The sequence below is a fragment of the Gordonia sp. B8661-1 genome (genome assembly GCF_059427765.1).
Genome location: NZ_JCAHRL010000009.1, coordinates 1 through 55,784 on the forward strand (window position 1 = coordinate 1; position 55,784 = coordinate 55,784).

General features: G+C 66.7%; 60 protein-coding genes and 2 pseudogenes (1 of these 62 running past the window's edge). 15 read left to right on the forward strand and 47 right to left on the reverse strand.

All coding sequences use genetic code 11. The features are described from left to right. From AC4JJG_RS17220 to rpsJ, 14 genes and pseudogenes are all read right to left on the reverse strand, one after another. Positions 1-1,109, reverse strand: a pseudogene (locus AC4JJG_RS17220) (GH92 family glycosyl hydrolase); the annotation flags it as partial. After that, positions 1,091-2,188 carry a hypothetical protein gene (locus AC4JJG_RS17225; RefSeq protein WP_495401693.1) on the reverse strand — a complete coding sequence of 366 codons (1,098 nt, stop codon included), beginning with the start codon at positions 2,186-2,188 and terminating at the stop codon, positions 1,091-1,093. The pseudogene AC4JJG_RS17220 and the gene AC4JJG_RS17225, both read right to left, overlap by 19 nt. After that, positions 2,185-3,450, reverse strand: a complete 1,266-nt coding sequence (locus tag AC4JJG_RS17230) for a sensor histidine kinase (protein ID WP_495401694.1) — start codon at positions 3,448-3,450, stop codon at positions 2,185-2,187. Before AC4JJG_RS17230 ends, AC4JJG_RS17225 begins: the two co-directional genes overlap by 4 nt. 189 nt (positions 3,451-3,639) lie before the next feature. Further along, the gene (rpsQ, locus tag AC4JJG_RS17235) at positions 3,640-3,930 is read right to left on the reverse strand and encodes a 30S ribosomal protein S17 (protein ID WP_495401695.1); all 291 of its coding nucleotides are present in this window, start codon (positions 3,928-3,930) and stop codon (positions 3,640-3,642) included. Further along, positions 3,927-4,160 (reverse strand): 50S ribosomal protein L29, encoded by a 234-nt coding sequence (gene rpmC, locus AC4JJG_RS17240; RefSeq protein ID WP_187588471.1) that lies wholly within the window; start codon positions 4,158-4,160, stop codon positions 3,927-3,929. Before rpmC ends, rpsQ begins: the two co-directional genes overlap by 4 nt. Continuing rightward, the gene (rplP, locus tag AC4JJG_RS17245; protein WP_495401696.1) at positions 4,160-4,576 is read right to left on the reverse strand and encodes a 50S ribosomal protein L16; all 417 of its coding nucleotides are present in this window, start codon (positions 4,574-4,576) and stop codon (positions 4,160-4,162) included. The genes rpmC and rplP overlap by 1 nt, the downstream gene beginning before the upstream one ends. 3 nt (positions 4,577-4,579) lie before the next feature. Further along, positions 4,580-5,392 (reverse strand): 30S ribosomal protein S3, encoded by an 813-nt coding sequence (gene rpsC, locus AC4JJG_RS17250; RefSeq protein WP_495401697.1) that lies wholly within the window; start codon positions 5,390-5,392, stop codon positions 4,580-4,582. A gap of 2 nt (positions 5,393-5,394) precedes the next feature. Continuing rightward, a complete protein-coding gene (gene rplV / locus AC4JJG_RS17255; RefSeq protein WP_495401698.1) occupies positions 5,395-5,805 on the reverse strand; it encodes a 50S ribosomal protein L22 in 411 nt (136 codons plus the stop codon). Then, positions 5,805-6,086, reverse strand: a complete 282-nt coding sequence (gene rpsS, locus AC4JJG_RS17260; protein ID WP_348805557.1) for a 30S ribosomal protein S19 — start codon at positions 6,084-6,086, stop codon at positions 5,805-5,807. The genes rplV and rpsS overlap by 1 nt, the downstream gene beginning before the upstream one ends. A gap of 16 nt (positions 6,087-6,102) precedes the next feature. Further along, positions 6,103-6,939, reverse strand: coding sequence for a 50S ribosomal protein L2 (gene rplB / locus AC4JJG_RS17265; RefSeq protein ID WP_495401699.1), 837 nt, complete (start codon positions 6,937-6,939; stop codon positions 6,103-6,105). Positions 6,940-6,972: 33 nt separating this feature from the next. Then, entirely contained in the window at positions 6,973-7,278 is a 306-nt protein-coding gene (gene rplW, locus AC4JJG_RS17270; RefSeq protein WP_495401700.1) for a 50S ribosomal protein L23, read from the reverse strand. A gap of 2 nt (positions 7,279-7,280) precedes the next feature. Then, positions 7,281-7,937 carry a 50S ribosomal protein L4 gene (gene rplD, locus AC4JJG_RS17275; protein WP_495401701.1) on the reverse strand — a complete coding sequence of 219 codons (657 nt, stop codon included), beginning with the start codon at positions 7,935-7,937 and terminating at the stop codon, positions 7,281-7,283. Next, positions 7,934-8,593, reverse strand: a complete 660-nt coding sequence (rplC, locus tag AC4JJG_RS17280) for a 50S ribosomal protein L3 (RefSeq protein ID WP_495401702.1) — start codon at positions 8,591-8,593, stop codon at positions 7,934-7,936. The genes rplD and rplC overlap by 4 nt, the downstream gene beginning before the upstream one ends. A gap of 19 nt (positions 8,594-8,612) precedes the next feature. After that, on the reverse strand, positions 8,613-8,918 hold the full coding sequence (gene rpsJ, locus AC4JJG_RS17285; RefSeq protein WP_003938093.1) for a 30S ribosomal protein S10: 306 nt from the start codon (positions 8,916-8,918) through the stop codon (positions 8,613-8,615). Positions 8,919-9,719: 801 nt separating this feature from the next. Between rpsJ and AC4JJG_RS17290 the strand changes: the two genes are divergently transcribed. From AC4JJG_RS17290 to AC4JJG_RS17305, 4 genes are all read left to right on the forward strand, one after another. Then, positions 9,720-10,499, forward strand: coding sequence for a succinate dehydrogenase cytochrome b subunit (locus AC4JJG_RS17290; protein WP_495401703.1), 780 nt, complete (start codon positions 9,720-9,722; stop codon positions 10,497-10,499). Between the two features lies 1 nt (position 10,500). Further along, the gene (locus AC4JJG_RS17295) at positions 10,501-12,462 is read left to right on the forward strand and encodes a fumarate reductase/succinate dehydrogenase flavoprotein subunit (protein WP_495401704.1); all 1,962 of its coding nucleotides are present in this window, start codon (positions 10,501-10,503) and stop codon (positions 12,460-12,462) included. Positions 12,463-12,475: 13 nt separating this feature from the next. Then, a complete protein-coding gene (locus AC4JJG_RS17300; RefSeq protein ID WP_495401705.1) occupies positions 12,476-13,225 on the forward strand; it encodes a succinate dehydrogenase/fumarate reductase iron-sulfur subunit in 750 nt (249 codons plus the stop codon). 102 nt (positions 13,226-13,327) lie between these two features. Continuing rightward, complete coding sequence (locus AC4JJG_RS17305; protein WP_495401706.1) at positions 13,328-15,745, forward strand: lysylphosphatidylglycerol synthase domain-containing protein; 2,418 nt, start codon at positions 13,328-13,330, stop codon at positions 15,743-15,745. Positions 15,746-15,757: 12 nt separating this feature from the next. Here the strand turns inward: AC4JJG_RS17305 and AC4JJG_RS17310 are convergent, their stop codons facing one another. Then, entirely contained in the window at positions 15,758-17,230 is a 1,473-nt protein-coding gene (locus AC4JJG_RS17310; protein WP_495401707.1) for an anion permease, read from the reverse strand. A 96-nt stretch (positions 17,231-17,326) separates the two neighbouring features. On the opposite strand from AC4JJG_RS17310, the gene AC4JJG_RS17315 reads away from it, so the two are divergent. Then, complete coding sequence (locus AC4JJG_RS17315; RefSeq protein WP_495401708.1) at positions 17,327-17,815, forward strand: hotdog fold domain-containing protein; 489 nt, start codon at positions 17,327-17,329, stop codon at positions 17,813-17,815. Between the two features lie 3 nt (positions 17,816-17,818). Here AC4JJG_RS17315 and AC4JJG_RS17320 read toward each other — a convergent pair. The 6 genes and pseudogenes from AC4JJG_RS17320 to mftE form a co-directional block, all read right to left on the reverse strand. Continuing rightward, positions 17,819-18,996 (reverse strand): annotated as a pseudogene (locus AC4JJG_RS17320) (CynX/NimT family MFS transporter). Further along, positions 18,993-19,670 (reverse strand): FadR/GntR family transcriptional regulator, encoded by a 678-nt coding sequence (locus AC4JJG_RS17325; RefSeq protein ID WP_495401709.1) that lies wholly within the window; start codon positions 19,668-19,670, stop codon positions 18,993-18,995. Before AC4JJG_RS17325 ends, AC4JJG_RS17320 begins: the two are co-directional and overlap by 4 nt. Positions 19,671-19,755: 85 nt before the next feature. Continuing rightward, positions 19,756-20,181: a PPOX class F420-dependent oxidoreductase gene (locus tag AC4JJG_RS17330; RefSeq protein WP_495401710.1), complete on the reverse strand. Its 426-nt coding sequence runs from the start codon at positions 20,179-20,181 to the stop codon at positions 19,756-19,758. A gap of 54 nt (positions 20,182-20,235) precedes the next feature. Then, a complete protein-coding gene (gene mftG, locus AC4JJG_RS17335; protein ID WP_495401711.1) occupies positions 20,236-21,567 on the reverse strand; it encodes a mycofactocin system GMC family oxidoreductase MftG in 1,332 nt (443 codons plus the stop codon). A gap of 2 nt (positions 21,568-21,569) precedes the next feature. After that, positions 21,570-23,009, reverse strand: coding sequence for a mycofactocin biosynthesis glycosyltransferase MftF (gene mftF, locus AC4JJG_RS17340; protein WP_495401712.1), 1,440 nt, complete (start codon positions 23,007-23,009; stop codon positions 21,570-21,572). Beyond that, a complete protein-coding gene (gene mftE, locus AC4JJG_RS17345) occupies positions 23,006-23,731 on the reverse strand; it encodes a mycofactocin biosynthesis peptidyl-dipeptidase MftE (RefSeq protein ID WP_495401713.1) in 726 nt (241 codons plus the stop codon). Before mftE ends, mftF begins: the two co-directional genes overlap by 4 nt. A gap of 200 nt (positions 23,732-23,931) precedes the next feature. On the opposite strand from mftE, the gene AC4JJG_RS17350 reads away from it, so the two are divergent. Next, the gene (locus tag AC4JJG_RS17350) at positions 23,932-25,044 is read left to right on the forward strand and encodes a CaiB/BaiF CoA transferase family protein (protein ID WP_495401714.1); all 1,113 of its coding nucleotides are present in this window, start codon (positions 23,932-23,934) and stop codon (positions 25,042-25,044) included. 58 nt (positions 25,045-25,102) lie between these two features. Here AC4JJG_RS17350 and AC4JJG_RS17355 read toward each other — a convergent pair whose 3' ends face one another. From AC4JJG_RS17355 to mftA, 5 genes are all read right to left on the reverse strand, one after another. Continuing rightward, complete coding sequence (locus tag AC4JJG_RS17355; RefSeq protein WP_495401715.1) at positions 25,103-25,915, reverse strand: mycofactocin-coupled SDR family oxidoreductase; 813 nt, start codon at positions 25,913-25,915, stop codon at positions 25,103-25,105. A 310-nt stretch (positions 25,916-26,225) separates the two neighbouring features. After that, complete coding sequence (mftD, locus tag AC4JJG_RS17360) at positions 26,226-27,419, reverse strand: pre-mycofactocin synthase MftD (RefSeq protein WP_495401716.1); 1,194 nt, start codon at positions 27,417-27,419, stop codon at positions 26,226-26,228. Positions 27,420-27,501: 82 nt separating this feature from the next. Further along, positions 27,502-28,743, reverse strand: coding sequence for a mycofactocin radical SAM maturase (gene mftC / locus AC4JJG_RS17365; protein WP_495401717.1), 1,242 nt, complete (start codon positions 28,741-28,743; stop codon positions 27,502-27,504). Then, positions 28,740-29,114, reverse strand: coding sequence for a mycofactocin biosynthesis chaperone MftB (gene mftB / locus AC4JJG_RS17370; protein WP_495401718.1), 375 nt, complete (start codon positions 29,112-29,114; stop codon positions 28,740-28,742). The genes mftC and mftB overlap by 4 nt, the downstream gene beginning before the upstream one ends. Beyond that, positions 29,114-29,206, reverse strand: a complete 93-nt coding sequence (gene mftA, locus AC4JJG_RS17375) for a mycofactocin precursor MftA (RefSeq protein ID WP_495401719.1) — start codon at positions 29,204-29,206, stop codon at positions 29,114-29,116. Before mftA ends, mftB begins: the two co-directional genes overlap by 1 nt. Before the next feature lie 133 nt (positions 29,207-29,339). Between mftA and mftR the strand changes: the two genes are divergently transcribed. From mftR to AC4JJG_RS17390, 3 genes are all read left to right on the forward strand, one after another. Then, positions 29,340-29,987, forward strand: a complete 648-nt coding sequence (mftR, locus tag AC4JJG_RS17380; RefSeq protein WP_495401720.1) for a mycofactocin system transcriptional regulator MftR — start codon at positions 29,340-29,342, stop codon at positions 29,985-29,987. 72 nt (positions 29,988-30,059) lie between these two features. Beyond that, positions 30,060-31,115 (forward strand): 2Fe-2S iron-sulfur cluster-binding protein, encoded by a 1,056-nt coding sequence (locus AC4JJG_RS17385; protein ID WP_495401721.1) that lies wholly within the window; start codon positions 30,060-30,062, stop codon positions 31,113-31,115. 12 nt (positions 31,116-31,127) lie between these two features. Continuing rightward, complete coding sequence (locus AC4JJG_RS17390; RefSeq protein ID WP_495401722.1) at positions 31,128-31,508, forward strand: DoxX family protein; 381 nt, start codon at positions 31,128-31,130, stop codon at positions 31,506-31,508. Positions 31,509-31,620: 112 nt separating this feature from the next. Here AC4JJG_RS17390 and AC4JJG_RS17395 read toward each other — a convergent pair whose 3' ends face one another. The 10 genes from AC4JJG_RS17395 to AC4JJG_RS17440 form a co-directional block, all read right to left on the reverse strand. Beyond that, complete coding sequence (locus AC4JJG_RS17395) at positions 31,621-32,349, reverse strand: DNA alkylation repair protein (protein WP_495401723.1); 729 nt, start codon at positions 32,347-32,349, stop codon at positions 31,621-31,623. A gap of 7 nt (positions 32,350-32,356) precedes the next feature. Beyond that, a complete protein-coding gene (locus AC4JJG_RS17400; RefSeq protein ID WP_495401724.1) occupies positions 32,357-33,571 on the reverse strand; it encodes an NAD(P)/FAD-dependent oxidoreductase in 1,215 nt (404 codons plus the stop codon). A gap of 33 nt (positions 33,572-33,604) precedes the next feature. Then, the gene (locus AC4JJG_RS17405) at positions 33,605-34,135 is read right to left on the reverse strand and encodes a hypothetical protein (protein ID WP_495405796.1); all 531 of its coding nucleotides are present in this window, start codon (positions 34,133-34,135) and stop codon (positions 33,605-33,607) included. Beyond that, positions 34,132-34,737, reverse strand: a complete 606-nt coding sequence (locus AC4JJG_RS17410) for a hypothetical protein (protein ID WP_495401726.1) — start codon at positions 34,735-34,737, stop codon at positions 34,132-34,134. Before AC4JJG_RS17410 ends, AC4JJG_RS17405 begins: the two co-directional genes overlap by 4 nt. Then, entirely contained in the window at positions 34,734-35,249 is a 516-nt protein-coding gene (locus tag AC4JJG_RS17415; RefSeq protein ID WP_495401727.1) for a hypothetical protein, read from the reverse strand. Before AC4JJG_RS17415 ends, AC4JJG_RS17410 begins: the two co-directional genes overlap by 4 nt. Beyond that, the gene (locus tag AC4JJG_RS17420) at positions 35,246-35,836 is read right to left on the reverse strand and encodes an Rv1363c family protein (protein ID WP_495401728.1); all 591 of its coding nucleotides are present in this window, start codon (positions 35,834-35,836) and stop codon (positions 35,246-35,248) included. Before AC4JJG_RS17420 ends, AC4JJG_RS17415 begins: the two co-directional genes overlap by 4 nt. A 9-nt stretch (positions 35,837-35,845) precedes the next feature. Beyond that, complete coding sequence (locus tag AC4JJG_RS17425; protein ID WP_495401729.1) at positions 35,846-36,706, reverse strand: SDR family oxidoreductase; 861 nt, start codon at positions 36,704-36,706, stop codon at positions 35,846-35,848. 87 nt (positions 36,707-36,793) lie between these two features. Then, positions 36,794-37,420, reverse strand: coding sequence for a TetR/AcrR family transcriptional regulator (locus AC4JJG_RS17430; RefSeq protein WP_495401730.1), 627 nt, complete (start codon positions 37,418-37,420; stop codon positions 36,794-36,796). Then, positions 37,417-38,754, reverse strand: a complete 1,338-nt coding sequence (locus AC4JJG_RS17435; RefSeq protein ID WP_495401731.1) for a cytochrome P450 — start codon at positions 38,752-38,754, stop codon at positions 37,417-37,419. Before AC4JJG_RS17435 ends, AC4JJG_RS17430 begins: the two co-directional genes overlap by 4 nt. Before the next feature lie 182 nt (positions 38,755-38,936). Then, a complete protein-coding gene (locus AC4JJG_RS17440; protein WP_495401732.1) occupies positions 38,937-39,866 on the reverse strand; it encodes an oxygenase MpaB family protein in 930 nt (309 codons plus the stop codon). Positions 39,867-39,926: 60 nt separating this feature from the next. Between AC4JJG_RS17440 and AC4JJG_RS17445 the strand changes: the two genes are divergently transcribed. Continuing rightward, a complete protein-coding gene (locus AC4JJG_RS17445; RefSeq protein ID WP_495401733.1) occupies positions 39,927-40,910 on the forward strand; it encodes an o-succinylbenzoate synthase in 984 nt (327 codons plus the stop codon). 317 nt (positions 40,911-41,227) lie between these two features. Next, positions 41,228-42,742 (forward strand): HNH endonuclease signature motif containing protein, encoded by a 1,515-nt coding sequence (locus tag AC4JJG_RS17450; RefSeq protein WP_495401734.1) that lies wholly within the window; start codon positions 41,228-41,230, stop codon positions 42,740-42,742. Here AC4JJG_RS17450 and AC4JJG_RS17455 read toward each other — a convergent pair. The 6 genes from AC4JJG_RS17455 to AC4JJG_RS17480 all read right to left on the reverse strand — a co-directional run bounded on the left by AC4JJG_RS17455 (position 42,654) and on the right by AC4JJG_RS17480 (position 49,142). Next, a complete protein-coding gene (locus AC4JJG_RS17455) occupies positions 42,654-43,424 on the reverse strand; it encodes an alpha/beta fold hydrolase (protein WP_495401735.1) in 771 nt (256 codons plus the stop codon). The genes AC4JJG_RS17450 and AC4JJG_RS17455 overlap by 89 nt on opposite strands. 136 nt (positions 43,425-43,560) lie before the next feature. Beyond that, a complete protein-coding gene (gene tuf / locus AC4JJG_RS17460; protein WP_495401736.1) occupies positions 43,561-44,751 on the reverse strand; it encodes an elongation factor Tu in 1,191 nt (396 codons plus the stop codon). Positions 44,752-44,859: 108 nt separating this feature from the next. Beyond that, on the reverse strand, positions 44,860-46,965 hold the full coding sequence (gene fusA / locus AC4JJG_RS17465; RefSeq protein ID WP_495401737.1) for an elongation factor G: 2,106 nt from the start codon (positions 46,963-46,965) through the stop codon (positions 44,860-44,862). Between the two features lie 116 nt (positions 46,966-47,081). Continuing rightward, the gene (rpsG, locus tag AC4JJG_RS17470) at positions 47,082-47,552 is read right to left on the reverse strand and encodes a 30S ribosomal protein S7 (RefSeq protein WP_495401738.1); all 471 of its coding nucleotides are present in this window, start codon (positions 47,550-47,552) and stop codon (positions 47,082-47,084) included. Between the two features lie 5 nt (positions 47,553-47,557). Next, positions 47,558-47,926, reverse strand: a complete 369-nt coding sequence (gene rpsL / locus AC4JJG_RS17475) for a 30S ribosomal protein S12 (RefSeq protein WP_495401739.1) — start codon at positions 47,924-47,926, stop codon at positions 47,558-47,560. 457 nt (positions 47,927-48,383) lie between these two features. Continuing rightward, the gene (locus AC4JJG_RS17480) at positions 48,384-49,142 is read right to left on the reverse strand and encodes a hypothetical protein (protein WP_495401740.1); all 759 of its coding nucleotides are present in this window, start codon (positions 49,140-49,142) and stop codon (positions 48,384-48,386) included. Between the two features lie 60 nt (positions 49,143-49,202). On the opposite strand from AC4JJG_RS17480, the gene AC4JJG_RS17485 reads away from it, so the two are divergent. Beyond that, a complete protein-coding gene (locus tag AC4JJG_RS17485; RefSeq protein WP_495401741.1) occupies positions 49,203-49,817 on the forward strand; it encodes a Pr6Pr family membrane protein in 615 nt (204 codons plus the stop codon). Between the two features lie 31 nt (positions 49,818-49,848). After that, positions 49,849-50,418: a hypothetical protein gene (locus AC4JJG_RS17490; RefSeq protein WP_495401742.1), complete on the forward strand. Its 570-nt coding sequence runs from the start codon at positions 49,849-49,851 to the stop codon at positions 50,416-50,418. A gap of 90 nt (positions 50,419-50,508) precedes the next feature. Here AC4JJG_RS17490 and AC4JJG_RS17495 read toward each other — a convergent pair whose 3' ends face one another. From AC4JJG_RS17495 to AC4JJG_RS17505, 3 genes are all read right to left on the reverse strand, one after another. After that, complete coding sequence (locus AC4JJG_RS17495) at positions 50,509-51,138, reverse strand: DUF8020 domain-containing protein (protein WP_495401743.1); 630 nt, start codon at positions 51,136-51,138, stop codon at positions 50,509-50,511. 149 nt (positions 51,139-51,287) lie between these two features. Continuing rightward, complete coding sequence (locus tag AC4JJG_RS17500) at positions 51,288-51,887, reverse strand: hypothetical protein (protein ID WP_495401744.1); 600 nt, start codon at positions 51,885-51,887, stop codon at positions 51,288-51,290. Beyond that, the gene (locus tag AC4JJG_RS17505; RefSeq protein WP_495401745.1) at positions 51,880-52,770 is read right to left on the reverse strand and encodes an exodeoxyribonuclease III; all 891 of its coding nucleotides are present in this window, start codon (positions 52,768-52,770) and stop codon (positions 51,880-51,882) included. Before AC4JJG_RS17505 ends, AC4JJG_RS17500 begins: the two co-directional genes overlap by 8 nt. Positions 52,771-52,889: 119 nt before the next feature. Here AC4JJG_RS17505 and AC4JJG_RS17510 point away from each other — a divergent pair, with 119 nt between their 5' ends. Next, positions 52,890-54,446 carry a helix-turn-helix domain-containing protein gene (locus AC4JJG_RS17510; RefSeq protein WP_495401853.1) on the forward strand — a complete coding sequence of 519 codons (1,557 nt, stop codon included), beginning with the start codon at positions 52,890-52,892 and terminating at the stop codon, positions 54,444-54,446. A 28-nt stretch (positions 54,447-54,474) separates the two neighbouring features. Here the strand turns inward: AC4JJG_RS17510 and AC4JJG_RS17515 are convergent, their stop codons facing one another. After that, a complete protein-coding gene (locus tag AC4JJG_RS17515; protein ID WP_495401746.1) occupies positions 54,475-54,918 on the reverse strand; it encodes a VOC family protein in 444 nt (147 codons plus the stop codon). Positions 54,919-55,007: 89 nt separating this feature from the next. Continuing rightward, entirely contained in the window at positions 55,008-55,442 is a 435-nt protein-coding gene (locus tag AC4JJG_RS17520; protein WP_495401747.1) for a helix-turn-helix domain-containing protein, read from the reverse strand. 178 nt (positions 55,443-55,620) lie between these two features. Here AC4JJG_RS17520 and AC4JJG_RS17525 point away from each other — a divergent pair, with 178 nt between their 5' ends. Beyond that, on the forward strand, positions 55,621-55,784 hold the 5' portion of the coding sequence (locus AC4JJG_RS17525) for an aldehyde dehydrogenase family protein (RefSeq protein ID WP_495401748.1). The gene runs 1,333 nt beyond the window's last position; 164 of the gene's 1,497 nt are visible here — the first part of the coding sequence; it begins with the start codon at positions 55,621-55,623; its stop codon lies beyond the right edge, outside the window.

Genomic DNA, 55,784 nt, shown 5'->3' on the forward strand with positions numbered 1-55,784 from the left:
GCGTGGTGCTGCCATGCTCTCCATCCTTCACAGGTTCGAGAGCCTCCGACAGACCCGGGGCGGTTCACGTCCTCGTCAATCTGGTCGAAGACGATCGATCCGACGTCACCGGGAAAGCGGGTGCGCATCCACACCGACCGGGTACCCGCGGTCAACTCGACATCGAGGCCGCCCTCGTCCGGACCGCCCGCGAGCCGCACGGCGTACAGGTCCGGCCGGTCGACCTCGTCGTCGTGCGAGAACGGCAGTGCTCGTGCACGACGATCGGGATCCGGATGGGCCAGTGGACTCGGAAAGAATTGCAGCACACCGCGATCCCCCATCCATGGACTGGGGATATGCGACGTCGCGAACGCCTGGAGGTGCGACACGTTCGCGTCGTCATTCGCCTCGTGATACGAGTACGGCCAGCCACGATTACCGCCATCGGTCATCGGCAGGCCGAAAACGAATCCATGGGGCGGCGCGACCAGCGGTGCGCAGTTGCCACGTGAGAAGCGATCACTGGACTGCGTGCCACGGGTCGTGCGCACCCAGTCGATGGGTTCGGTCGGTCTCGACGGACGCCGCCGTATCCGGACGGTGTCGAGATAACCGCGCACCCGACGTTCCGATACATCCCCGGCCATCCGTTCCGGCACGGCGATCCTCATCACGACGCCGGACACCCGCCGTCCGGCGACGGCGTCGAGGTCGACGATACGACGAGTCCACTGATCGACGGCGATCATCCGGGCGTCGTACTGCGCCAACGGATTCAGCGCCACACCATGCTGGTCGTGGGGATCGTGGCCGGACAGCAGTGTTCCGTCGTCCAAACGCAGGTCGAGCGCCATCGCCGTACCGGCGTAGGAGTCACGGACATCGGGCTCCGCCGCGTCGAACACCGGATGCACGACGTACTCCAGGCGATCACCCGCCTCGACGAACCGTCCTTCCAGTCCGGTGTCCGGCACCCGGAACGTCATGTGTCGCAGAGGCTGCGCGGCGACGTCGACAACCCACGGCTGCACGGATGTGAAGCCGACTCCGGGCTTGGCATTGACCGGATGTGCGGGGCCCGCACCTCGGACCAGCGTGCCGTCGACACTCATCGCTCGGCCGTCCATACCATGCCCTCCCCCTCGTCCGAGCGCGAGAATCCGCCCCGGACATCACATTCGATGCGCCACGAACCGATTGCCGGCCCGCCGTCGACGACGATGGACGCGACCAGGTCGCGTCCCGGTGGCAGCACACGCGCCGTCAGGCGCCCGGTCGTCATCGCGGACAGTTCGTCGACGAGTCGCGCGGCCAGCACCGCGCGGACACCGGAGACGTCCTCCGCGAGTGCGCCGTCGTCGAGCATGATGACGATGACACCACGCTCGCGAGCTGCCCACACGGCGTCGCGGACCTCATCGACATCCCAGGCGGGTGCCCGGATACCGTCGCGCAGTTGGGCTTCCACCAACCGGACGTGCGCGACCTCGTCGGGCGTGAACCGATGGCCCGCGACGATCTGCCGCAGAATGGGCCGCGCGCGGGCGTCGAGCACACGCATCTGCTGATTGCGCTCGGCGGCGCCCGCATCGGCCGCGGCCTCGGCGGCGGCCGCTTCGATGGCACGTGTACGCATCCATTCGATACGGTTCTCCATCGGCCGGACGATGATCACGAAGAGTGTCCCCAGACCGACGACCGTGTACCCGGAGAACGTCGACACGAACGCGTCGCCCAGATCCCAGTCGGGAGTGGGACCGTTGATCGCCGCCACCGCGGTGAGCCCCACCGTGCCGAATGCCGCGATCAGCGGACGTCCCCGCACGGCAACGAAATTGAGGATCACGATCGCGGCCGCCACCGCGGGAGTGTATTGATGGGCCTCGGCGTCGGCGGCGGCCAGGCGCCACCAGCCCACACCGCACGCGGTCAGCACGATGACGACGACCGCGGTCGCCCGCTCCGCGCTGATCCGTCGCACGACCGGCCCCAGCGTCATCGTCACTGCGACACCGAAGGCCACGAACTCAGCGAGCAGCACCGTCCAGGTGATCACCGAGCGCATGTGGATACCGGTTCCGATGGTCACGCCGACGTACGTGAGCGCGAAGACAATGATCGCCCAGCGGATCGTCGGTGAACGAAAACCGAAGAGGTCCAGGGGCACGTCGTGGCGCTCGGCTGCGTCGCGCGACGGTCGGGTCATCGGTCCACACCCGTCCAGATGAGGGTGATGGTGGTGCCTTCGGCCGGCACGCTCACCACCGTGGCGGTTCCACCCGCCAGGGCGGCCATACGGCCGACGATGCCGTCACGGAGTCCGAACCGTTCCGGGCTCACCGACGCCGGGTCGAATCCGTCTCCGTCGTCGACGATCAGCACCCGAATTCCGTCCTCGGACATGTCGACCGTCACCACGCAGTGGGCGCGCGGCCCGGCATGTCGCGTCACGTTGCGGATGGCCTCATCCATCGCGGCGCACACGGTGTCCACGACGAGCTCCGGGTACACGGGCTCCTCCCCTGCCTGACTGCGTATCGAGACCCGCAGACGCAACCCACCGGCGACCGCAATGGCCCGGCTCCGTATCAGCTCGCCCACCGCCGCATCGTCGACAACTCCGGGGCAGGGCTGCGTGCCCGGCGCCGGAGAGTCCAGTTGGTCGAGTTCGGCGAGCGCCATATCGGCCTGCCGGATGAGCCGGGGATCCGTGCGGCCGGCCTCCACCGCCAGCAGCGAGGCGATCACCTTGTCGTGGATGAGTGCGGCGAATCTGGTGCGTTCCGCTTCGCGCGCCACCGCCGCCGCACTCGCGGCACCGACGGTGATGGCTTCGGCACGCGTCGCGTCGAGCAACTCCGCGGTGCGCACGGTGACCATCGTGATGACCAGGAACAGCACCGACATCGCGAGCGTCAGCAACATGCTGGACTGCGGCAGGAAATCCTCGAAACCGGTGATCGCCAACTGGTTCACGACATACGCGGGTACGACGGTCAACACGAACGACACCACTGCCCAGCGCGGGCACCGGGCCACGACCAGCAACAGGCTGGGCACCATCGGGAACTGCAGCATCCACAACGTCCACCGGGACGCCTCGGCCGGCACCACCCCGGTCGCTGCGGGCAGCCACAGCGCCACCGCGAGCGGATAGGCGATCGCATTCATCGCGGCCAGCGGACGCAGCCACCCGGTCTTCCGTCGCAACACTCCGACGACCATCAGGATCGGTGGCACCAGGAGCATCACCGCGCTGACCGGCGGCCACCAGGCGGCCGTGAGCTCCCACTTCGCCAGCATCACCGGTATCGACAGCACCACCAGGGCGATCGAGCCGAAGCCGAAGAACAGTGCACCGGCACGCTGCACGCGCTCCACATCCGATGTCTCCGCGGCAAGTGCGGTCCGCCCGCCGCCCCGGAAGGGACGCAGGCCGGTCGGCAGGAAACGGTCGAGGGTCGTCATGAGCAGCCTCGATTGTCACCCGGATAGCTGCCGGGGGCAGGGATTGCGGCACCTGACACACCGCCGACCGGCACAAAGGTCGCACTTCGACGCGGTACGCGCGTCGAAGTGCAACCTCTGCAGACAGCACAGTGGCCCGCCCCCCAAGGGGAACGGGCCACTGTGTGAGATCTCCGTGTGGAGTGGGGCCTACTTGGCCTTCTCCAGCACCTCGACCAGACGCCACCGCTTGGTCGCCGACAGCGGACGGGTCTCCATGATCCGCACGCGGTCGCCGATGCCGGCGGTCTCCGCCTCGTCGTGCGCCTTGACCTTGCTCGTGGTCCGGATGATCTTGCCGTACAGCGGATGCCGCGTACGATCTTCCAGCTCGACCACGATGGTCTTCTGCATCTTGTCCGAGACCACGTAACCGATCCGCTCCTTGCGGCTGTTACGCACCTCGGCGTCCTTCGTCTGGGTCACATTGTCCTCGCTCATGCGTCATCACCGTCCGGTCCGGACGCCAGGCCCAGCTCACGCTCACGCATCACGGTGTAGATACGCGCGATCTCGCGACGCACCGTCCGCAGACGACGATTGTTGTCGAGCTGGCCGGTGGCCATCTGGAAACGAAGGTTGAACAGCTCTTCCTTCGACTCCTTGAGGCGATCGACCAGATCGGTGTCGTTGAGCTCACGCAGCTCGTTCGCAGCAACTCCGAGTCCCATCAGAACTGCTCCTCTCTGGTCACGATCCGGGTCTTGATCGGGAGCTTGTGCTGCGCGCGACGCAGGGCCTCGCGAGCAATCTCCTCATTGGGGTAGGTCATCTCGAACAGCACCCGACCCGGCTTGACCGGGGCGACCCACCACTCCGGCGAACCCTTACCGGAACCCATGCGGGTCTCGGCGGGCTTCTTCGTCAGCGGACGGTCCGGGAAGATGTTGATCCACACCTTGCCGCCACGCTTGATGTGCCGGTTGATGGCGATACGAGCGGACTCGATCTGACGGTTGGTGATGTAAGCACCCTCAAGAGCCTGGATGCCGAAATCACCGAACGTCACCTTGGTGCCGCCTTTGGCCTGACCCTTCAGGCTCGGGTGATGCTGCTTGCGGTGCTTGACCCGACGGGGGATCAGCATGAATCAGCCCTCCTGCTTCTCGGTCGCCGCACCGGCAGCCGCGGTCGCCTCCGCCGGAGCCTCGGCGGCACGACCCGCTTCGGTGCTCGTGGCGGTGGTGCCCGAGGCACCGCTGCGACGCGGCCGGCTGGGCCGGCGCGGACGACGGTCCTCGGAAGCCGGCGCGGCTGCACTGAGCTCACGCTTGCCACCGACGATGTCGCCCTTGTAGATCCACACCTTCACGCCGATACGGCCGAAGGTGGTCTTGGCTTCGTAGAGTCCGTAGTCGATGTCGGCACGCAGCGTGTGCAGCGGCACCCGACCTTCGCGGTAGAACTCACTGCGGCTCATCTCTGCGCCGCCCAGACGACCCGAGCACTGGACCCGGATGCCCTTCACGTTCGGCTGACGCATCGCCGACTGGATCGCCTTGCGCATCGCGCGGCGGAACGCCACACGGTTGCTCAGCTGCTCGGCAACGCCCTGGGCCACCAGCTGGGCCTCGGACTCCGCGTTCTTCACCTCGAGGATGTTGAGCTGCACCTGCTTGCCGGTCAGCTTCTCCAGATCGCCACGGATCCGGTCGGCCTCGGCGCCGCGGCGGCCGATGACGATGCCCGGACGAGCGGTGTGGATGTCGACGCGAACCCGGTCACGGGTGCGCTCGATCTCCACCTTGGCGATGCCGGCGCGCTCCAGCCCCTGCGAGAGGAGCTTGCGGATGGCCACATCTTCCTTGACGTAGTCCGCGTACTGCTTGTCGGCGTACCAGCGCGACTTCCAGTCGGTGGTGATGCCCAGACGGAAACCGTGCGGGTTGATTTTCTGGCCCACTGTCAGGCTCCCTTCTTCTTCGGCTGACGCGAACGACCACGGCCCGCGGTCGCCTTCTCCGGAAGGCTCTCGACCACGACAGTGATGTGGCTGGTGCGCTTGCGGATGCGGAACGCACGACCCTGTGCTCGCGGCTGGAACCGCTTGAGCGTCGGGCCCTCGTCGGCGAATGCGGTCTGCACGACCAGGGTCCGGCGATCCAGACCCAGGTTGTTCTCCGCGTTCGCGACTGCGCTGGCGAGGACCTTGTACACCGGCTCGGACGCGCTCTGCGGGGCGAACCGCAGGACGTCGAGGGCTTCGTCCACATTCTTGCCGCGGATCAGGTCGAGCACGCGGCGTGCCTTCATCGGCGTGACGCGAACGAACTTCGCGGTCGCCTTGGCGGTCGGATTATCGGTCTGCGTAGTCATTAGCGGCGCTTCGCTTTCCGGTCATCCTTGATGTGACCCTTGAAGGTACGGGTGGGGGCGAACTCTCCCAGCTTGTGACCGACCATGTTGTCCGAGATGAACACCGGCACGTGCTTGCGTCCGTCGTGGACGGCAAAGGTGTGTCCGATGAAGTCGGGGATGATGGTCGAGCGGCGCGACCAGGTCTTGATGACCTGCTTGGTGCCCTTCTCGTTCTGCACATCCACCTTCTTCAGGAGGTGGTCGTCGACGAACGGGCCCTTCTTCAGGCTGCGTGGCATTTTTTACCTCCTCCTATTATCGCTTGTTCTTGCCGGTACGACGGCGGCGGACGATCAGCTTGTCGCTGGGCTTGTTCTTGCGGGTACGGCCTTCCGGCTGACCCCACGGGCTGACCGGGTGGCGACCACCCGAGGTCTTGCCCTCGCCGCCACCGTGCGGGTGGTCGACCGGGTTCATCACGACACCACGAACCGTGGGGCGCTTGCCCTTCCAGCGCATGCGGCCGGCCTTGCCCCAGTTGATGTTCGACTGCTCGGCGTTGCCGACCTCGCCGACGGTGGCGCGGCAGCGCACGTCGACACGACGGATCTCACCGGAGGGCATACGCAGGGTCGCGTACGGCCCTTCCTTGCCCAGCAGCTGGATCGAGGCACCCGCGCTGCGGGCCATCTTGGCGCCGCCACCCGGACGCAGCTCCACGGCGTGCACCTGGGTACCGGTCGGGATGTTACGCAGCGGCAGGTTGTTGCCGGGCTTAATGTCGGCGGTCGGGCCGCTCTCCACCACGGCGCCCTGGTTCAGACCCTTGGGCGCGATGATGTAGCGCTTCTCGCCATCGACGTAGTGCAGCAACGCGATCCGCGCGGTGCGGTTCGGGTCGTACTCGATGTGTGCGACCTTGGCGTTGATGCCGTCCTTGTCGTTACGACGGAAGTCGATCAGACGGTAGGCACGCTTGTGGCCACCACCCTTGTGACGGGTCGTGATGCGGCCGTGCGCATTTCGGCCACCACGGCCGTGCAGCGGACGAACCAGCGACTTCTCCGGATGGTCACGGGTGACCTCGGCGAAGTCCGAACCGCTCGAGCCGCGACGGCCCGGGGTGGTCGGCTTGTACTTACGAATAGCCATGAGTTCTCAGTCCCTCTTGTTCGCGAGTCCCGGTCAGCCGACCGGTCCTCCGAAGATCTCGATGGGCTTGCTGTCTGCGGAGAGCGTCACGATCGCGCGCTTGGTGGACTTCCGCTGGCCGTAGCCGAAGCGGGTGCGCTTGCGCTTGCCCTGCCGGTTGGCGGTGTTGACGCTGGTCACCGTGACGTCGAAGATCTTCTCGACCGCGATCTTGATCTGGGTCTTGTTCGAGTCCGGGTGCACCAGGAAGGTGTACACGTTGTCCTCGATCAGTCCGTAGGACTTCTCGGAGATCACCGGTGCCAGGATGATGTCACGCGGGTCAGCCTGCGTAGCCATGCTCAGGCCTCCTTTTTGTTCTGCTCGATGAACGCGTTGAGCGTCTCGACGCTGAACACCACCTCGTCCGCATCCAGGACGTCGTAGGTGTTGAGCTGATCCGGCGCGATCGGCAGGACGTTCTGCAGGTTCGCGACGCTCTTCCATGCGGTGTCGTCCTCACGGCCGAGCACCACCAGGAACTTGCGACGGTCGCTCAGCGCCTCCAGGAACTGGCGTGCCGACTTGGTCGACGGCGCCTGTCCCGCAACGAGTTCGGTGATCACGTGGATACGCTCGTTGCGTGCCCGGTCGGAGAGGGCTCCGCGCAGGGCGGCGGCCTTCATCTTCTTCGGGGTGCGCTGGCTGTAGTCGCGCGGCTGCGGGCCGTGGACGGTGCCACCGCCGGCGAACTGCGGTGCGCGGGTCGAACCCTGACGGGCGCGACCGGTGCCCTTCTGGCGGTACGGCTTGGCGCCGCCACCGCTGACCTCACCGCGGGTCTTGGTCGCGTGGGTGCCCTGGCGTGCGGCGGCCTGCTGGGCCACCACGACCTGGTGCATCAGCGCGATGTTCGCGGGGGCGTCGAACAACTCGGCCGGCAGGTCAACGGTTCCGTTGGTCTTGCCGTCGGCGGTTTTGACGTCCAGCGTCAGCTTGGTTGTCGTTTCGGTGCTCACTTGGTTGCACCACCCTTCACTGCGTCGCGGATCACCACGATGCCGCCCTTGCGGCCGGGGATCGCGCCCTTGATCAACAGCAGACCGGCTTCGGGATCGACCTTGTGCACGGTCAGGTTCTGTGTGGTCACGGTGTCGTTACCCATACGACCGGCCATCCGCATGCCCTTGAAGACACGGCCCGGGGTGGCACAGCCACCGATCGAGCCGGGCGCACGGTGGACGCGGTGCGCGCCGTGGCTGGCGCCCAGACCGGCGAAGCCGTGGCGCTTCATGACGCCCGCGAAGCCCTTGCCCTTGGAGGTGCCGGTGACGTCGACCTTGGTGCCGTTCTCGAAGATCTCGGCGGTCAGCTCCTGGCCGATCTCCAGTTCGGAGACGTCGGCGACGCGGATCTCCGCGAGGTGACGACGCGGGGAGACACCGGCCTTGGAGAACTGGCCGGCGACCGGCTTGGTCACCTTGCGGGGATCGATCGCACCGTAGGCGAGCTGCACGGCGGTGTAGCCGTCCTTCTCAGCGGTACGGAGCTGGGTGATGACATTCGGACCGGCCTGGATGACGGTCACCGGGACGACCCGGTTGTTCTCGTCGAAGACCTGGGTCATGCCGAGCTTGGTGCCCAGGATGCCCTTGGTCGCGCTCTGATTGCTCATGATTGTTCCTCGCCCTCGCCTACTGGATGTTGACGTCGACGCTCGCCGGCAGATCGATACGCATCAGCGCGTCGACCGTCTTCGGGGTCGGGTCGAGGATGTCGATGAGCCGTTTGTGGGTGCGCATCTCGAAGTGTTCGCGGCTGTCCTTGTACTTATGCGGCGAACGGATGACGCAGTAGACGTTCTTCTCGGTGGGCAACGGCACCGGGCCGACCACGCGTGCCCCGGTGCGGGTCACGGTTTCCACGATCTTGCGCGCCGAAGCGTCGATCGCCTCGTGGTCATAGGCCTTGAGCCTGATGCGGATCTTCTGTCCCGCCACGCTGTGTCCTCTTCCGTCAGTTGTTCTTGACAGACGAACACCGCGTGACCGTTACACCCGCAGAACGGGCCCGGCGCGAATTGCCGCCGGCCACATGACCACCCGTGTGAGATTCGGGGATCGACGCTGTTCATCTATCGTTGTACGTAGGCTCGATTCGTTGATCGAGCCTGGTTGCTCCGGCACCCGCGGTCGGGCGTGTCGTGTCCGTGAACCGAATCCGGCGCACGCGTTACACGCCCTGGCCGGAGAATCCGGGGCCTGGGAGTCATTCACCTCGTGGTGGCCGCAGGGCAACCTGCGTCCGCCGGTCAAGGCAACCCGACAAGTATGCACCAGCGGCGATGCGGATTCAAATCGACCGCCGACCGCCTCGATGACGCCCCGATCGTCGGTCCCCCTCCTTGGCTTCGCGGAGCCGCGTTTCACCCGACAGGTCTCCGTTGTCGCTCACTCGGATGACATCGTCCCGACCGCCGCTAACCTGGAGCGCTCACCTCGCGGCGGGCCCGTTCTGGTCACCGAAGCGCTGCGACAAGTACCGGCGGATGCCTGCACGGGCTGAGCGCTCACAAAAACTTCCCCGCTCGGGCACACGAACCGGATAATCCGGTCGGCGATGCTGTGAGGTGAAAATTCTGTGAGCCGGCGCTTTGTTCGGCTCCCGTAAGACGGGCACGTTCATACATCCGCCGGATCGCGCGACAAGGTCGCCCCGAGGCAATACGCTCGGACACAGCGGCAGCCCCCGCTCGCTCTCCTACTCGGTTCCTCACTGTCGCCGACCGGGAAAGGTCCGATATGAGCACGGTCGTACCACCTCGTCCGGAGTCACGTCCGCAGGACCGCGGGCCGGTACCCGCTCCGCGTGCCGACGTCACCGCGACACCCACGCCACCGCCACGGCCGTCCAACCTCACACTCAAGCTCGTCATGGCCCTCACCGGGACGGTCTTCGCGCTGTATGTCCTGGTCCACATGATCGGCAACCTGAAAATCTATACGGGCGCCGGACATTTCGATGCGTACGCACATTGGTTGCGTACGCTGCTCGAACCACTGATGCCTTACGAGGGCACCCTGTGGGTGCTGCGGGTCGTGCTGCTGCTGTGCCTGATCGGGCACATCGGCGCCTCGATCATGCTGATCGTCCGGTCGCGTCGCGCCAAGGGCCGCTTCCGCCGGAAGGGCATGAGCTGGCGGCGACTACCTGCCACGCTGATGCCGTACACCGGCGTGATCCTGTTGGTGTTCATCGTCTTTCACGTCCTCGACCTCACGACCGGCACGAAACCGGTTGCCGCCGACGACTTCAAGGCCACCACCGAGCAGGGATCACACGCCTATCACAACCTGGTGGACAGCTTCCAGCGCTGGCCGGTCGCCACCTTCTACATCGTGGTCATGGTTCTGCTGGCCATCCACCTCGTGCACGGATTGTGGAGTGTGGTCAACGATCTCGGCGCCACCGGCAAACGGCTCCGCCGGGCCGGTGCGGTGCTCGCCTTCCTCGTCGCCATCGTCGTGATGGTCGGCAATATCAGCATCCCCGTGGCCGTGCTCACCGGATTGGTGGACTGACATGACGAACGTGGTCCCACTCGACCTCGAAGCCCTGCGTTTCCTCGGAGGCGATCTCTCCGACGGCGCCCCCGACGGCGACCCGGCGACGGCCTGGCAGCGGCGACGCAACGAGTACAAGCTCGTCGGACCGCTCAACCGCCGGAAATTCGACATCATCGTCGTCGGCACCGGACTCGCCGGCGCGGGCTGCGCCGCCGCACTCGGCGAACTCGGCTACAACGTGCACTCCTTCACCTTCCACGACGCACCGCGCCGCGCACACAGCGTGGCAGCGCAGGGCGGCATCAACTCGGCACGTGCCCGAAAAGTCGACAACGACTCGATTCACCGGTTCGTCGTCGACACCGTCAAGGGCGGCGACTTCCGTGGACGCGAGGTGGACGCCTACCGGCTCGCCGAAGAATCCATCCGGGTCATCAATCACCTCAACGGAATCGGTGCTCCGTTCGCCCGCGAATACGGCGGGGCGCTCGCGACGCGCAGCTTCGGCGGGGTGCAGGTTTCGCGCACCTATTACACCCGCGGACAAACCGGGCAGCAGTTGCAGATCGCCGCGTCACAGGCACTGCTGCGGCAGGTGGCACGGGGCACCGTCAAACTCCACACGCGTCAGGAGATGCTCGACCTGATCGTCGCCGACGGGCGCGCGCAGGGCATCATCGCCCGTGACCTCATCACCGGCGAGATCTCTGCGCAGACCGCACATGTCGTGGTGCTGGCGACGGGAGGCTACGGCTCGGTCTATTACCAATCGACGTTGGCCCGCTACAGCAACGCGACCGCATCGTGGCGGGCGCATCGACGGGGTGCGCTCATCGCGTCGCCGTCGTTCGTGCAATTCCATCCGACCGCGCTGCCCGTCAGCGCACCGTGGCAGAGCAAGACGACGCTGATGAGCGAGTCGCTGCGCAACGACGGCCGCATCTGGGTGCCGAAGAAGGCTGGCGACGAGCGCTCGCCGGACCAGATCCCGGAGGACGAGCGGGATTACTATCTGGAACGCAAGTACCCGACGTTCGGCAACCTGACGCCCCGCGACGTCGCATCACGGGCGGCGCGCGAGCAGATCGAGAGCGGCCATGGCGTCGGACCGCTGCACAACAGCGTGTACCTCGACTTCAAGGATGCCCTGAAACGCCTGGGCGAGAACGTCATCAGCGAGCGCTACGGCAATTTGTTCAAGATGTATCACGATTCCACCGGCGAAGACCCGTACAAGGTGCCGATGCGGATCGCGCCCGCAGCACATTTCACGATGGGCGGCCTGTGGTCGGACTACGACCAGATGACGTCGGTCCCCGGCCTGTTCGTCGGCGGCGAGGTCAGCTGGACCTACCACGGGGCCAATCGTCTGGGCGCCAATTCCCTCCTGTCCGCCTGCGTGGACGGCTGGTTCACCCTCCCCTACTCACTGCCGAACTACCTGGCCGGCTATCTCGGCGAACCCGTACTCGCCCAGGATGATCCGGCGGTGACCGAAACCGCCGCACAGGTTCGTGACCGCGTCGACAGACTGCTCTCCATCAAGGGCACGCAGAGTCCGGAACAGTTCCACCGCAAACTCGGCGACATCCTCTACCGGGGCGTGGGTGTGTCCCGCAGCATCGAATCGCTGACCGAGGCGATCGGGGACATCCGCATCCTCACCGACGAATTCTGGTCGGACCTCCGGGTGCTGGGTACCGGCGACTCGTTCAACCAGGAGCTCGAAAAGGCCGGGCGCGTGGCCGATTTCCTGGAGCTCGCCGAACTCATGGCCATCGACGCCCTCGACCGGGACGAGTCCGCGGGTGCGCATTTCCGCTCCGAACACCAGACCGAGGGCGGAGAGGCGTTGCGCGACGACGACAATTTCGCCTTCGTGTCCGCCTGGGAGACGACACCCGACGGACGGCAGATCCGGCACCAGGAACCGTTGACCTTCAACACGGTTCCGCTGCAGACACGAAACTACAAGTGAGGGGTCGGCACGCATGAGGATCACCATCGAGGCCTGGCGCCAGCCCGATCACGACGCCGAGGGACATTTCGAAACCTATGTGGTGGACGAGATCACCCCGGAGATGTCACTGCTGGAGGTGCTCGACCGGCTGAACGCACAACTCGTCGAACAGGGCACCGATCCGGTGGCGTTCGACTCGGACTGCCGCGAGGGCATCTGCGGGACCTGCGGGATGATGGTGAACGGCAGGCCGCACGGCCCCATCCCCAACACCCCGTCGTGTCTGCAGCATCTGCGCTATTTCCCGGAGACCGCCGTGCTGCGACTGGAACCGTTGCGTGCCGGTTCCTTTCCGGTGGTTAGGGATCTGGTCGTCGACCGATCCGCGCTCGACCGGGTGATCGAGGCGGGCGGCTACGTCTCGATCGACGCCGGGCAGGCCGCCGACGCCGACACCACCATCACACCGCATGAGGAGAGCGAGACCGCCCTCGACTACGCGGCCTGCATCGGGTGCGGCGCATGCGTGGCGGCCTGCCCCAACGGCGCCGCCCATCTGTTCGCCGGCGCCAAACTGCTGCATCTGGCGGACACCGTCTACGGCAAATCCGAACGGGGCAAACGTGCCCGGGCGATCACCGGGCAGATGGAACAGGACTTCGGGCCGTGCTCGACCTTCGGTGAGTGCGCGGATGTCTGCCCCGCGGGCATACCGCTGAACGCGGTCGCCGCGGTGCCCCGTGAGGCCATGCGTTTCGGCTTCCGCCGCAAGCAGGACTGACCCTCCCCGGGTTCGGGCACGCTCCCGACTAAGGTGTGACTACGGCATGATCGGCTTCGGCCGGGGTGCCGCATCACCCCCTGCCGAAAGACTCCGGAACACATGCAAGTCGACGATCGGGAGATCACCGTCTCCGGCAGCATGCTGCAACCGTTGACACGCCGGACGAGTGACATTCTGCGGTTGGTGGCCGCGACCATCGCGTTGACCATCGTGATCGTGAGTTCGCTGATCACCCGCGGCAACTGGGTGGCACTCGAACAATCCATCTCCGACATCGTCGGCGTCCTCACCCCCACCCAGGCCGACATCGTCTATCTGGTCTACGGAATCGCCCTGCTGGCCTTGCCGTTCGCCGTGCTGCTCGGGCTGCTGGCGGCCCGGCAGTGGCGACTGCTGTGGGCCTACGCCGCCGCGGCCGCCATCAGCGCCCTGGCCTTGTCGATCTCGCAGAACGGTATCGCCGCGCCCCGATGGCATTTCGATCTGGGCGAGCGCCTGAGTTCGGTCCTCTCCCAGTTCCTCGACGATCCGCGCTGGATCGCGATGCTCGCCGCGGTGCTCACGGTGTCCGGCCCCTGGCTGCCCGCGCGCTGGCGACGCTGGTTCTGGTTCCTGCTGCTGGCGTTCGTGCCGATCCACCTGGTGGTCAGTGCCGTGGTGCCGGCGCGCGCATTGCTGGGCCTTGCCACGGGCTGGTTCGTCGGCTCGCTCGTCGTCTGGATCGTCGGCACACCCGCCATGGTCGTGCCCCTCGAGGGCGCGGTGCGCGCACTGCAGCGCCGGGGCCTCACGGTAACCGCACTGCAGGTCCTCCGGCCGGCCGGACCGGGTCCCCTCGTCCTGACCGCCGACCTCCTGGACACCGCCGCGGATGACTCCGACGGGCCGGATCGTGCGCGAGCGATCATCGACCTGTACGGCCCCCACCAGCGCAGCGGCGGTGCGCTGATCCAGTTCTGGCGCAAGATCCGGCTACGCACGTCGGAGACCGCGCCGATGTACATGTCGACGCACCGGGCCGTCGAACACCGGGCGCTGATGTCGATCGCCGTCGGCAATTTCCACCTGGCCAACAGCGAGACCGTGGATCTCGCCGCCCTGGACCGCGGCTGGACGATGTATGCACGTACCCCCACCCGGGGAACGGACATCGCCGAATGCGCGGAGACGACGCCGGTCCGGCATGTCTGGAACGCGCTGGCCGCCTTGCACTCTCACACGATCAGCCACGGAGATCTGCGGGCCTCGGAGATCACCGTCGACCAGAGCGGAAGGCTCGCCGGCGCGATTCGCTTCGGCGGCTTCGGCTATGCCGAGTACGGCGCCACCGACAATCAGCTGCAGGCCGATGTCGCCACCCTGCTGGCCACCACCACACACCTGTACGGCGCCCCCGACGCCGTACGCGCCGCCATCGAGGTGGTCGGCGCCGATGTCGTGCTGACCGCGTCCCGCCGCCTCACCACGAGCGCGGTACCGCGGCGTATCCGGGAATCACTGGGCGATGCGAAGGCGGTCTTCACCGCGGCGCGAAACGAGGTGAAGGTGCAGACCGGGGCAGGCGACATCCCCGCCGCGTCGATCACCCGGTTCAGCCGCAACCAGCTCATCCAGCTGTTCCTGCTCGTCGCCCTCGTGTACGTGGCGTATCCGTTCATCAGCACCGTGCCGACCTTTTTCAGCGAGCTGCGGTCGATGGACTGGTGGTGGGCGGCACTGGGACTGGCGGTGTCCGCCCTGAAGTACGTCGGTGCCGCCGGCGCCCTCTGGGCCGCCTCGGATCGGGCCGTCTCGCTGCGACATCTCACGATCATGCAGTTCGCCAACACCTTCGCGGCGACCACCACGCCCGCCGGCGTCGGCGGCCTCGCGCTAAGTACACGTTTCCTGCAGAAGGCCGGTCTGAGCACGGTTCGGGCGACGACCGCGGTCGCGCTGCAACAGACGGTGCAGGTGCTCGATCACATCCTGCTCCTCATCCTGTTCAGTACCCTCGCGGGCGCATCGACCGACCTGTCGCGCTTCGTGCCGGATGCGGCGGTGCTGTACTTCGTGGCCGGTGTGGTGCTGGGCGCCATCGGTATCGCGCTGCTGGTGCCCCGGCTGCGACGGTGGCTCGGTTCGGCCCTGCGCCCCAAACTCGCGGAGGTCGCACAGGCCCTGCTGGATGTGGCCCGCGAACCCCAGCGACTCGCATTGATCGCATTGGGTTGTGCCACCACCACTCTCGGTGGCGCACTGGCCCTGTGGTCGAGCGTCAACGCCTTCGGCGGCGATGTCTCGTTCATCTCGGTGGTCGTGGTGACGATGATCGGCGGTACCCTCGCGTCGGCCGCGCCGACGCCCGGTGGTGTGGGCGCGGTGGAGGCCGCACTCATCGGCGGTCTCGCCGCTTTCGGCGTCCCCGCCGCGGTGGCCGTGCCCGCGGTCCTGCTCTACCGCGTACTGACCTGCTGGCTGCCGGTGATCATCGGCTGGCCGGTGATGCGGTGGCTGACCCGGAACAACATGATCTGAGGACGGCCCGCCTCACCAGATCCCGATCAGCTTCATCCACGCACCACCGACGACCGTCCAGATGACGACGAGAACGATGGACATGATGAAGCCCACCCGGAACCATTCGGATGTCCTGATGTAGCCCGACCCGTACATGACGCCCGCGGGCCCCGACGAATAGTGCGTCAGCGCCCCGAAGAGGTTGCCGATGAACCCGAAGGCCAGTGCCGCGAACAGGGGCGGAGCCCCGGTGGTGATCGCGGCCCCGAGGAACACCGCGTACATGGCGACGATCTGCGCCGTATTCGATGCGAAGAGGTAGTGGACGTAGAAGTAGACGAGGGTGAGGATCGCGAAGGCCGCAACCCAGGGCAGCGTATCGACGCTCGTCGACACCTTCTCCCCGATCCAGTCGATCACGTGCAGCTTGCGCAGTTCGTCGGCCATCGCCACCAGCACGCCGAAGAACACCAATGTCTGCCAAGCACTTTCGTCGGATACGAGGTTCTTCCAGGTGAGCACGCCGGTGGCGAGCAGAATGCCGACGCCGACGAACGCGGTGACGGTCGCGTCCATGTTCAGCTGATCGGACAGGCACCACAGCACGAGCAGGAGCACGAAGGTCGCGCCGAGGATCCATTCGTGCACGGACATCCGACCGAGCTCGGTGAGTTGGGTGCGCGCCAGCCGCGGTGCGTCGGGTGTCTTCCTCAGCGTCGGCGGATACACCTTCTGCATCACCCACGGCACGACGATCAGACTCACCAGTCCCGGTACGAGACCGGCGAGAGCCCATCTCGCCCAGCTGATCTCGACCCCTTGGTGCCGAGCCGCCTCCTGCGCGAGCGGATTGCCCGCCATCGCCGTGATGAACATCGCCGACGTCACCACGTTCACCTGCAAGGCCGTCATCAGCAGGTACGACCCGAGCCGGCGTCTCGACTCATCCGAGCCCGGTGTGGAGTCCTCCAGCGCCGCAAGCGATCTGATAATCGGATAGACGACACCACCGGCGCGGGCGGTGTTGGAGGGCGTGGCCGGCGCGAGGATCAGGTCGGTGACCGCCGTGCCGTAGGCCAGCCCGAGGCTCGACCGGCCGATGGCACGGACGAACAGCAGAGCGATACGACGCCCCAGGCCGGTCACGATGAAGCCCTGCGCGATGAAGAACGCCGCCACGATGAGCCAGATGGTGCGGTTGGAGAATCCGGCGAGGGCGACCTCCGGCGTCATCGTCGTGGTGACCATCGCGATCGCGAGACCGATGAGGGCGACCGAGCCGGTGGGCAGGGGCTGGAGGATCAGCCCGAGGATCGTCGCCACGAAGATGCCCAGCATGTGCATGCCGTTCGGGTCCACCCCGTCGGGCACGGGCAGGACGTAGATGATCGCACCGACGATCAGGGGGACGGCCGCCCGGTACCAGATCGGCGTGATCCGGAATCCCTTCTCACCCTTGTCCGATGACTTCGGCGTCCGCACATCGCGACCAGCTGCTTCCATGCGCACATACTTGCTTACGCAGCGCCTCCCGACAGGCAATTCGGGCAAACAGGCCATGCGCACGACCCGACCTTACCGAGTAGTAAGATAGCCGACATGAGCGAGCACCGACCGTCGACGACGGCCACCTACGCACTGCGCAAACGACTGCCCGACAATCCACTCGGCCACGTCCTCTTCTCCCTCGGCATGGTGGCGCGGGTCCCCTACTTCGGGACGATCCTGCCGGTCATCAACGAGATGCGGCCCGGCTACTGCCGCGTGAGCGCCCCCAAGTGGTTCGGCGTCCACAATCACATCGGCACCTTCCACGCGATCGCGGCCTGCAACCTGGCGGAGGCCGCCATGGGCATGCTCATGGAGGCCACCACACCGACGACCCATCGCTGGATTCCCAAGGCGATGCACACCCAGTACCTCACCAAGGCCACGACCGGCCTGACCGCCGAGGCCGAACTCGCCGAGCCGATCGACTTCGATTCGATCACCGAGGGCACCGAAGTCGTCGTGTCCATCCGGATCACGGACAAGACCGGCACCGAGGTCGTGCACTGCGACATCACCACCTGGGTCACGCCCAGCTGATGATCACACCCGGATGGTGACGTTCTTCGCCGCCAGCAGCGTCGAGATCGCCTGCGGGACAAGCGCAAGACCGAGCACCGCCATGGCCAGACGCCAGGAACCACTGGCGTCGTGCAGTGCGCCGATCGCGATCGGCCCCAGAGCCGCCACGCCATAACCCACGGCCTGCGCCATCCCGGACACCTGCCCGGTGACCAGCGTCGACGGACTTCGCTCGACCATGAACAGCAGCGCGAGACTGATTCCGCGCCGGGCCCGAGCATGACGGCCACGATCCACAGCGGGGTCAGCGTATCCGTGGTCACCAGGCCCACGAATCCGATGGCGCAGATCGCGATCATGAGCAGCGAGATTCCACGCTGATCGGCGAACCGGGCGGCGATGATCGGTGCCACCAGCGAGGCGATCAGCGCACAGGTCTGGCCCAGCGCGAGCAACAATCCCGCCTGCGTATCCGAACGACCATGATCCTGCAGGTACTGCGGGAGCCACGCCGAGAACGTGTAGAAGATCATGGACTGCGCGCCCATATAGACGGTGATCGCCCACGCAATCCGGTTGCGCCACAACGACGGTGACGGATCCGCGACGGCCACCCGGTGGATCTGGCGCAGCTGCGGCACCCACACGACGAGGGCGAGCACGACGAGCGTGCCCCAGGTCGCCAAGGTCATCCGCCAGTTGCCGTCGAGCGACTTATCGATCGGCACCGTGAGCGCCGAGGCGACAGCCGCACCGCCGGACAGGGTCATCGAGTACAGGCCCGTCATCAGGCCGGAGCGGTGCGCGAAGTCCCGTTTGATCAAGGCCGGCAGCACCACGTTGCAGATGCCGATCGCGATGCCCACCACCGCGGACCCGGCGAACAGCAGACCGACGCTGGGCGCCAGTCGCAAACCGATCCCCACGAGCAGCAGGACCAGTGCGCCGAAGATCGTTCGTTCGATACCGAACCGTGCGGCGAGACGCGGGGCGAACGGCGCGCTCAACCCGAAGCACAGCACCGGCAGCGTGGTGAGCAGACCTGCTGCGGCACTGGAGAATCCGAGGTCGTGCATGATGTCGTCGACCACCGGGGCCACGGACACCACCGGTGGACGCAGATTGGCCGCCACCAGCATGATGCCGACCGCGGCGATCACCGCGGCCGCGCCACGCGGCGCGGTTTCGACCCGGCTCATCGAACCGACTCCCGCGCGACCTCGAGATAGGACAGCACCGCCGCCCGCGCCGCCGCCGGATCACCGTCCTCGATGGCGGCGACGACGTCGGCGTGACCGCTCGGATGTACGCCGACGGCCATCATCGTCTCGACGAGCGGGGCATGGGATCGATCCATCACCACGGCCAGCGCGTCGTAGAGATCGATCAGCAGTCGGTTGCCGGACGTCTCGACGAGGGAACGATGAAAAGTGATGTCGCGCCGCGCATAAGCGTCGACATCCCCCGCCGACAGAGCCGCCTCGGCAGCGTCCAGGTCGTCGCGCAGACGCACCCTATCCTCGGCGGTGGCGCGCACCGCGGCCGCGGCCGCCGCCTCCGTCTCCAGTGCGCGTCGCACCTCGATGAGGTCGAGCACCTCGCTCCGCTCGGCACAGCGCGTCAGAGCACCGGTCAGCACGTTGCGGCTCCGGACATAGGTACCGTCACCGCGACGCGGCACGAGCAGCCCCTGATGTTCGAGCGCACGCACCGCCTCACGAATCGTGTTGCGCCCCACCCCGAACAGCTCCACCAGCTCCGGTTCCGGCGGAATCCGCTCACCCACCGGCCATCGCCCGTCGTCGATGAACTCGTGCATGCGGGCGACCACCAGTTCACTGGTGCGGGGCGGCGGTGCGATCAGGTCGGGCATGAAAAGAACCTAACATCCCATGTTTGGTTCGCTAACGAGATCCGTGCCACACCCGGCGGGGCGGGCGCCTGCACCGCGTCGGGGATCAGTCGGACACGTTGAGAGCGGCGATCACCCGTGTCGGCTCGAGCCACACGACGAGTTCGCCCGGCACGCCGTTGCGTTTGCCGAACTCCTCGGCACGATCGGCGCCCATGTACCGCTCCCCGCACATCGTCGCGATCCGTCGGACCTCGTCGAGGTCCTCGCTGGTCTCCGCACGACCCTGTACCTGCACGAAGCCGTACGGCGGCTCGGGCATGTCCACGGTCAGGACGATCCGCGGGTCACGCGCCATGGCAGCGGCTTTGGCGGTATCCGCACCGGTGTTGAAGGCGATCCGCGAGCCGTCCAGCACGAACCAGATCGGCGCCACCAGCGGACGACCGTCACGGGCCACATAGCCCAGATGGCCGGTGCGGGTGCCCTCGGACAGGAAGGCGCGAACCTCGGGGTCGTCAAGTGATGCCATGTCGCCACCCTACGTCCGCCCGCGGCATCATGCCCGATGCGTGACTCCGGCGTCTCAGTTCGGCGGCGCCCCGATGAGACGATCCCCGATGCGGCACGCGACCATCATGATGGTCGCGTGCGGACCACTGCGGCCCGCGGTGGGCAGGATCGACCCATCGACGATGCGCAGACCGGTCATGCCGTCGACGAGCCCGAGATCGTCGGTGCGGACACCCATCGGCATGCTCCCCCACGCGTGCTGGGAATTGCGCACCACCGCATCCACCGACACCGAGCCCGGCTCGACGAACCCGGCGAGCTCCGGGGACCGGAGCATCGTGGTGACCGCTGCGGCACCGGTCTCGAGCCGCAACGCGTCCGCGGCATCGAGTTGTCCGAGCAGGACCTGCGGCCGTCCGTCGCGCAGGCGCACCTCGCCACCGGCGCCGGGCCGCATCGCGGCCACCCCGATCACCGGCCCCGACGATGGCAGACCATCGACATATCCGGCCATATCGCCGCTGTAACAACGGAATTCGAGCGCATCCGGAGTATGCACCACCGATTGGAGCAGCGCCCCGGCGACATGATGATCCGCCGTTGCCCGGTAGCCCACCAGCACCTCGCGGTCCTCCCAGATCGGCAGAACGCGCCCGACGAGTGGTTCGAGACCCGACCGGAGCAGGACCGACGCCGTGCCCAGGGTGCCCGCGCACAGGATCACCTCGCCGGCCTCGATGATCGACGATCCCACCCGCACCCCGGTGACACGGCGTCCGGTGACGGCCAGCGAGGAGACCTCGCGCTCACCGAGGACGTGCAGGTTCGGCCGCTCCAGCGCAGGCCGCAGGTACGCCTCGGCGGAGGTCATACGCAGACCGTCGATCCGGTTCGATCGGACACGGTTGAGACCGACGATCGGCCACGGGTCCTCCGGTACACGCGCCGGATACCGTTGCGCCCAATAGCTCTCGAATGCGGCGGTCACCGGCGCCAGCTCGTCGTCGGCGAAGGCGGATACATTCATGGTGCCGCCGGATCCGTCGAGTTCCCGATAGGCGTCGCCGATGTCGCCGAGTGTCCAGGATGCCGGCCAGCCGTCGAAGTCTTCGGGATGCCAGCGGAGGAAGTACCCGCCGTTCACCGCCGACGACCCGCCGAACGCGTTGCCTCGGACCACCGCCAGGCCGGTGTCCTCCGGATATGCCGTCGCCCACACCGATCCGGTGCCGATGGGCAATCGGTGCAGCGCCCGCTCTCGTTCCGTCGGCCACCGGGACGGCCCGCGCTCCAGAAGACACACCTGGCGATCGGGGTCCCGCGAAAGGCGTTCGGCAAGAACACAGCCCGCGCTGCCCGCACCGACGACGACCACGTCGGCCGAACGCGGCGGCGAGGACGCCATCACTACTTGGTGAGCACCGGGCGCAGAGCGCCGAGGTCGCGGTTCAGCAGTGCCCCCTGCCAGAGCCCCGCACCATAGGCGAGGTCGTCGAGGCGACGGAACAGCGTGTAGGCGAGCGGCCCCATCGGCGGTCGGCTCGCGGGTTCGGCCAGCTGATGCCGAATCCAGGACACCAGTCCCTCGCCGATCGCCAATTCGATTGCCAGACGCCGGAATCGCGGAGAGACCAGGGTCAACAGCATGGCCAGCGGCCAATAGTGCCGACAGACGGCACCGGCGGCCTGCAGTACACCGAATCCCACCGCGCGGCCCGTCATCTGAGTCGCCACCACCGGCGCACCCGGCAATTCGCCCAGACGGCGACGCAGCCTCATTCCGGTGACCGCGGCGATCCCCAGCGCGAGCGCGGCACCGGTCTTCGTCCGGGTCAGCAGCGCGATGACGGCGATGGCCATCGGCACCGACATCACCACCGGCGCGGCAAAGCCCTCGTGCCGGTCCGCGAGGAAGGACGCACCGGTGCCGTAGTACCGGCGACGATCCAGCACCGACCGCATGTCGGTCCGGTGATCGTGGGCGACCTCGGCGATCGGGTCGTACCGCACCCGCCATCCGGCCTTGTGGGTCCGCCAGCACAGGTCGACGTCCTCGGCGACGCGCAGCGACTCGTCGAACCCCTGAAAACAGCTGCGCCGCACCACCATCGCCGCACTTGGCACATAGGGGACGCGGCTACCGGGCACCACCGCGCACTCGTCCGGTCCCATGTCGAGTGAGGAGTAGCCGTTCTCGTAGCGCTCGGCGAGCCGGGCCTCGTGGTCGTTGCGGCTGAGGCCCACGATGCGTGGGGCGACGATCGCCACCGCAGGATCGGAGAAGTGCGCGAGCAGAATGGTCAGCCAATCCGCGGGCGGCACCACATCGGAATCAAGGAACGCGACGAAGCCGGTGTTCGCGGCCTCGGCCCCGGCGTTGCGCGCGGCCGACGGTCCCCGATTCTCCTCGAAGCGGATGAGTCGCACGGTGCTCGTCTCGGGCACCCGGATCGGTTCCGGTGACCCGTCGTCGACGACGATCACCGACGTATCCGCGAGCACCCGCAACAGCCGGTCGACGCCGGACTGGTTGCCGCGGACCGGAATGACGACCGTGACATCGGCGATGCCGGGACCGAACATGGGACGCGGATTCGCCAGCCCGGAATCGAGCAGGCGACGAGCAAGCATTCGGGTTGCGTTGTCGCACACCTCGATCCGTCCGTCGACGGACATCATGCCGAGCGCGGCGTCGGAGATGCGGAGCATCCGGGTGGGCGACCCACCGACCAGATAGCGCAGGTCCCGGTTGCGGGCACATCGCATGTCGATCTGCACCTGGAAGCCATCCGGCAGCGCGGTCCGCACCGGGGCGCCCGACTGCGGCGGGCGATCGACGACTGTCATCCGACCCGCCCCATCTCACCCACCGACCACGCTCGGACCGCGTTCATCAAGCCGTCGACGAGATCGTCGACGTGGGCCGCGCCGCGCAGGGACGTCGCGCCCGCCGGATCACCGAGCACCCCGTTGGCACTGACCGCCGCCACGCCGCCCTCACGCATCAGCGGCAGCAGGGTGGACACGGGTGCGGTGTTCCCCGCCTCGGCGAGGTCGAGGAAGACATCGTCCGGCGAGATATCCAGCAGCACAGAGGTTTCCGTGAAACCCGCATGCGCATCGGCACCCTCGATGGCGCACGGGTACCAACTCACCTCGCGGGCCTCGTAGCGCAGCCGCTGTACCGCGGTGACCAATGAACGGGCGTTGCCGCCGTGACCGTTGACGAACACGATGCGGTCCGCCCATCGGCAGGCACTGCGACCGTACTCGAGAAGGAGCAGATGCAAGGCCTCGTGGCCGAGCGACACCGTGCCCGGAAATCCCTCATGCTCTCCGCTGGCGCCGTAGTTGAGCGCGGGGGCCGCAAGGATCAGGTCGTCCCCGGACACCTCGGCGGCGAGCCGGTCGGCCGCCCGTTCCGCGACGACCGACGCGATACGCGTATCGGTGTCCACGGGCAGGTGTGGCCCGTGCTGCTCGGTGGCGCCGAGAGGAACGAGGAGGGTGACCGATCGTCCGGACAGTTCGGGCCACCGTGTGCAGCCCAGGATCGCCCGACGTGTCATCTGACCAACTCTAGCCATGCCGCCGGTGCCTGGTAACCGGGAAGACGTGTTTTCTCGCAACTGAATTCTTTCGGGCCGACGTTCGTATGCCGACGCCCAGCGCAACCCAGCCTTCCGAGCGATCGATCGGCTATGCGATGCTGGATCACACCTTGGGTGATACCCGACACAATCGAGCGGGTACGGATCGGGAGGACCACATGACGTCAACCGCCGCACACAACAGCGGAAAGCAGGGACCCCTCAGCGCAATCCGCGTGGTGGAGTTCGCGGGCATCGGCCCCGGCCCCCACGCCGCGATGCTGCTCGCCGACCTCGGCGCCGACGTGATCCGGGTTCAGCGACCCGGCACGCTGCCGCACGAGGGCCGCAACGCCGACGCCCTGCTCCGCGGCCGTCGCGTCGTCGAGGCCAATCTGAAGGACCCCGCCGACCGCGAGACCATTCTGGGTCTGGTCGGCAAGGCTGATGTCGTACTCGAGGGATTCCGGCCCGGCGTGATGGAGCGCCTCGGATTCGGCCCCGACGACCTGGCCGCGGTGAACCCCGGACTGGTCTACGGACGGATGACCGGCTGGGGCCAGGACGGCCCGCGCGCCGAGCTCGCCGGCCACGACATCAACTACATCTCGCTGACCGGCATGCTGCACGCCGTGGGCCGCGCCGACGACCGGCCCGTTCCGCCGCTGAACCTGGCGGGCGACTTCGGCGGCGGTTCCATGTTCCTCGTGATGGGTGTTCTCGCCGCCCTGCTGGAGCGTCAGACGTCCGGCAAGGGACAAGTCGTCGACGCCGCCATGGTCGACGGTGCTTCCGTTCTGGGACAGATGATGTGGGCGTTCCTCGGCACCGGCCTCTGGCGGGACGAGCGGGGCGTCAACCTGCTCGACACCGGTGCACCGTATTACGAGGTCTACGAGACCTCCGACGGCAAGTTCATGGCCGTCGGCGCCATCGAGCCGCAGTTCTACGCCGAATTGCTCAAGGGTCTGGAACTGACCGACGCGGGCCTGCCGGATCAGAACGACATTCCCAACTGGCCGAAGCTCAAGGAGGTCTTCACCACGACCTTCAAGTCACGCACCCGTGACGAATGGGCGAAGGTCTTCGAGGGCACCGACGCCTGCACGACGCCGGTGCTGTCCTTCGGTGAGGCGCCGGCCGACGCACATATGGCCGCGCGGTCCAATCTCGTCGAGATCGACGGCGTCATGCAGGCCCAGGTGGCGCCGCGATTCTCCCGCACCTCGCCGGAAACCCCCGAGGGTCCGGCGCGTACCGCCACCGATCCGTCCACCGTCTGGACCGACTGAGCCACTCCTACGAGAACGGGCCCCGATCACCGGTGATCGGGGCCCGTTCTCGTCGCCGCTAGACCTTGGAGTGGCCCATGTCGATCTGGAATTCGGCGCCGGTGATGCCCTTCGCCGAATCCGACGACAGATACAGCACCGAGTCGGTGATCTCGTCGACCGAGGCGACCGGGTGATAATCCAGCAGTGACGGGAAATGCCTTGCCGCCCAGCCCGTCTCGAATGCCTTGAAGGCCTCGGTGTCGGCCACGCCCATCGGGGTGTCGACCGCGTACGGGTGGATCGTGTTGACGCGGATGCGATGCTGGCCCAATTCCTTCGCGGCGGTCTGTGCCAGCCCCCGCAGTCCGTATTTGGACGCGGCGTAGGAGGCCTGCAGCGGCATCGCCTTGAGACCGGCCACCGAGCTGATCACCGTGATGGAGCCGCCATTGCCGGCCTCCAGTATCGCGGGAACGGTGGCGCGCAACGTCTTCCAGGTGCCGACCAGGTTCACGTCGACGACGTCGGTGAACTGCTCCTCGGTCATCTCCCAGAGCGGCGCCCAGGTAAGGATGCCCGCATTGGCGACGACGATGTCGAGGCGACCGAACTGAGCGACCCCGTCGGCAACGAGCTGCTCCTGGAAGGCCAGGTCGCGGATGTCACCCTCACGGGCGAGGATCTTTCCGCCCTCGGCCTCCACGAGGCGGACCGTCTCGGCCAGATCGTCCGCTGTCGCAGGCGGATACGTGGTGTGCTCGGCGACGCGTGACGCGATGTCGAGGCCGATGATCGAGGCACCCTCGCGGGCGAAGCGCACGGCATGGTTGCGCCCCTGCCCTCGTGCGATACCGGTGATGTAGACGACCTTGCCGTCGAACTGACCCATCCGCCGCTTCCCTATCTCTGATCCGAACAGTGTCAGAAAACTGTAACACGTTCTAATTCACGCATGTCGCCGATCGAGTAGGCCACGAACGCGACTCCTCCGCTGATCGCTCCCCGGATCGAGTAACCCGCGAACGCGCGACTCCTCCGCTGATCGAGTAGCCCGCGAGCGGAGCGAGCGCGCGTATCGAGATCACCGCTCACACCACGGCGTCAGGCGCGAATGCTCACAGAAATTCGACGAGAGCGGGCCACCGACCGGATTATCCGGTCGGTGGCCCGCTCTCGTGAGATTTCTGTGGGCCGACCGCCTACGGGTACCGGCGCTCGAAGTCCTCCGGCATGATCAGATCCTCGGGATTCAGCTCGTGAACACTCTTGTGTCCCAAGCCCATCACCACACCGTCGAGCCCCATGCGGAGCAGATCGAGCACGTTCTCCACACCGGCCTGCCCGTTGGCAGCGAGGCCCCAGAGGTACGCGCGGCCGATCATCACGGCGCGGGCCCCCAGCGCGAGGGCCTTCGCGACATCGCTGCCCCGGCGGATACCGCCGTCGAGCAGCACCTCGATCTGATCGCCCACCTCCTGCGCGATCGGGCCGAGCAGGCGGATCGTCGCGGGTGTGCCGTCGAGGTTGTTGCCGCCGTGATTGGACACCGAGAGTGCGGTGGCGCCGATGTCGACGGCACGGCGGGCGTCGTCGAGTCGGGTGACGCCCTTGACCATGAACGGTCCGCCCCACTGCTCGCGCAGCCACTTGAGGTCGTCCCAGGTGGGCGGCGGGGTGTTCATCCATTCGCCGTAGGCGGCGAAGAACGTCGGCCCCGGCTGCCCCTTGCCGTGGGAGACGTTGGGGGCGGTCAGATCCGGGATGATGATCTTGCCGTCGCGGATCCAGTCCAGCGCGTAGCGCGGTTTGGTCGCGATCTCGGGAGCGAGCCGCAGGAGTGCGCGGAAGTCGACCTTCTCCGGGATCTCCGGGCTGCCCCAGTCACGGCCGACGTTGAACACCCAGTCGGTGGTGACGATCAGACCGGTGGCGCCCGCCTCCTTGGCGCGCATGGCGCGGGCGAGGATCTCGTCGCGGCTGCCCAGCCAGTAGATCTGGAAGAAGATCTTGTCGTTGACCGCGGTGACCTCTTCGATCGGGTGGGATGCGAAGCTGGACAGTCCCATTGCGGTCCCGCGGGCGGCGGCGGCGCGGGCGACCGCGACCTCGCCGTCGGGGTCGACGGCCTGCACGCCGGTCGGCGAGATCATCACCGGGAAGGACAATTCCTGTCCCATCACCGTGGTGGTCATGTCGCGGTCGGCCTGGGCGCCGACGACGTGCGGTGCGAAACCGAGCTCGGAGAACGCCTTGACGTTGTCGTCGAGGGTGATACCGGCCTGCGTGCCCGCGACGAGCGACGAGTACACCGACTTCGGCAGTCGCTTCTTCGCGCGGCGCTGCGCCTCGTGCACGGTCTCGAACCAGGGATTTCTGGCCCAGGGGTTCTCCATTGTCTTCCTGCCTGTGTAGATATCGGATAAAAGGACGGCACGCGACGCCCGGGCGACCACCCGGCGTCGCGTGCCGGTGCGGCTACGGAGTGAAGCCGGCGAGCGGATTCTCGTCGCAGCTCTTCGACGGCGGTGCGCCGACCGGTGTCAGGTCACCGTCGGGCCGCCGGGTCATCAGTGTGAGCGGGGTGCCGCGCGAATGATCCTTGTTCGCAGTCGGTTTGGTGCGTTCACCGGCCAGCAGCTCTTCGCCGTACCCCTGCACGCATTCGGGGTCGGGTCCGGCGAGCGGGAGTCCGGTGAAGAACTTCGCCGCCATGCACCCACCGCGGCACGCGTCGAAGTGATTGCACTTCGTGCACGCCCCGGCGTTCTGGGGTTCACGCAATTCGGTGAACAGGTCCGACCGCTGCCAGATCTCCTGGAATCCACCGTCGGTGGTGATGTTGCCGGCCAGGAAGTTCTCGTGGATCGCGAACGGGCACGCGTAGACGTCGCCGACCGGATCGATCAGGCAGACCACACGGCCCGCACCGCACAGGTTGAGCCCCGGCAGCGCGCCGCCACCCTCGCCGGCGAAGGCCGACAGGTGGAAGAACGAATCGCCGGTGAGCACCCGATCACCGTGTGCGACAAGCCAGTTGTACAGATCGCGCTGCTGCTCGGGCAACGGGTGCAGGTCGTCCCAGACGTCGGCGCCGCGGCCGGAGGGGCGCAACCGGGTGATGCGCAGGGTCGCGTTGTACCGATCGGCGAGGGCTTTGAACTCGTCGAGCTGGGCGACGTTCTGCCGGGTCATCACCACGCTGATCTTGGCGTCACGGAAGCCCGCCTCGGACAGGTTCTCCAACGCGCGCACGGCCATGTCGAAGGAACCCGGTCCCCGGACGGCGTCGTTGACCTCGGCGGTCGCGCCGTCGAGCGAGATCTGCACGTCGACGTAATCGGAGGCGGCCAGCCGAGCGGCGACCTCCTTGTCGATGCGTAAACCGTTGGTGGAGAACTTGACTCCCACCTGATGGCTGGTCGCGTAGTCGACGAGCTCCCAGAAGTCCGGGCGCACGGTCGGCTCGCCACCGCCGATGTTCACGTAGAAGACCTGCATGCGCTGAAGTTCGTCGATGATGGCCTTGCACTGCTCGGTGGACAGCTCGCGCGGGTCCCGCTTGCCCGAGCTGGACAGACAGTGCACGCACGCCAGGTTGCACGCGTAGGTCAGTTCCCAGGTCAGGCAGATCGGGGCGTCGAGGCCCTTCTCGAACTGGTCGACGAGCCTGCCGACCTTCGGGGGCTGCTGGACGCGCGGGCGTTCGATGGTGGTCATGCAGGTCCCTCCGTTGGGTCGGCCCGTCGCACGATCATTCCCGAATCCGCAAGTGCGCGAAGGGCTTGAAAGTACAGCGGGTACTCGTCGACGTCGATACCGGCCGCCGACAGGGCTGCGTCGGCGCTCGGATGATCAGCCAGTGACCGGACGATGCCGACCACGGTCAGGTTCTTCAGAAACGACAGCTTGCGGGTACCGAAGTGGTACAGCAGCGCGCCGAAGGGCTCCGGGCGCAGTGCCACTTTCGGGTTGAGTGTCCAGGCTCCGGAACTGTCAAATCCGGGCGAGTCGATTCCGGGTGCGGGCCGGTTCCCGGCGACCGCATCGCTGCGGCCGCCGGTCGCCGTTGTCGATGTCGGGGTCGACATCAGTAGACCCCGCACATCCCGTCGATCGACACCTCTTCGACGAGGGACTCGCCGACGAGCTCGTCCTGCGACGTGGCTGCCTGATCTGCCATGATCCAACCTCCGATTTCATTAGTGATGTGGATCACCGAATACTATAGTTGCACTGAGTGCAGAAAAAACACCCCGACGCGAAAACTGACCGGAAGGACAGGTGCGGGGGGCGAGACAACGGAGCGGGGACCAATGTCCGAACAGCAGATCCACACTGCTCCCGATCGCCCACGCCGCGTGGCGGGCCGGCGTCCGGCCACCTCCCGATCGCAGATCAGCGCGATCGCCATCGAGTTGTTCACCGCACGCGGCTTCGACGAGACGAGCGTGGACGACGTCGCCGACGCCGTCGGCATCGCCCGCCGCACCCTCTTCCGGTACTACCCGTCGAAGAACGCCATACCGTGGGGAGATTTCGACACCCACCTCGACGACATGCGCGCTCTGCTGGCCGGTATCCCCGACGACCTGCCGATCGGCGATGCACTACGGCGCGCGCTGGTGTCCTTCAATACCGTCGGAGCTGCCGAGATGGCGGCGCATCGCCGGCGCATGGCCCTGCTGCTCGGTGTGCCCGCACTGCAGGCACATTCGATGCTCATGTACGCCGATTGGCGTCATGTGATCGCCGAGTTCGCCGCGCACCGGCTGGGTCTGCCGGAGAATCACCATCTTCCGCAGACCATCGCCTGGCTGTGCCTGGGCACCGCCCTCGCCGCCTACGAGCAGTGGCTCGACGATCCCGACCGGGACCTCGAGACCCTGATCGTCGCCGGGAGCCGTACCCTGGCGCAGGGCGTGGACGCGTTGTCGCACCCCGGCGACGATGCGTTATCCTGAACTAGAACGCGTTCTAGTTCTACTTGATGTGTGCAGGTCCGGCCGGTCCGGATGCCGATGAGAGGTGAGTCGATGACGGAATTGACGCCGCATGGTTCGCGCAGCGTGATCCTGACGGTTGCCGAGGTCATCGACGAGACGGCCGACGCCAAGTCCGTGGTCTTCGAGGTTCCGGAGTCACATCGCGCGGCATTCACCGAGTACAAGCCCGGCCAGTTCCTCACCCTGCGCATCCCCAGCGACCAGACCGGTTCGGTGGCCCGCTGCTACTCGCTGGCCTCCGCGCCCGGCACCGACGATCTGCCCAAGGTCACCGTGAAGCGCACGGCGGACGGATACGGCTCGAACTGGGTGTGCGACAACCTCGCCGCGGGTACGCAGGTCGAGGTGCTGCCGCCGTCCGGGGTGTTCACCCCCAAGGAACTCGACACCGAACTGTTGCTGATCGCCGCGGGCAGCGGTGTGACACCGGTGATGTCGATCCTCAAGTCCGCGTTGGCCACCGGCACACGCCGGGTCACCTTCTTCTACGCCAACCGCGGCGTCGACGACATCATCTTCCGCGACGAGCTGCGTGAGCTGCAGCTCGCGCACCCGGACCGGCTGACCCTGATCCACTGGCTGGAGACGCTGCAGGGACTGCCCGGCGAGAACACCCTGGCCACCGCGTTCCGCCCCTACCGGGGACACACCGCCTACCTGTGCGGGCCCGGCCCGTTCATGGACGCGGTGCACAAAGGCCTTGCCGCCGCGGGCTTCCCGCACGACCATGTGCACACCGAAGTCTACAACTCGCTCTCCGGCGATCCGTTCGTCGACGTCGAACTCGAGGAGGTCAGCGAGAGCGAGGAGGCCGAGGCCGCCACGGTCGAGGTCGAGCTCGACGGTGAGACCCACACGCTGAAATGGCCGCGGAAGCGCTCGCTGATCGATGTGATGCTGGCCGCCGGGCTCGACGCGCCGTATTCCTGCCAGGAGGGCGAATGCGGTTCATGCGCAGCGACTCTCACCAAGGGTACGGTGGAGATGGACAACTCCGGCGCACTGGATCCGGACGACATCGCCGACGGTTACATCCTCGGCTGCCAGTCGCATCCGACGTCGGACAAGCTGCACATCGAGTTCTAGGAGACCCACGCGATGCACCTGCCCACCTCCCGCGACGACCGACTCGCGATCGGGCTGGCCGCATTGCTGTTGTCCGCGGGGACCCTGCACTTCGTCGCACCGAAGCCGTTCGACTCGATCGTGCCCGAGGCCGTGCCCGGCTCACCGCGCACCGCGACCTACCTGTCCGGTGTGGCCGAACTGGGCATCGGCGCAGCACTTCTCGCGCCCCGCACCCGGAGGCCTGCGGGGGCTGCCGCGGCGGCCCTGTTCGTCGCCGTCTTCCCGGCGAACGTCACCATGGCCTATCGCTGGCGCAACAAACCCGCACGGCTGCAGGCCATCACACTGGCCCGTCTCCCACTGCAGATCCCGCTCGTGTGGGCCGCTGTCCGGGTGTGGCGCAAGCGCTGAGCAGCGTGGTCCCGATACACATCGGGCTCGCTCCGCTCGCACGTTGCTACTCGACCAGCGACCTCATCCGCTGATCGAGTAGGCCGAGGCGCCGGCCGAGGCCGTATCGAGATCAGCGCAGCGAACGGTAGTGTGCCCGTTCGTCCTTCGTGAGGTGTTCGGTCGCGTAGCTCAGAGTGGTACGGCCCATCGCCGCCGCATGTACCTCCAGCGTGTCGCGGAGCACCTGCCGGTCGACCCGTTTGCCCATCTCGCGCAGCATCCAGCCGAGTGCCTTCTGAATCAGGTCGCGGCGGTCGTCGACAACGATGGGCAGCACCGCCAGGATCGGATCGGCATCACCGCGACGGACGAAGGCATGTGTCGCGACGATCCCGACCCGGCGATGCCAGAGCTCGGTATCCGTGGCGAGTTCGGTCAACGGCGTGTGATCGCCTCGGCCGCACAGCCATTCACCGAGAATGGTGGCCGCCGATGCGTCCACGAGATCCCAGTTGTTGACATGACCGTCATCGATCGCGGTGCGGTACTGCCGTACCCAGATCTCCTGAGCGGCGGCATCGGCCCGCGCGAATTCACCTGAGAGCAGCAGCAGACCGGTGAGCCGGTGTTCATGGACCTCGGACTCGAGCAGTGCATCGATGGCCGACGCGGAGATCCCACGGAAGCGCGTGGCGACGGCCCGCTGCTGCGGGACGGTCACGCCGATGAAGCGATCGCCTTCGCCGTACTCCCCCGGCCCGGTCTTGAAGAACCGGGCCGAGCTCAGCGCACGATCGGGGTCGGCGAGCTCGTCGAGTGCCACGACGACCCGAGCGGCATCGGACACGTCGCCCGTCATCGCACCGCTATCCGAGAAGCTCGGAAACCGGTGTCGGAGTGAGGAGTTTCGCGCGGGTCTTCATCACCGCGCCGACCTTCCCGGCTCCGACGGTGCCCGTGAGGATGCCGTCCCGGCTGTAGTACGCGAGGAACTTGTGGCCGTCGTCGTCGACCACATGCACGTCATCGGTGGCACGGGGCCGCCCGAGCACCTGGATTTTCAGATCGTATTGGTCGCTCCAGAAGTAGGGTGCGGTCGCCGGGATCATGGCATCGCTCGCCGCGATCCGGTGGGCGACCTCGGTGGCCTGTTCGACCGTGTGTGTCCAGTGCTCGACGCGCTGGGTGCCGCCGTCCTCGGTTTGCCAGTTGGCCACGTCACCGAGCGCGTAGACGTCCGGCACGGACGTGGCACCACGTGTGTCGCAGGCGATTCCGCCGCCCGACTCGCGCGGTGCGAGTTCGATTCCGGAGCCGTCGAGGTAGTCGACCACGGGGCTCGAACCGATGCCGACGATCACCAGGTCGGCGTCGATCTCGGTGCCGTCGGTGAGACGTACACCCCGCACCGCGCCGTCGGCGGTGAGGATCTCGTCGACCCCGACACCGGTGCGCACCTCGACGCCGTGCGCGCGATGCAGACGGGTCACCAACGCGCCGATGGTCTCGCCGAGCGCCACCGACAAGGGGGTGGGGGCGGGTTCGACGATCGTCACGTCGAGCCCGCGCTGATTGAGGCTCGACGCCACCTCACAGCCGATGAATCCCGCACCGATCACCACGGCCCGCGAGGCGCCGTCGAGTTCGGCGCGCAGCGCCTCCGCGTCCTCGATGGTCCGCAGTGCGTGCACACCCGCGACATCGTCAGTACCGGGCAGCATCCGGGGTGTGAGTCCCGTTGCGAGAACCAGTGACTCGTATGCCACGGTCTCGGTACGCGCGGGTTCGTCGACCCATTCGACGGTCACCGTGTGTGCGGCGGGATCGATGGCCGTCACGCGTTGCCCGGCGCGCAGGGTGATCGATGCCTCGCCGAAGTACTCGGCGGGTTTCAGGTCGACTCGATCGTCCTTGCCGAGGAGAACCGACTTGGACAGCGGCGGCCGGTCGTACGGCGGATGCGATTCGGCGCCGATCAGTGTGATCGGCCCGGTGTAATCGTTGGCGCGCAACGACTCCGCGACCCGGATACCGCCCAGCCCCGCTCCCACCACCACAACGCCGGCATTCGTCTCACTCATGAGTTCTTCGTTCCTCGTCTCGAGATCCCGCGGTCAGCGGGTCGCGTCACCGACCACGTCGAGTCCGGCCAGTCGCCACATCCCATCGACCTTACGCATAGTGGCCCAACGGGCGATAGTGGTACGACCGTCGGAATCCCCGCTGTTCGCGAGTCCCGGTATGCGGAGGGTCTGGTCGGCGAAGACCAGGACCTGGGCCTGATCGGTGGCGTAGGAATCCAGGCCGACTCCCACGATCTGTACCGACATCGACGCACCTGTCGCCTCCGCCGTCGGCAGCACCACGTCGGCACCCTCGCTGCGGTACCGGAGCAGCAGGTCGCCGGTGAGACGTCCGGCGATGTCGTCCCGGTCTGCGACGTCGATGTCCGGACCGAAGGTCATCACGGCGCTGACGGCATCCTCGGTGGCCGCGAGAACAGCGTGGCGCGCCGACTCATCGGGTACCGGCCGATCACGGTGGGCTCCGGCGAATCCCAGGATCGCAACCACACCCGCGATCACCGCGACGATCAGCGCGAGCACCGACAGTCGGCGCTGCCGGCGAGTCAGGGACGCCATCATGCGAGCACCGCCCGTTCGACGCGCCAACCCTGTTCGACACGCGCCATTGTCACGTCCACGGTCACCCGCCGGTCGGCGGCATCACCGCCGATGAGTCCGGGGTTGGTGGCCTCCGCGACGACCAGCACGCGTGCCCTTGCTCCTTGCCGATCGTCGGGAGGGTCGTCGACGAGGCCCGCCGCGAGCACCTGTCCGGTGCCCCGCGGGCCACGAGCGATCTCCGCCGCGAGCGCTGCACGCGCGGCGGCGAGTCGGTCGTGCTGGGCACCGGTGGTCACACCGAGAACGGTGCTCACATAGTCGTCGGCGCGGGCCGGATCGGCGGTCAGCATGGTGGTGATCGCCCCGCGCGCCGCGTCCAGCACCGCAGCGTCGGTGTCCGCTTTCGTCTCGGCCCCGCTCGCGCGCAGGCCTGCCACGGTCGCGACGACCACGAGTGCCGCGACACCGACGACGGCGGCGATGAGTGCATACCGCATGATCCGGCTGCGACGGCGTGCGCGGGCGCGCAGCGGTTCGGCCGCCTCTATCCGTGCGGCGCGGGCGGCGCGGGTCGTCTCGTGGACCTGCTTCCGCGCGGCGGCGAGATCAGGGCCGGTCACGCCACCACCTCCAGGCGGGTGAGTTTCCACCGGTCGTCGACGAGTCCGAAACGTGCGGTGACCGAACGCTTCTCGGTCACCGGAGCCCCTGACATCGGTGTCGTGACGACGGTGGCCCGGACCAGGGTGTCGACGTGTCCGGTGTCGGCGCCTGCCACCGCGACGACATCGGGCGTCCATGTCACCGCGCGCAGCGTGGCATCCGGCGGCCGGCTGAGCAATGTGGCGTTCCGGGAGGCGAATTCGCCGCCGACCAGATCACGAGCGCGCGCACGATCCGTCTGCCAGGACTCGCGATCGACGGAAAATACCTGCGCGACAATCCGTCCCGCCATCGACCGGACCTCCTCGCGGTCCTCGTCGATCGCCCGGCGCTCGTCGGCGGCCCGCCACCACACGACACCACAGGTCGCCAGGATCGCGACGACCGCCACGGCGATCGATGCCGCGACGATCGCCGTGCGAACCGGAATGATCGGGGCGCGCAGACCCCGGGGTGCGGGATTTCTCATGGCAGGTACTGCACCGCCGCGAGTTTCAGCTGCCCGTCCTCGGGGGTGACCAGGACACGCAACCGGAAGTTCCGGTATCCGACGTCCGGTGACGAGGCGGCGGATTCCCCGGCGGCGCGCCGGAATTCGACACTGGCCGCGACGAGCACGGCCGCCGATTCCCCGGACCGGGCCGACACTCCTGCGCCATCGACGGTTCCGCGGGCGATCGTGCCCTGTGAACGGACGAATGTCGTGTAGGCGTCGGCGGATTGGGCGAACTCGTCGTGGAATCCGCCGGTCGCTCCGGCCAGGATGCGCCGCACACGGTCCGGGTTCCGGTAGTCGGGACTGAGCAGCAGTGACACGTGCGCCACGGCGGCGGTGCGGAATTCCTCGTCGGAAGGGTCGTCGGCGGCGCGTTCCCAGCGCACGATACCGATGACGGCGACGATCAGCAGGATCGTCGCGGCGAGGGGCAGCAGCAGCCACACCCGGTTCGGACGCCGCTCCCCCGCGGCGATCTCCGCCACGAGCAGGTCGTCGGTGGCGGCTCGCTGCCGTTTCCTCGCCGCACGATCCGCGGCGATCCGTGGATCGGTGGCCATCCGCCTATCCTAGGAACCGATGCGCTTGTTGTACTCCGCCCGCTGTTGTTTGTCGTAGTTCAGGAACATGGTGTCCAGCTTCGACCACCGCTGCGTCGCACGCTTGAAGCGCTTGGAGAGCATCGGGTTGGCATCCACCCAGCCCAGCGACCGCGGCGCGGCAACACGCACCCGCGGTTCGACGATCACCTTCACCACCTGCTCGGCGATGGCGGACGGTTCGACGATCGTGATCAGTCCGGTCGTCCGGATGCCCTCGATCAGCCCGGTGTTGGCGAACGACGGCATCACCGTGCTGACGCGTACGCCCGCGCTCTCAAGTTCGGCGTCCGCGGCCTCGGAGAATTCGATAACGCCTGCCTTGGCGCCGTTGTAGACCGCCAGACCGGGTGTCGGCAGGCGTCCGGCCACCGACGCGATGTTGACGATCTGCCCGCGGCCCCGCGGCACCATCCGCCGGGCCGCCAGTCGCGTACCGGCCATGACACCGAACAGGTCGATCTCAAGGGTCCGCCGGATCAGTGACTCGTCCATGTCGAGCAGCGATCCGGTCGGCATGATGCCCGCGTTGTTGATCAGCACATCGATGGGACCGAGCGCGGATTCCACACTGTCGAGGAAGGCGTCGATGGACGCCGGATCGGTCACGTCGACGACGAAACCGTCGATGCCGAGGTCGGCGGCCGCCTTGCCCACCGCATCGCCGTCGATGTCGCCGAGAGCGACCGACGCCCCGGCCTCGAAAAGCTGCGTGGCGGTTTCGAATCCGATGCCTCGTGCCGCGCCGGTGATCGCCACGACCTTGCCGCGCAGCGCTGCACGGATCTCGTCGGGGCCCTGTTTGCGGGACAGTCGGTCACGAAGCGGCATCGGCTGCTCCTCCTCGGTCGGTGCACGTCGGCGTCGCGACGTGCGAATCGAATACTGCTGGTACGGAACGACGATCCGGCAGGCGGATCACCAGATCATCGGGGCGAGAAACGTCGCGGCCAGTTCCCGGACCGCCTGTGGTTGCTGGCGCTCCTCGGTCGTCGGCACCTCGAGGAAGGAGATCACCAGCCGGACATGGAGTTCCACCGCCCGAAGCAGGTCGTCGTCGGGCATCTCGGCTCCGGCCTGCCGCAGCGTGCTCGCAACGCGAGCGGTCACCACATCGATGAAGAGTGTGGTCACCGTGGAGGTGATGTCGCGGATCTCGTGATCGGTGAGGACCAGCCGACGGATTAGCGGATCCTCGTTGACCATCGCCGCACCCTCGGTGAATGCCTCCACCAGGGCGTCGCGGGGGCCGAGTCCCTCGACCCGCTTCTCCAGTCGGGTCATGCCCTGCTCGTAAACCTCGCTGGCGACCGCCACCAGCAGCGCCTCCTTGTTGGGGAAGCGCCGGTACAGGGTGCTGCGACTGACCCCGGCCTGGGCGGCCACCACGTCCATATTCGCGCGACGCACCCCCACCTCGGTGAACTCACCGATGGCGGCGTTGATGATCGCCGATTCCTGATCCTCGGGGCTTGCGGTGTTCCGGATCTTGCGCGACGACTTGGCGTCGTCGACCGCGGTGCCGTTCGATGCGCCCGGGGTCATCGCCGACGTACCGTGACCGGCAGCTTGTCCTTGGGGACCGGGAGTGCGCTGTAATCCATCTTCATCTCGTAGTCGGCGGGCACCGACCACTCGTAGCCACGCAGAAGGTGGTGCATGATCGTCTTGATCTCCATCTGGCCAAAATACAGCCCGATGCACTTGTGCACTCCGCCACCGAAGGGCGTCCAGGCCGCGCGATGCCCCTTGTCCTCCGCACGTTCCGGCGAAAAGCGTTCCGGATCAAAGAAACTGGGGTTGGTGTAGTACGCGGGATCGCGATGGTTGGTGAGCTGGGGCACACTCACGACACTCCCCTTCGGGATGTAGTAGCCCTGGATCGACGTGTCCTTGACCGCCATCCGCGGCTGCGCGGGGACCGGTGGGCACATCCGGAGCGATTCCTTCATGACCAGATCGATGACGTCCATCGACCCCAGGTCGTCGTAGGTGAGCTCGGCGGGCATGCTCAACGACTGCTCGCGCGCCTTCTCCTGCCACTCAGGCGATTTCGCCATGCGGTACGCCATCTGCGTCATCGTGATGGTGGAGGTGTCGTGGGCAGCCATCAGCACGAAGATCATGTGGTTGACGACGTCCTCGTCGGTGAAGGTCTCCCCTTCGTCACCCTCGACATGGCAGAGCACCGAGAACAGGTCGGGGGTCTGCTTCGCCCGCTTCGCCGCGATGTTGGCGTAGAAGAATTCCTCGAGCACCTTGCGCGAGCGCAGACCCTTCCACCAGCGCCCGCCCGGAACGGGCTTGCGCACGTAGGCCACGCCGGCACGAACGGTCTCGATGAAGGCCTTGTTGAGTTTGTCCGCCTCACGCTTGGGCAGTTCGAGCCCCAGGAACACCTCGAGGGCGACGTCGAGGGTGAGTTCCTTGAACTCACTGAACAGCTTGACGTCTCCGGTCGGGAAACGGCTCATCCGGTCGGCGATCATCGGCTGCATCTCCGCCATGTAGCCCTTGAGGACCTTGGGCGTGAAGGCCTGCTGGAGGATGTGCCGGTGGTGACGATGCTCGTCGAAGTCGAGCAGCATGACACCGCGGTTGAAGAACGGTCCGATGAAGTAACTCCACGCCGGTCCGTTGGCAAATGCCTTGTCGCGGTTCATCAGGATCTCGTCGGCGGCGGGTGCACCCGCCGCGGTCACCAGATTCAGGCCGAACACGTTGAGTCCGGAGATCTTGCCGAATTCGGCCTGCTTGCGTTCCGAGTACGCGAACGGGTCGCGACGCATCGACATCATCTCGAGGATGCCGTTGCGCTCGTTGAACGGCACTTCGAGCAATCCGCTGTCGACCGGGGCCTTGGCAAACACCGCTGTCATCGCCATCTCCTCATTTCCGACTCGCCGCCGACCACCCCCGTGGGCGCTCGGAACCGCCGACCGCGCGAACCTGAGACACCTTGTGACGCCGGTCTCACGGCCACCTCTATTGGAACAGATAGAGCGATGTGTATCTAGTCCCCCATGGCGCGCGTTCACCCTCGCGGGTCCACGCGACGGGGTCAGGCGGCCGGAGTGTTGTGCAGCGGCCGCGGATCGATGCCGATCTCCCGCCACGCCTCATAGGCCCAGGGCACGTACAGCCACGAGAGGGGCAGTCGGTTGACGAACGGGTTGATCGCACGCATGAACCGGGCGAAACGCTGAAAACGCTTCTCCTGCCGATCGGTCCATTCCAGTCCGCAGACCTCACGCATCTGCCGGGGCAGGGTGCCGATCACGATGGTGCGCACCGCGGCGTTCAACGGAACCGACAGCACCGCCCACACCGGACGGGGAATCTTCTTCGGGCGCGGAAATCCCTGACGCAGATATCCGGTCGCGTACACCACCGTCTTGTGGGGTACGAAACGGTCGAGCATGTCGTCCCAGTAGGCGACGAACTCCTCGTACGTCTGCGGTTCGGCACGCGAACTCACACCGTAGAGCTGATACCAGACCTTGCTCTCCTCGAAGATCTGAACCTTCTCGGCGTAGCTGAGCCGACGGATGAACGTATCGGTGATGTACAGGACCTGATCCACGAAAGTGGCGTGCGCCCAATAGAACAGCTCCGGATTGAGAGCGTGATAGCGCGATCCGTCGGAGATGGTTCCCTTGATGTCGCGATGGAAGTCCCGGACCGTCCGCCCCCAACGGTGCGGATCGGTGCTGTAGACCGTACGCATGACGGGCGGTCCGGTACGTCGTGCCCGACCGAGGAAATCGTCGAAGATCACCGAATGATCGAGGACGGCCTGGCCGAGCTGCTCGATGCAGTTCTCGGTACCCGCGAGTCGCTGGAAGCCCAGCACACCCCGGCTGTCCCCGAAGAACTTCCAGATCAGCGAGTCCGCGCCGAGCCGCGGCATGGGCAGGTCGTCATCGCGATCCTCGACGACGACCGGCTCGGCCTCGCGGATCGCGCGATCGAAGTCCTGATTGACTGACATGACGACAGAGCCTAGCCGACCATGAGACGAAGTGGAATATTTGTTCCAACGATTGGAGATGTGACATTGCCCGCATCGCCCTCCGCCGACGACCTCCTCGCCACCGCGGTCGCCGTCCGACTCCCCATGCGCACCCGTTTTCGTGGACTGATGGCGCGCGAGACGATGATCTTCCGCGGCCCGGCGGGCTGGGGTGAGTTCGGCGCCTTTCCCGAATACGGCGACGACGAGGCCGCGTCCTGGCTGGCGGCAGGCATCGAGGCCGCGTGGCTGGGCCCGCCGTCACCGGTTCGCGAGGCCGTCGAGGTGAACGCCACCGTTCCGGCGGTGCCCGCGGGCCAGGTCGCGGAGATCCTGGCGCGGTATCCGGGCGCACGGACCGCCAAGGTCAAGGTCGCCGAACGCGGACAGAGTCTCGACGACGACGTGACCCGCGTCGCCGCGGCCCGCGAGGTCGTCGAGCGGGTACGAATCGACGCCAACGGCGGCTGGACCGTCGACGAGGCGATCGTCGCGATCCGTGCGATCGGAGAGGTCGAGTACGCCGAACAGCCATGCGCCACCGTCGACGAGCTCGCCGCAGTCCGCCGGGCGGTGGCCGTACCGATCGCGGCCGACGAGTCGATCCGCCGCGCCGACGATCCGTTCCGGGTGCTCGCCGCCGATGCCGCCGACATCGCCATCGTGAAGGTCGCCCCACTCGGTGGCATGCGAGCAACCCTTCGACTCGCGGCGACCATCGGACTGCCGGTGGCCGTCTCCTCCGCCCTCGATTCCGCCGTCGGCATGGCCGCGGGCGTCGCGGCCGCGGCCGCACTCCCCTCGCTCGACCACGCCTGCGGCCTCGGCACCGGAACCATGTTCACCGCCGACGTAGCACCGCCGTTTCTCCCCGACGACGGTACGGTCCGGCCGCGTTGGTATGCGGCGGAAGACATTTCGGCCATTCCCGACGACATCCGCGCACCCGCGGACCGGCAGAAATGGTGGCGAGACCGTCTCGTCCGCTGCCACGGGCTCGCCGACGTCCCCGCGATCGAGTAGCGCCGCGGTATCCCAACGCCGGCCATGTGAGCGCCGCGGCATCCCAACGCTGGTCGAGTAGCGGCGTCTCCCAACGCCGGTCGAGCAGCGTCGCGGTATCCCAACGCCGGCCACGTGAGCGCCGCGGCATCCCAACGCTGGTCGAGTAGCGGCGCGCGAGCGCAGCGAGCCCGACGCATATCGAGACCACCCGCGCGGCCCCATGCTCGCTCGGGCCACAACAGGTATGGCCATAATCTGAGCCAGCGCTTGACACTCGAACATCAGTTCGATATCGTTAGTTTATTCGCAGGTCGTGGCATCGGGGGGTGGACCATATGACCGCATCAGTTGAACTGTCGCCAGGGTTGGTGGCCAAGTACGAGCAGTTGGAGATGTTGCTCGACGAGATCATCGTCGAATCCTCACAATCATGTTCGGAAGCCGAGCTTGTGGGCCTCGCTGAGACGCATGAACGGTTGTATCGGCGCATGGCCTTCGCGGGGCATCGGCGGGTGATGGATGTGTCCGATCGTGACGCCCACCGATCGGCGGGCTGCCGTTCGGTGCAGGACTTCATGGTCACCCGACTGCGCATCACCGATTTTCGACGTCGCATGGATGCGATGAGCGCACTGATGCCCACCTACACCTTGCAGGGCGAGGTGAAAGATCCCGAATGCCCGGACACCGCAGCCGCTTTGGCCGAAGGTGCCATCAACCCCGATCATGTCGGCGCGGTATTGGACGTGATGAAGAAACTGCCGGCGGCGGTGTCCGTTGAGGACCGGCAAGCTGCGGAATCAGCGCTTGCTGAATATGCGCGAGAGTTGACACCCAAGAGCATCCGACAGGTCGGGGCACGCATTCTCGCGCATCTCGATCCGGACGGCTCTTTGAGTGATGAGCGGGATCGGAAACGTCGGCGCCGGTTGTCGGTGCTCGATCCGGACTCGCAGCAGATGTCGAAGATCTTTGGCTATCTGGACCCCGAGACCCGAGCGATGCTCGATGTGGTGATGGCCGCCTGGGCCGCACCGGGCATGAACAATCCCGACGACGACCAATCGCCGGTCGGGCATGTCGATGAAGCCGACCCGGAGCGGGTGAAGGAAGCCGCACAACGGGATTCACGCGGTGCAGCCGAACGCCAGCACGACGCCTTCAAGGCGCTACTGCGGTGTGCTCTCGATGGCGGCATCCTTGGCAAGAGTCATCGCGGCCTGCCGCCGCACCTGATCATCAAGATCACCGAATCCGAACTCCGCGAACGCGCCGGACTCGGCCACACCACCACCGGCGCCGACCTACCGATCGGTGATGTCATCAAGCTGGCCGCCGACGCCCAGATGTATCTCGCGGTCTTCGCCGACCACACCAACGAACCGCTATATCTGGGGCGAGCCAAACGATTGGCGAATCAGGCCCAGAGGTTCATGAGTTTCGTCCAGTACGGCGGGTGTTCGGTACCGGGTTGTCCGCGACCGTTCTCGCACACCGAAATGCATCACGCCGAACAGGATTGGACCGACGGCGGCACCACCGATGCCAACGCCATGGCTCCGGCATGCCCGCCACACAACCGACTCGTCGGCCCCAAATCGGGACAACTGTCGACCATCAAGATCCGTACCGGACCCGACCGCGGACGCTACGGCTGGATACGCAACACCACCGACGGAGTCCCACCCGACAAGCCGCGGACCAACCACATCCACCTCGTCGACGAACTCCTCGAACGGCCGGCGCAACCCGCGGAGGCAGTCACGCGATGTCGATCGACAAGAAGTCCCCGACGGCACGGAGGAACTGTGGCCGGCGGTCTCGGTGCACGCTATGTCCGGCATCGATGACGGCGAAACTCCCGTCGGACATGGTCTCCGCGACAGTCCGCAGATGCCGGGGCGGAAGGAAGCTGCGCGCACCTCCGGAGATCACGAGCGTCGGCATGACTGCCGCCGACAGTCCGTCCCACCACGCGGGATCAGCGGTCTCGAACTCGGCACCGATATCGGCACCGAGGCGACGATCGAAGCGGATGAGCGGCAACGGGTTTGCGACAGCCGCACCGATACCCCGCAATCGCTCCCCCAGCGACGAACCCACGGTGATCTTCTCGTCGAGATCCGCCTGGTTCCGCGGCATCGGTGGCAGTTCTTCGAGAACCAGCCGATGCACACGATCCGGTTCGGCCATCGCCAGACGTACCGCGGCCTGCGCCCCCAGCGAATGACCGACGACATCGACCGACCCGACGGACAACTCGTCGAGCACGAACCGCAGATCATCACGAAAGTCGTTGAGCCGGTACGCCGACGACCGGCCGCTACGTCCGTGACCACGCAGATCGGGTGCGATCACCGTACGTCCGCCGGCGCGGATCGCCGCCGCCGTGGGCCGCCACGTCCGATGATCACCGCCCATACCGTGGACCAGCACCACCGGACGACCGGCATTTGCCCGCGGATCGTGGCCGGTCACCCGGACGGCCACGTCCAATTCGCCGTCCGGCGTCCGTCGTCGAAGTACACGCATACATTCCAGCCTAGGCATGGCCCGCACCCGATGACAGGACGGGCCATCCCGGCCGACGGTTGGCGGCAACACCCCCGGACAACGAAAGGCGCCCAACCACTTTCGTGGTTGGGCGCCTTATGCGCTGGTACCTAGATCACTTGACGATCTTGGTGACGCGGCCGGCACCGACGGTGCGGCCACCCTCGCGGATCGCGAAGCGCAGGCCCTCGTCCATGGCGACCGGCTGGATGAGCACGACGCTCATCTCGGTGTTGTCGCCCGGCATGACCATCTCGGTGCCCTCGGGGAGGGTAACGACGCCGGTCACGTCCGTGGTACGGAAGTAGAACTGCGGACGGTAGTTGTTGAAGAACGGGGTGTGACGGCCGCCCTCGTCCTTGGACAGGATGTATGCCTGGCCCTCGAACTCGGTGTGCGGGGTCGTGGTGCCCGGCTTCACGATGACCTGACCGCGCTCGACGTCCTCACGCTTGAGGCCGCGCAGCAGCAGACCGGCGTTGTCGCCCGCCTGTGCCGAATCGAGCAGCTTGTGGAACATCTCGATACCGGTGACGGTGGTCTTGGTGGACTTGTCGCGGATGCCGACGATCTCGACTTCCTCGTTCACGTTGACCTCGCCGCGCTCCACACGACCGGTGACCACGGTGCCGCGGCCGGTGATGGTGAAGACGTCCTCGACGGGCATCAGGAACGGCTTGTCGGTCTCGCGGACCGGATCCGGGATCGACTCGTCGACAGCAGCCATGAGCTCCTCGATCGACTTGGCCCACTCCGCGTCACCCTCGAGTGCCTTGAGAGCCGAGACCTTGACGACCGGTGCTTCCTCGTCGAAGTCCTGGGCGGCCAGCAGCTCGCGGACCTCCATCTCGACGAGCTCGATGATCTCGTCGTCGTCCACCATGTCGGCCTTGTTCAGCGCGACGAGGATGTACGGAACACCCACCTGGCGGGCCAGCAGCACGTGCTCGCGGGTCTGCGGCATCGGGCCGTCGGTAGCGGCGACCACGAGGATCGCGCCATCCATCTGGGCTGCACCGGTGATCATGTTCTTGATGTAGTCGGCGTGACCCGGGGCGTCGACGTGAGCGTAGTGACGCTTGTCGGTCTCGTACTCAACATGCGAGATGTTGATCGTGATACCGCGGGCCTTCTCCTCAGGCGCCTTGTCGATCTGATCGAAGGCCGAGGCCTCGTTCAGATCCGGGTACTTGTCGTGCAGCACCTTGGTGATAGCCGCGGTCAGCGTGGTCTTGCCGTGGTCGACGTGACCGATGGTGCCGATGTTCACGTGCGGCTTGGTCCGCTCGAACTTCGCCTTCGCCACTTGATTGTCCTCCTGGACTGTTGTTGCTCTGCCGGGTGGATCCCGACAGCGTCTTTCGGTTATTTACGTTGTTGCGCCGCAGCGCATTCCGCCGAGGCGGACCGGTGATTACTCGCCGGTCGCCTTGGCGATGATCTCCTTCGACACGTTCGCCGGAACCTCGGCGTACGAGTCGAACACCATGGAGTAGTTTGCCCGGCCCTGGGTCTTCGACCGAAGGTCTCCGATGTAGCCGAACATCTCCGACAGCGGTACCTGCGCCTTGACGACACGCGCACCGCTGCGCTCCTCCATGGCCTGGATCTGGCCACGGCGGGAGTTCAGGTCGCCGATCACGTCGCCCATGTAATCCTCGGGCGTGGTGACCTCGACAGCCATGATCGGCTCGAGGATCACCGGACCGGCCATCTTGGCCGCTTCCTTCAGAGCCTGCGAACCGGCGATCTTGAAGGCCATTTCCGACGAGTCGACGTCGTGATACTGACCGTCGAGCAGCGTGACCTTCAGGTTGACCAGCGGGTAGCCGGCGAGCACGCCGTACTGCATCGCATCCTGCGCACCGGCATCCACGGACGGGATGTACTCGCGCGGGACACGACCACCGGTGACGGCGTTGTCGAACTCGTAGGTCGCGCCGTCCTCGGCGTCGACCAGCGGCTCCAGCTTGATGATGACCTTCGCGAACTGGCCCGAGCCACCCGTCTGCTTCTTGTGGGTGAACTCGTGCTTGTCGACGGTCTTGCGGATCGTCTCGCGGTAGGCCACCTGCGGCTTGCCGACGTTCGCCTCAACCTTGAACTCACGCTTCATGCGATCGACCAGGATGTCGAGGTGGAGCTCGCCCATACCGCCGATGACGGTCTGGCCGGTCTCCTCGTCGAGCTGCACCGAGAAGGTCGGATCCTCTTCGGCGAGCTTCTGGATCGCGGTGCCCAGCTTCTCCTGGTCCGACTTGGTCTTCGGCTCGATGGAGACGTTGATGACCGGATCCGGGAACGTCATCGACTCGAGGACGATGGGGTTCTGCGGATCGGACAGGGTGTCACCGGTCGTGGTGTCCTTGAGGCCGATCATCGCGTAGATGTGGCCGGCCACCGCGTCGTCGACCGGGTTCTCCTTGTTGGCATGCATCTGGAAGAGCTTGCCGATGCGCTCCTTCTTGCCCTTGGTGGCATTCAGGACCTGGGTGCCCGGATCGACCTTGCCCGAGTACACGCGGACGAAGGTCAGCTTGCCGAAGAACGGGTGAGCGGCGATCTTGAACGCCAGCGCCGAGAACGGCTCGTCCTTGCTCGGCTTACGGGTGAGGACTTCCTCCTCGTTGCCCGGGACGTGACCCTCGATCTCGCCGATGTCCAGCGGGTTCGGCAGGTAGTCGATGACGGCGTCGAGCATGGGCTGAACGCCCTTGTTCTTGAACGCCGAGCCACACAGCACGGGGTAGATCTCGGAGTTGATCGTCATCTTGCGGATGGCGCCCTTGATCTCCTCGACCGTCAGCTCCTCACCGGAGAAGTACTTCTCCATGAGGGCCTCGTCGGACTCCGCGACGGTCTCGAGCAGCTTCTCGCGGTACTCGGCGGCCTTGTCGGCGAGGTCGGCGGGGATCTCCTCGATGGTCGGCTCGGCGCCGATCTCGACGGTTCCGCGCCAGGTGATGGCCTTCATCTCGATCAGGTCGACGACGCCGTCGAAGGCATCCTCGGCACCGATCGGGAGCTGCATGACGAGCGGCTTGGCTCCGAGACGATCGATGATCGTCTGCACGGTGAAGTAGAAGTCCGCGCCCATCTTGTCCATCTTGTTGACGAAGCAGATGCGGGGGACGTCGTACTTGGTGGCCTGGCGCCAGACCTGCTCGGACTGGGGCTCGACGCCTTCCTTGCCGTCGAAGACGGCGACCGCGCCGTCGAGCACGCGCAGGGCGCGCTCGACCTCGACGGTGAAGTCGACGTGGCCGGGGGTGTCGATGACGTTGATCTGGTTGTTGTTCCAGAAGCAGGTCACGGCGGCGGAGGTAATGGTGATACCCCGCTCCTTCTCCTGCTCCATCCAGTCGGTGGTCGACGCACCGTCGTGGGTTTCACCGATCTTGTAGTTCACACCGGTGTAGTAGAGGATGCGCTCGGTGGTGGTGGTCTTGCCGGCATCGATGTGGGCCATGATGCCGATGTTGCGGACCTTCGTGAGGTCGTTCAGCACTTCCTGTGCCACTTATTCGCCTCGCATTTTCGCTAGAGGTTGGAATGGAGTTCTGTCGCCGACCGTCCACCCGAGGGCAAAAGGCCGATGATCGCGGGCCGGACCGGCCGGCCCGCGATCGACGTTTGTCACCAGCGGTAGTGCGCGAACGCCCGGTTGGCCTCGGCCATCTTGTGGGTGTCCTCGCGACGCTTCACCGAGGCGCCGAGACCGTTGCTCGCGTCCAGCAGCTCGTTGGCCAGACGCTCGACCATGGTCTTCTCACGGCGCTGACGGCTGAAGGTCACCAGCCAGCGCAGTGCCAGCGTGTTGGCACGGTTCGGCTTGACCTCGATCGGCACCTGGTAGGTGGCACCGCCGACGCGGCGGCTCTTGACCTCGAGGGTCGGCTTGACGTTGTCGAGCGCGCGCTTGAGGGTGACGACCGGATCGGTGCCGGTCTTCTCGCGAGCCTGCTCGAGAGCCTGGTACACGATGCGCTCGGCGGTCGACTTCTTGCCGTCCAGCAGGATCTTGTTCACCAGCTGGGTGACCAGCGTGGAACCGTAGACCGGGTCCTGGACGAGGGGGCGCTTGGGTGCGGGTCCTTTACGTGGCATCTCGATCAGCCCTTCTTCGCGCCGTAGCGGCTACGTGCCTGCTTGCGGTCCTTGACACCCTGGGTGTCCAGCGAGCCGCGGATGACCTTGTAACGCACACCGGGGAGGTCCTTCACACGACCACCGCGGACGAGCACCATCGAGTGCTCCTGCAGGTTGTGACCCTCACCCGGGATGTAAGCGGTGACCTCGACGGCGCTGGTCAGGCGCACACGGGCGACCTTGCGCAGCGCGGAGTTCGGCTTCTTCGGGGTGGTGGTGTAGACGCGCGTGCACACACCGCGACGCTGCGGGCTCCCCTTGAGGGCCGCGGTCTTGGTCTTCGCAGGCTTGTCGTGACGGCCCTTGCGGACCAGCTGATTGATTGTTGGCACAGATGTTCTTTCTTGTCGGCAGGTGTCCCCGCGTCGTGCGGCGACGTTCATGCAGTTTGTCGTTGTCGCGGTTTGTGCTCCGGGCAAACCCGGCGACCTCGGAAAATGTCCGTTGTCGAGAGTCTCCGCAACTCGCCCCACCAGCACGGAAATGCTGGTCAGTACAGTTATCGCTACCCCGAGGTCGGGCGTGTCAAACGCTCGACTGCGGTCTCGCTGTCAATCCGGTTCCCCAATGCAGGGCATGCGGACTGGCCCAACGTGAGCCGGGCACCGGCGAACCACTCTACCGACCGAGTTTGCACAGGTCAAAATCCGGATTCCGCACATCGACGGCGGTGGTCGGCTCGGTGAACAGAGGGTGATCTCGCGGTGTTCTCAACACCGTTCGCGCGGCGGACATTCCACGATCGGACCGCAGATTTCGCAGGTCCGGTCACGTTGCCGGCCAGGTCGTTCAGACAGTCCGATGATCGGCCGAATCCCGCGCTACGGCATGCTCTTCGGCGACGTCGCCGCGCGCGAACCGACGGTCGATGAGCGTCGCCGCCTGCTCCAGATTCGGCTCGGCATCCGCCGGCCCGTGAGGGGCGGCATGTGCGGCGATTCCGTACACGTCCTCGCCGAGCTCCCCGCGCGCCTGAAGCGCGACGGCCTCCCCCAGGAACGCTGGCAACGACCGACCGTCCGCGAGCTGGGCCGCGTGCGCGAGTTCGTGGACGAACAGTTGCCCGGGCGCCGGGTAACCACCGGAGGTGTACCGGGACGGGTCGTCGTAGGCGTCACCGAGGTTGAGATAGGTGCGGCCGTCGACGCCGGGAAAGGTGAAGGCCCGTCCACGGGGTCCGGCGAGATCCGTCAGCACGACGCGGTCGATCCAGTCCTGCTCACCGAAGGCCCGCTCCGCCAGGGCCCGTTCCCGCGCGTTCAGCGCACGATGCCGGGATCCGAGACTTCCACCGAGAGTGGCGACACCTCCGGACACCACGGTCGCCAACGCGGATATGCGGCCTGCCCAGAGGGACAGGAGACCGATGTGACCACCGACGATGACGCCGATGGTTGCTCCGGGCCCGAGTGGCCGCGGCGTCGAGCCCAGCACTCGACGTGCCGCGGAGATCAGCGTGCCCAGCGCCATGCCGTAGCCGAGGCCGACGACCGGAAGGAGACGTGTGGGCAACGGGCCGGGAGCGCTGATCGGTCGTGCGGGTGTCATGGTGGTGCCTCGATCTCGTTTCGCCCGTGGGTGCGGCCGCATCGTGGTTGGATCGTCGATGTGACCGCGAATTGGTGGATTCGCCTGCTCCGCGCGGTCTTCGCCGCGCTCGGCATCTCCGCGCTCCTGGTTCAGGCGGAGACCGGCCTGGACAATCCCGGCTTCACCCTCACCAACTATTTCAGTTACTTCACCGTTCTCAGCAACGTCCTCGCGGTGGTGGTGCTGCTGATCGGTGCGATCGTCGCCCCGACGGCTCCGGCGTGGGAATGGCTACGCGGCGCGGCGACGACCTGCATGGTGATCACCGGAATCGTATATGCACTGTTGCTGCAGAACATCGACGTCAACCTGAGCGTCGAGTGGATCAACAACGTCATGCACCGGATCATCCCGCTGGCCGTCCTCGCCGACTGGCTGCTCGTGCGGGCCCGCCTGCTACCGGAACGCAGCTGGCTCACCTGGCTCGCGTTCCCCCTCGCGTACGGCGTCTACACGCTGATCCGAGGACCTGTCGTCGACTGGTACCCGTACCCGTTCATCGACCCCAGGGAGCAGGGCTATCTCTCGATGAGCATCTCCCTCGTCGTGGTCTTCGCGGGGATGGCCCTGATGGCACGCGGTATCGCGTGGCTGGGCACGCGAGGCGATCGACCCGTGCACGAATTGCGCTGACACATACCGGGGTTGCTGGTAGACGTGGACCATGAACGGTCCCGCGACAGTGATGATCATCCGCCACGGCGAGAAGCCTGCCGACGAGCCACAGAAGCCGCCGCCCCACGGCGTGGACATCGAGGGCCGTCACTGCAAACATTCCCTGCTGCCGCGCGGCTGGCAGCGTGCCGGAGCGCTGGCGACGATCTTCGGCGCCGGCGCCGAGAAGCCGCTGACGACCCCGGAACACGTCTTCGCCCCGGATTACGGTTCGGAGACCCCCATCCATCGGACGACGGTCACGGTCGCACCGCTGGCCCACAAACTGTCTCTCGCCGTCCGCACGCCGGTCCCCAAGGGCGAGGAGGAGCAACTCGTCGTCGATCATCTGATGCCGGCGGACGGCAACGTCATCGTGTGCTGGGAGCACCACCACATCCCCCAACTGGCGCAGGAGTTCGCGAAAGCCGTTGGTGTACCGAGTGATTCGTTGCCCGCCAACGCGCGTTTCTGGCCCGAGGACGACTACTGGTCGGTGATCGTGTTCACCAGGAACGGCGACGGCTATGACGTCACGGTGACCAGCGAGGACGCACTCGTGGGCGATCCGGCGCGCTGATCGCGGCACGGCGATGATGCGTCGTGAAACGTGATCGGGCCGCACCCGATGCGTACGCATCCGATACGGCCCGATCCGGCTACTCGCCTGCTACGGGGTGTTCCACCACTTGACCACCGACGGCCAGGCCTTCGGATTCGAGGTCTGGTAGCCGAGGTAGGCGCCGATGCCCGCACCGATGCCTGCGCCGACAAAGCCGAACACGAGGAATCCGATCAGTCCGCCGACGAGAGTGGACAGCGGGGTGTTGCCCTTCCAGCCCGCGTTCAGTTCCTTCCACATCATGTCGTAACGCTGCGCCTTGGTGATGCGCTTGGCGCGCGGCTTCGCCTGCTGCTTCTTCGCCGCATCGTGTGCTGCGGCATCGAGAACATGACGGTACCGGGGGCTGACCACGGGCGCGAAGGTCGCGGTCCGCTTGTCGGCGCTGACCGAATGGCGCAGCGGCACACGGAATCCGTCGATGGTGCCCGACAGCGGCATCGCGTCGACCACACGGCCCCGCCCGTCGACGACCTGTAGTTCGGTGCCCGCGGCGTTCGGACGGAAGATGCCGTCCCGCAGGGTCGCGATGACGTTCTGGTGATCGGCCGAGAACGCCGCCATCAGATGGGGTGCCGCGGCGCGCGCCGGGCTCGCGTCGGCCGTGGCGAACGGGACCACGAGTGCGCCCGCGGTGAGCATCGCCACGGCGGCGAGGATGCGCTGAAAGTGTTTCATGACCGTCTTCCGGTTCAGAGGACCTCTCAACTGATGTTGAGAATTGGCTGAACCTTAACGGCGACGTCCGACAAAACCGGCAGCCGACGGGCCGTATGCGTCGCGTGTCACCCGCGATTCGTCCATTCGGATGATCAGGGTCCCGCGGGTCAGTGCGCCAGGACGACCTTCAGTACGACGACACCCGCCGCGAGCGCCGCGACGATCAGGCCGCCCACCAGCACCTTCATTCCGCCCGGATTGCCGCGAATGCGTTCGGCGACAAGGGGTATCGACGCGATGCGGAGCGCCACGACCGCTCCGGCGGCAAGGTGCGCGACGGTCGGCGACAACCAGCCGAACCACCCCATCACCAGGATCAGGGTGGGACCCGTCGCCGACGATGCGATCGGCAACGCGTCGCGCATCTCCTCGAGTATCGACTCCCGGATGTTCGTCTCCGTCGAATCATGCGACTGATGCGCCTCGGGAACCGTTGTGTGCGCGATGATCTCGGCGAAGACGTGAGCGATGTAGGTGGTGAGGCCGGTCCCCGCGACGATCAGCGCGGCCCGCCCGGTTTCGATGGAGTGGGCGGTGAGCACCACGACAGCCGCCAGCACCAGGATGTTGCCGTACACGAAGGCCGAGAGCCGCGACGCCGCACTGCGCGCCGGCAGCGGACCGCCCCGACGTTCGGTGAACACCGTGCGCCACGCCGACCAGCGATAGCGGAGCGGCCGCTTCCGCGAGACCCCGCGTTCAGTCATCGGCATCCGTCGACTGGGGCAACCGCACCTTCGATGCGCCACGCCTGGCCGGATTCGACGGCGGCGGCACCACCGGACCGATGTCGCCGTCCGGGGCCTCGTCGAGATCGACGATGACCGGCGCATGGTCGCTGGGTTTGGTGCCCTTGCGGGCTTGCCGGTCGATCCAGGCGGCGGCGACGCGTTCCGCGATCGGTCCGCCGGCGAGGATCAGGTCGATCCGCATACCGAGGTCCTTGTGGAACATGCCCGCGCGGTAGTCCCAGTAGCTGAAGACCCGGTCGTCCGGCCAGCGGTCGCGGACGACGTCGCGGAGGCCGAGCGCCTCGAGGTCGGCGAGGGCCTGCCGTTCCGGTGCCGTGACATGGGTGTGCCCCACGTACGCGGCCGGATCGAAGACGTCGGAGTCGGTCGGCGCGATGTTCATGTCTCCGCAGAGCATCGTGGACGCGGCATCGTCGGCGACCGAATCTCGGAGGCGCGCAAGCCAATCGAGTTTGTAAGGGTAATGGTCGGAATCCGGGGAGCGCCCGTTGGGCACGTACAGCGAATGGACGCGTACGCCTCCGCAGACGGCAGAGACCGCCCGCGCCTCCACCGGGCCGTCCGGGTCCGGGTAGCCGGGCACACCGTCGAATCCGCTGCGCACATCCTCGAGGCCGACCTTCGACAGCAGCGCCACGCCGTTCCACTGCCCCTGCCCGACGTGGGCGAAGGCGTATCCGCGGGCCTCGAGTTCGGGCCCGAGTTCATCGGCGAAGGCATCGTCGGACAGCTTCGTCTCCTGCAGGCAGACCACGTCCGGTGCACGCTCGTCGAGCCACGGCAGCAGCCGCGGAATCCGCTGTTTGACCGAGTTCACATTCCACGTCGCGACGCGCATGCGTCCACTGTAGGGTGCCGACCGACGACCGCGGCGACGGTGATCTGTGCCACAGTGGAGGGGTGCCCGAGGTTCACCCACGTCGCCCCGTCATCGCACAGTCGTGGCGGCGCTCCGCGATGTCCGGACTCGCCCCCGACGATCGGCCGTCACCCGTCATCGCCGATCTCGCGTCCGCGGATCCGCTGCTCGACGCCGCCCGGCCGGTGTTGCGGACGGCCGGGGACGAGATCGCCGACACCGGTACCGCATTGCTGCTCGTCGACCACGACTGCCGCCTCGTGTCACGGGTCTTCTCCGGCGTCGCCGTCGAACGCACCCTCGACGGACTCGGGGCGGCACAGGGCGCGACGTTCGCCGAGGACACCATGGGCACCACCGCCCTCGGCACTCCGGCCGAGGTGCGCGGCGGAATCACCATCAATGGCGAGGAACACTATCTCGATCAGTTCAAATCGCTGAGCTGCTACGGACAGTCGATCATCCACCCGGCGACCCGGCGACTGGTCGGCATCATCTGCATGACCGAGGTCGGTCCGCGGTCGAATCCGCTGTCCGCACCGTTCGTCAACGGGCTCGTCGCGGGCATCCAGGATCGTCTGCTCGATCGATCACGCGCCGATCAGCGAGCACTGATGGATGCGTTCGGTCGCGCCGCACCACGCCGCGACATCGCGGTCGCCGCGATCGGCGACGACCTCCAACTGACCAACGCGCTCGCCGCGGACCTGCTCGGTCCCGCCGACTTCGGGACGTTGCGGCTGCTGGCCGCCGAGTCGTCCGACACCGACACCCTGGTCCTGACGCTGGGGTCGGGTCGCACCGTCGAGGTCGTCGTGGAACGGATCTCCGGGATCTCGCACGCCGCGCTCTTCCGGCTCCGGCCGACCGCCCATGCGACCGTCCATCAGATCCCCGCGGCACCCCGGCCTCCGCGCACGTCGCGGACCGTCGTCGTGACGGGCGATCCGGGCACCGGACGATCCACCGCGGCGGTCGCCGAGGCGGGCGACCATGTCCTCGTCGATGTCGCGGCCTCGGTCGTCGCGGCACGACGCGTCGATCTCACCGCGGCCGTCGGCCGCGCTCGCGAACTCGGCCGCACCCTCCTCGTCGACGACGCCGATCTGCTCGATGAATCCTCGATCGCCCTGTTACACAAGATCGCAACTCATCCCGACGGTGATGCGCCCGCACTGCTGATCGTCACCGGACCGGCCGCCGCCGCGCGCCCGTCGGTTCACGCGCTGATCGCGGTGTGCCGGGACCGGCTGGATCTCGCGCCGTTGCGGCAGCGCCCCGCCGACATCGTCTCGGTCGCCCAGCGCATGCTCGACGACGGCGATTCCGGGATGAGTATCGGTGCCGCGGCCGCCGATGCCCTCGCCTCCGCGGAGTGGCCGGGCAACCTGACGGAACTGCGCGTGGTGATCGATCAGGCCGCGGCGGCGGCGCGGGATCGCGCGTCACGCCGGGTCGACCTCGACGATCTACCGGCCCGCTACCGCACCACGAGCCGCGCGGCCCGGTTGGCCGGCCTCGAACAGGCCGAGCGCCAGGCGATCATCGACGCACTCGACACCGCGGGGCACAACAAGGTGCACGCCGCCAAGGCACTCGGCATCAGCCGCACCACCCTGTACTCGCGCATACGCGCGCTGGGTATTCGCAGCTGACGCCGGGCGGGTGCGTCGCGCGGAGAGGTCAGCCCATGTCCACGCCGTCGAAGTCCTCCGGCGTGTAGTCGCGGTGCTCGACGAGGACCATCCAGTTACCGGAGTTGTCCCTCATCAACGCCTCGACACCGTAGGGACGCTCCTCCGGCGCCTGCAGGAATTCGACGCCTTTCGCCTTCAGTTCCTCGTAGGTGGCCCGGCAATCGTCCACGGCGAGACCGAGTCCCGGCAGTCCTCCCTCCCGCTGGGCGCGTTGCATGGCGGCGATGAGGTCGTCGGACAGCGGCTTACTCGGAGTGGTGAGATGCACCTGGATCTCCGGCTGAGAGGGATGAGCGACGGTGCACCACCGGAAGTCCTCCCCCAGCGTCAGATCGTCCTTCGGCTCGAATCCGAGTACGTCGGTATAGAACGCGAGCGACTCGTCGATATCGGACACCCACACGGACACCAATGAAATATTTGTGATCATGGGTCGAAACTAGCGAGGCGCAACGGATCTCGCTTCTCCTCGATTGCGACATCACTCCGGCTCCACTACGTCACTCCGGCTCTGCCACGTCACTCCGGCTCGACGTACCGTTCGGCGAGCCCCGCCATGAAGAGGTGGCAGCCGGGGATGCGCGGCGCACCGTCGGCGTATCGGCCGCGGAACCGCGTGGGCGATTCGCCGACCAGCTCCCGGAACCTGCTGCTGAATGACCCGAGGCTGGAGTAGCCCACGGCCACACAGATTTCCGTGACCGTGAGATTGGTTGCGCGGAGAAGATCCTGGGCACGTTCGATACGTCTGCGGGACAAGTGCTCGGCCGGCGACATCCCGTAGGTGGCGATGAACAGCCGCTGGAAGTGATATTTGCTGATCCCGGCGACGGCTGCGAGCTGCGCCAGGTCGAGCGGCTTCTCGAAATGGGCGTCCGCGTGATCCCGCGCCCGCCTCAGATGAACGAGCGTCTCATCGTGCGCGACGACACCCCGTCCGGCGCTGCTCCCCATCCCGATATCGTCCGCGACCTGCCGGTCTGCCGCAAGCGCGACGCCACACGCGGCCGAGTGTTCAGTTTCTGAACACTCCGCACCCCCGGACACATGGCACAAATGACATAGGTCACAGACGTGACCCGGATCACCGCGCCCCCGCGCCGACGAGCCCACGCCCTCCCAGGAGGTTCTCATGACCGCTGTCGCCACCGAACTCTTGCCCCGTGTCCGGGACTTCATCTCCACCGACCGCCCGATGCTGATCGGGGGTGAATGGGTGCAGGCGGCCTCCGGACGAACCTTCGAGACGATCGACCCGGCCACCGGGCGACCGATCACCTCCGTCGCGTACGGCGA

Coding starts and splice junctions, on each gene's coding strand:
- AC4JJG_RS17225 (WP_495401693.1), bottom strand. CDS start 2,188: ATGACCCGACCGTCGCGCGACGCAGCCGAGCGCCACGACGTGCCCCTG.
- AC4JJG_RS17230 (WP_495401694.1), bottom strand. CDS start 3,450: ATGACGACCCTCGACCGTTTCCTGCCGACCGGCCTGCGTCCCTTCCGG.
- rpsQ (WP_495401695.1), bottom strand. CDS start 3,930: ATGAGCGAGGACAATGTGACCCAGACGAAGGACGCCGAGGTGCGTAAC.
- rpmC (WP_187588471.1), bottom strand. CDS start 4,160: ATGGGACTCGGAGTTGCTGCGAACGAGCTGCGTGAGCTCAACGACACC.
- rplP (WP_495401696.1), bottom strand. CDS start 4,576: ATGCTGATCCCCCGTCGGGTCAAGCACCGCAAGCAGCATCACCCGAGC.
- rplV (WP_495401698.1), bottom strand. CDS start 5,805: ATGACTACGCAGACCGATAATCCGACCGCCAAGGCGACCGCGAAGTTC.
- rpsS (WP_348805557.1), bottom strand. CDS start 6,086: ATGCCACGCAGCCTGAAGAAGGGCCCGTTCGTCGACGACCACCTCCTG.
- rplB (WP_495401699.1), bottom strand. CDS start 6,939: ATGGCTATTCGTAAGTACAAGCCGACCACCCCGGGCCGTCGCGGCTCG.
- rplW (WP_495401700.1), bottom strand. CDS start 7,278: ATGGCTACGCAGGCTGACCCGCGTGACATCATCCTGGCACCGGTGATC.
- rplC (WP_495401702.1), bottom strand. CDS start 8,593: ATGAGCAATCAGAGCGCGACCAAGGGCATCCTGGGCACCAAGCTCGGC.
- AC4JJG_RS17290 (WP_495401703.1), top strand. CDS start 9,720: ATGAGCACGGTCGTACCACCTCGTCCGGAGTCACGTCCGCAGGACCGC.
- AC4JJG_RS17295 (WP_495401704.1), top strand. CDS start 10,501: ATGACGAACGTGGTCCCACTCGACCTCGAAGCCCTGCGTTTCCTCGGA.
- AC4JJG_RS17300 (WP_495401705.1), top strand. CDS start 12,476: ATGAGGATCACCATCGAGGCCTGGCGCCAGCCCGATCACGACGCCGAG.
- AC4JJG_RS17305 (WP_495401706.1), top strand. CDS start 13,328: ATGCAAGTCGACGATCGGGAGATCACCGTCTCCGGCAGCATGCTGCAA.
- AC4JJG_RS17310 (WP_495401707.1), bottom strand. CDS start 17,230: ATGGAAGCAGCTGGTCGCGATGTGCGGACGCCGAAGTCATCGGACAAG.
- AC4JJG_RS17315 (WP_495401708.1), top strand. CDS start 17,327: ATGAGCGAGCACCGACCGTCGACGACGGCCACCTACGCACTGCGCAAA.
- AC4JJG_RS17325 (WP_495401709.1), bottom strand. CDS start 19,670: ATGCCCGACCTGATCGCACCGCCGCCCCGCACCAGTGAACTGGTGGTC.
- AC4JJG_RS17330 (WP_495401710.1), bottom strand. CDS start 20,181: ATGGCATCACTTGACGACCCCGAGGTTCGCGCCTTCCTGTCCGAGGGC.
- mftG (WP_495401711.1), bottom strand. CDS start 21,567: ATGGCGTCCTCGCCGCCGCGTTCGGCCGACGTGGTCGTCGTCGGTGCG.
- mftF (WP_495401712.1), bottom strand. CDS start 23,009: ATGACAGTCGTCGATCGCCCGCCGCAGTCGGGCGCCCCGGTGCGGACC.
- mftE (WP_495401713.1), bottom strand. CDS start 23,731: ATGACACGTCGGGCGATCCTGGGCTGCACACGGTGGCCCGAACTGTCC.
- AC4JJG_RS17350 (WP_495401714.1), top strand. CDS start 23,932: ATGACGTCAACCGCCGCACACAACAGCGGAAAGCAGGGACCCCTCAGC.
- AC4JJG_RS17355 (WP_495401715.1), bottom strand. CDS start 25,915: ATGGGTCAGTTCGACGGCAAGGTCGTCTACATCACCGGTATCGCACGA.
- mftD (WP_495401716.1), bottom strand. CDS start 27,419: ATGGAGAACCCCTGGGCCAGAAATCCCTGGTTCGAGACCGTGCACGAG.
- mftC (WP_495401717.1), bottom strand. CDS start 28,743: ATGACCACCATCGAACGCCCGCGCGTCCAGCAGCCCCCGAAGGTCGGC.
- mftB (WP_495401718.1), bottom strand. CDS start 29,114: ATGTCGACCCCGACATCGACAACGGCGACCGGCGGCCGCAGCGATGCG.
- mftA (WP_495401719.1), bottom strand. CDS start 29,206: ATGGCAGATCAGGCAGCCACGTCGCAGGACGAGCTCGTCGGCGAGTCC.
- mftR (WP_495401720.1), top strand. CDS start 29,340: ATGTCCGAACAGCAGATCCACACTGCTCCCGATCGCCCACGCCGCGTG.
- AC4JJG_RS17385 (WP_495401721.1), top strand. CDS start 30,060: ATGACGGAATTGACGCCGCATGGTTCGCGCAGCGTGATCCTGACGGTT.
- AC4JJG_RS17390 (WP_495401722.1), top strand. CDS start 31,128: ATGCACCTGCCCACCTCCCGCGACGACCGACTCGCGATCGGGCTGGCC.
- AC4JJG_RS17395 (WP_495401723.1), bottom strand. CDS start 32,349: ATGACGGGCGACGTGTCCGATGCCGCTCGGGTCGTCGTGGCACTCGAC.
- AC4JJG_RS17400 (WP_495401724.1), bottom strand. CDS start 33,571: ATGAGTGAGACGAATGCCGGCGTTGTGGTGGTGGGAGCGGGGCTGGGC.
- AC4JJG_RS17405 (WP_495405796.1), bottom strand. CDS start 34,135: ATGATGGCGTCCCTGACTCGCCGGCAGCGCCGACTGTCGGTGCTCGCG.
- AC4JJG_RS17415 (WP_495401727.1), bottom strand. CDS start 35,249: ATGAGAAATCCCGCACCCCGGGGTCTGCGCGCCCCGATCATTCCGGTT.
- AC4JJG_RS17420 (WP_495401728.1), bottom strand. CDS start 35,836: ATGGCCACCGATCCACGGATCGCCGCGGATCGTGCGGCGAGGAAACGG.
- AC4JJG_RS17425 (WP_495401729.1), bottom strand. CDS start 36,706: ATGCCGCTTCGTGACCGACTGTCCCGCAAACAGGGCCCCGACGAGATC.
- AC4JJG_RS17430 (WP_495401730.1), bottom strand. CDS start 37,420: ATGACCCCGGGCGCATCGAACGGCACCGCGGTCGACGACGCCAAGTCG.
- AC4JJG_RS17435 (WP_495401731.1), bottom strand. CDS start 38,754: ATGACAGCGGTGTTTGCCAAGGCCCCGGTCGACAGCGGATTGCTCGAA.
- AC4JJG_RS17440 (WP_495401732.1), bottom strand. CDS start 39,866: ATGTCAGTCAATCAGGACTTCGATCGCGCGATCCGCGAGGCCGAGCCG.
- AC4JJG_RS17450 (WP_495401734.1), top strand. CDS start 41,228: ATGACCGCATCAGTTGAACTGTCGCCAGGGTTGGTGGCCAAGTACGAG.
- AC4JJG_RS17455 (WP_495401735.1), bottom strand. CDS start 43,424: ATGCGTGTACTTCGACGACGGACGCCGGACGGCGAATTGGACGTGGCC.
- rpsG (WP_495401738.1), bottom strand. CDS start 47,552: ATGCCACGTAAAGGACCCGCACCCAAGCGCCCCCTCGTCCAGGACCCG.
- AC4JJG_RS17480 (WP_495401740.1), bottom strand. CDS start 49,142: ATGACACCCGCACGACCGATCAGCGCTCCCGGCCCGTTGCCCACACGT.
- AC4JJG_RS17490 (WP_495401742.1), top strand. CDS start 49,849: ATGAACGGTCCCGCGACAGTGATGATCATCCGCCACGGCGAGAAGCCT.
- AC4JJG_RS17495 (WP_495401743.1), bottom strand. CDS start 51,138: ATGAAACACTTTCAGCGCATCCTCGCCGCCGTGGCGATGCTCACCGCG.
- AC4JJG_RS17500 (WP_495401744.1), bottom strand. CDS start 51,887: ATGACTGAACGCGGGGTCTCGCGGAAGCGGCCGCTCCGCTATCGCTGG.
- AC4JJG_RS17505 (WP_495401745.1), bottom strand. CDS start 52,770: ATGCGCGTCGCGACGTGGAATGTGAACTCGGTCAAACAGCGGATTCCG.
- AC4JJG_RS17510 (WP_495401853.1), top strand. CDS start 52,890: ATGTCCGGACTCGCCCCCGACGATCGGCCGTCACCCGTCATCGCCGAT.
- AC4JJG_RS17515 (WP_495401746.1), bottom strand. CDS start 54,918: ATGATCACAAATATTTCATTGGTGTCCGTGTGGGTGTCCGATATCGAC.
- AC4JJG_RS17520 (WP_495401747.1), bottom strand. CDS start 55,442: ATGGGGAGCAGCGCCGGACGGGGTGTCGTCGCGCACGATGAGACGCTC.